This window comes from Neptunicoccus cionae (assembly GCF_014643735.1).
In the GTDB taxonomy this organism is placed as follows: Bacteria; Pseudomonadota; Alphaproteobacteria; order Rhodobacterales; family Rhodobacteraceae; genus Amylibacter; species Amylibacter cionae.
Genome location: NZ_BMKA01000001.1, coordinates 460,457 through 516,758 on the forward strand (window position 1 = coordinate 460,457; position 56,302 = coordinate 516,758).

Annotated in this window: 54 protein-coding genes (2 of these 54 cut by a window edge); 38 read left to right on the forward strand and 16 right to left on the reverse strand. The window is 57.4% G+C overall.

Features of this window, described 5'->3' with window-relative positions; genetic code table 11:
- A protein-coding gene (locus tag IEX10_RS02025; protein WP_229678397.1) for a GAF domain-containing sensor histidine kinase crosses the window boundary here: on the reverse strand, positions 1-1,100 show its 5' portion. The gene continues 91 nt to the left of window position 1, outside the view; only the first 1,100 of its 1,191 coding nucleotides appear in the window; it begins with the start codon at positions 1,098-1,100; its stop codon lies off the left edge, out of view.
- A 331-nt stretch (positions 1,101-1,431) separates the two neighbouring features.
- Here IEX10_RS02025 and rimM point away from each other — a divergent pair, with 331 nt between their 5' ends.
- From rimM to IEX10_RS02060, 7 genes are all read left to right on the forward strand, one after another.
- Positions 1,432-1,947 (forward strand): ribosome maturation factor RimM, encoded by a 516-nt coding sequence (gene rimM, locus IEX10_RS02030; protein WP_188670419.1) that lies wholly within the window; start codon positions 1,432-1,434, stop codon positions 1,945-1,947.
- On the forward strand, positions 1,937-2,896 hold the full coding sequence (locus IEX10_RS02035) for a hypothetical protein (RefSeq protein WP_188670420.1): 960 nt from the start codon (positions 1,937-1,939) through the stop codon (positions 2,894-2,896). Before rimM ends, IEX10_RS02035 begins: the two co-directional genes overlap by 11 nt.
- Positions 2,897-2,928: 32 nt before the next feature.
- Positions 2,929-3,771: a tRNA (guanosine(37)-N1)-methyltransferase TrmD gene (gene trmD / locus IEX10_RS02040; protein WP_229678398.1), complete on the forward strand. Its 843-nt coding sequence runs from the start codon at positions 2,929-2,931 to the stop codon at positions 3,769-3,771.
- 327 nt (positions 3,772-4,098) lie between these two features.
- Positions 4,099-4,482: a 50S ribosomal protein L19 gene (gene rplS / locus IEX10_RS02045; protein ID WP_101655359.1), complete on the forward strand. Its 384-nt coding sequence runs from the start codon at positions 4,099-4,101 to the stop codon at positions 4,480-4,482.
- Between the two features lie 182 nt (positions 4,483-4,664).
- Positions 4,665-5,618, forward strand: a complete 954-nt coding sequence (locus IEX10_RS02050; protein WP_188670422.1) for a hypothetical protein — start codon at positions 4,665-4,667, stop codon at positions 5,616-5,618.
- A gap of 170 nt (positions 5,619-5,788) precedes the next feature.
- Complete coding sequence (rpmE, locus tag IEX10_RS02055; protein WP_101655357.1) at positions 5,789-6,010, forward strand: 50S ribosomal protein L31; 222 nt, start codon at positions 5,789-5,791, stop codon at positions 6,008-6,010.
- A 224-nt stretch (positions 6,011-6,234) separates the two neighbouring features.
- Positions 6,235-7,044 carry a division plane positioning ATPase MipZ gene (locus tag IEX10_RS02060; RefSeq protein WP_188670424.1) on the forward strand — a complete coding sequence of 270 codons (810 nt, stop codon included), beginning with the start codon at positions 6,235-6,237 and terminating at the stop codon, positions 7,042-7,044.
- On the opposite strand, the gene IEX10_RS02065 is transcribed toward IEX10_RS02060, so the two are convergent.
- Positions 7,041-7,970, reverse strand: a complete 930-nt coding sequence (locus tag IEX10_RS02065) for a DMT family transporter (RefSeq protein ID WP_229678399.1) — start codon at positions 7,968-7,970, stop codon at positions 7,041-7,043. The genes IEX10_RS02060 and IEX10_RS02065 overlap by 4 nt on opposite strands.
- A gap of 150 nt (positions 7,971-8,120) precedes the next feature.
- Between IEX10_RS02065 and IEX10_RS02070 the strand changes: the two genes are divergently transcribed.
- Positions 8,121-10,457, forward strand: coding sequence for an AsmA family protein (locus IEX10_RS02070; RefSeq protein WP_188670426.1), 2,337 nt, complete (start codon positions 8,121-8,123; stop codon positions 10,455-10,457).
- A 167-nt stretch (positions 10,458-10,624) separates the two neighbouring features.
- On the opposite strand, the gene IEX10_RS02075 is transcribed toward IEX10_RS02070, so the two are convergent.
- Positions 10,625-11,419, reverse strand: a complete 795-nt coding sequence (locus tag IEX10_RS02075; RefSeq protein WP_188670427.1) for a crotonase/enoyl-CoA hydratase family protein — start codon at positions 11,417-11,419, stop codon at positions 10,625-10,627.
- Positions 11,420-11,603: 184 nt separating this feature from the next.
- On the opposite strand from IEX10_RS02075, the gene IEX10_RS02080 reads away from it, so the two are divergent.
- Entirely contained in the window at positions 11,604-13,613 is a 2,010-nt protein-coding gene (locus IEX10_RS02080) for a hydantoinase/oxoprolinase N-terminal domain-containing protein (RefSeq protein ID WP_188670430.1), read from the forward strand.
- On the opposite strand, the gene IEX10_RS02085 is transcribed toward IEX10_RS02080, so the two are convergent.
- On the reverse strand, positions 13,610-15,526 hold the full coding sequence (locus IEX10_RS02085) for a monovalent cation:proton antiporter-2 (CPA2) family protein (RefSeq protein WP_188670432.1): 1,917 nt from the start codon (positions 15,524-15,526) through the stop codon (positions 13,610-13,612). The genes IEX10_RS02080 and IEX10_RS02085 overlap by 4 nt on opposite strands.
- A gap of 213 nt (positions 15,527-15,739) precedes the next feature.
- Here IEX10_RS02085 and IEX10_RS02090 point away from each other — a divergent pair, with 213 nt between their 5' ends.
- On the forward strand, positions 15,740-16,930 hold the full coding sequence (locus tag IEX10_RS02090; RefSeq protein ID WP_188670435.1) for a DegT/DnrJ/EryC1/StrS family aminotransferase: 1,191 nt from the start codon (positions 15,740-15,742) through the stop codon (positions 16,928-16,930).
- Between the two features lie 82 nt (positions 16,931-17,012).
- Positions 17,013-18,191 carry an MFS transporter gene (locus tag IEX10_RS02095; protein ID WP_188670436.1) on the forward strand — a complete coding sequence of 393 codons (1,179 nt, stop codon included), beginning with the start codon at positions 17,013-17,015 and terminating at the stop codon, positions 18,189-18,191.
- Here the strand turns inward: IEX10_RS02095 and IEX10_RS02100 are convergent.
- Positions 18,184-18,663, reverse strand: a complete 480-nt coding sequence (locus tag IEX10_RS02100; protein ID WP_188670439.1) for an Lrp/AsnC family transcriptional regulator — start codon at positions 18,661-18,663, stop codon at positions 18,184-18,186. The genes IEX10_RS02095 and IEX10_RS02100 overlap by 8 nt on opposite strands.
- Before the next feature lie 154 nt (positions 18,664-18,817).
- Between IEX10_RS02100 and hppD the strand changes: the two genes are divergently transcribed.
- From hppD to IEX10_RS02115, 3 genes are all read left to right on the forward strand, one after another.
- Positions 18,818-19,918, forward strand: coding sequence for a 4-hydroxyphenylpyruvate dioxygenase (hppD, locus tag IEX10_RS02105; RefSeq protein ID WP_188670440.1), 1,101 nt, complete (start codon positions 18,818-18,820; stop codon positions 19,916-19,918).
- A 6-nt stretch (positions 19,919-19,924) separates the two neighbouring features.
- Positions 19,925-20,278, forward strand: a complete 354-nt coding sequence (locus IEX10_RS02110) for a Rieske (2Fe-2S) protein (RefSeq protein WP_188670442.1) — start codon at positions 19,925-19,927, stop codon at positions 20,276-20,278.
- Positions 20,279-20,461: 183 nt separating this feature from the next.
- A complete protein-coding gene (locus IEX10_RS02115; RefSeq protein ID WP_229678400.1) occupies positions 20,462-20,860 on the forward strand; it encodes an H-type lectin domain-containing protein in 399 nt (132 codons plus the stop codon).
- A 47-nt stretch (positions 20,861-20,907) separates the two neighbouring features.
- On the opposite strand, the gene IEX10_RS02120 is transcribed toward IEX10_RS02115, so the two are convergent.
- On the reverse strand, positions 20,908-21,213 hold the full coding sequence (locus IEX10_RS02120) for a hypothetical protein (RefSeq protein WP_188670444.1): 306 nt from the start codon (positions 21,211-21,213) through the stop codon (positions 20,908-20,910).
- Between the two features lie 211 nt (positions 21,214-21,424).
- Here IEX10_RS02120 and lepA point away from each other — a divergent pair, with 211 nt between their 5' ends.
- On the forward strand, positions 21,425-23,224 hold the full coding sequence (gene lepA, locus IEX10_RS02125; RefSeq protein WP_188670446.1) for a translation elongation factor 4: 1,800 nt from the start codon (positions 21,425-21,427) through the stop codon (positions 23,222-23,224).
- 81 nt (positions 23,225-23,305) lie between these two features.
- Here lepA and IEX10_RS02130 read toward each other — a convergent pair whose 3' ends face one another.
- Entirely contained in the window at positions 23,306-23,890 is a 585-nt protein-coding gene (locus IEX10_RS02130) for an exopolysaccharide biosynthesis protein (protein WP_188670448.1), read from the reverse strand.
- A 162-nt stretch (positions 23,891-24,052) separates the two neighbouring features.
- On the reverse strand, positions 24,053-24,991 hold the full coding sequence (locus IEX10_RS02135) for a calcium-binding protein (RefSeq protein ID WP_188670450.1): 939 nt from the start codon (positions 24,989-24,991) through the stop codon (positions 24,053-24,055).
- 201 nt (positions 24,992-25,192) lie between these two features.
- On the opposite strand from IEX10_RS02135, the gene IEX10_RS02140 reads away from it, so the two are divergent.
- Positions 25,193-25,705, forward strand: a complete 513-nt coding sequence (locus IEX10_RS02140; RefSeq protein WP_188670452.1) for an alkylphosphonate utilization protein — start codon at positions 25,193-25,195, stop codon at positions 25,703-25,705.
- A gap of 227 nt (positions 25,706-25,932) precedes the next feature.
- Positions 25,933-26,304 (forward strand): hypothetical protein, encoded by a 372-nt coding sequence (locus tag IEX10_RS02145; protein ID WP_188670453.1) that lies wholly within the window; start codon positions 25,933-25,935, stop codon positions 26,302-26,304.
- Positions 26,305-26,385: 81 nt separating this feature from the next.
- Here the strand turns inward: IEX10_RS02145 and IEX10_RS02150 are convergent, their stop codons facing one another.
- Positions 26,386-27,297 carry a pirin family protein gene (locus IEX10_RS02150; protein ID WP_188670455.1) on the reverse strand — a complete coding sequence of 304 codons (912 nt, stop codon included), beginning with the start codon at positions 27,295-27,297 and terminating at the stop codon, positions 26,386-26,388.
- Between the two features lie 230 nt (positions 27,298-27,527).
- Here IEX10_RS02150 and IEX10_RS02155 point away from each other — a divergent pair, with 230 nt between their 5' ends.
- Both IEX10_RS02155 and IEX10_RS02160 read left to right on the forward strand, forming a co-directional pair.
- A complete protein-coding gene (locus IEX10_RS02155; protein WP_188670456.1) occupies positions 27,528-28,487 on the forward strand; it encodes an NAD(P)-dependent oxidoreductase in 960 nt (319 codons plus the stop codon).
- 48 nt (positions 28,488-28,535) lie between these two features.
- A complete protein-coding gene (locus IEX10_RS02160) occupies positions 28,536-29,030 on the forward strand; it encodes a hypothetical protein (RefSeq protein ID WP_188670458.1) in 495 nt (164 codons plus the stop codon).
- 83 nt (positions 29,031-29,113) lie between these two features.
- Here IEX10_RS02160 and IEX10_RS02165 read toward each other — a convergent pair whose 3' ends face one another.
- Together IEX10_RS02165 and typA are read right to left on the reverse strand one after the other, a co-directional pair.
- The gene (locus IEX10_RS02165) at positions 29,114-30,529 is read right to left on the reverse strand and encodes a Glu/Leu/Phe/Val family dehydrogenase (RefSeq protein WP_188670460.1); all 1,416 of its coding nucleotides are present in this window, start codon (positions 30,527-30,529) and stop codon (positions 29,114-29,116) included.
- Positions 30,530-30,762: 233 nt separating this feature from the next.
- Entirely contained in the window at positions 30,763-32,586 is a 1,824-nt protein-coding gene (gene typA, locus IEX10_RS02170; RefSeq protein ID WP_188670462.1) for a translational GTPase TypA, read from the reverse strand.
- 231 nt (positions 32,587-32,817) lie between these two features.
- Between typA and kynA the strand changes: the two genes are divergently transcribed.
- The 3 genes from kynA to IEX10_RS02185 all read left to right on the forward strand — a co-directional run bounded on the left by kynA (position 32,818) and on the right by IEX10_RS02185 (position 35,396).
- Positions 32,818-33,654, forward strand: a complete 837-nt coding sequence (gene kynA / locus IEX10_RS02175; RefSeq protein ID WP_188670464.1) for a tryptophan 2,3-dioxygenase — start codon at positions 32,818-32,820, stop codon at positions 33,652-33,654.
- 149 nt (positions 33,655-33,803) lie between these two features.
- Positions 33,804-34,031: a hypothetical protein gene (locus IEX10_RS02180; protein ID WP_188670466.1), complete on the forward strand. Its 228-nt coding sequence runs from the start codon at positions 33,804-33,806 to the stop codon at positions 34,029-34,031.
- A gap of 186 nt (positions 34,032-34,217) precedes the next feature.
- On the forward strand, positions 34,218-35,396 hold the full coding sequence (locus IEX10_RS02185; RefSeq protein WP_188670468.1) for a LysR substrate-binding domain-containing protein: 1,179 nt from the start codon (positions 34,218-34,220) through the stop codon (positions 35,394-35,396).
- A gap of 9 nt (positions 35,397-35,405) precedes the next feature.
- On the opposite strand, the gene argE is transcribed toward IEX10_RS02185, so the two are convergent.
- Positions 35,406-36,569, reverse strand: a complete 1,164-nt coding sequence (gene argE, locus IEX10_RS02190; RefSeq protein ID WP_188670469.1) for an acetylornithine deacetylase — start codon at positions 36,567-36,569, stop codon at positions 35,406-35,408.
- A gap of 141 nt (positions 36,570-36,710) precedes the next feature.
- On the opposite strand from argE, the gene IEX10_RS02195 reads away from it, so the two are divergent.
- The 4 genes from IEX10_RS02195 (at position 36,711) to IEX10_RS02210 (ending at position 42,046) form a co-directional block, all read left to right on the forward strand.
- Positions 36,711-37,478, forward strand: coding sequence for an HpcH/HpaI aldolase family protein (locus IEX10_RS02195; protein ID WP_188670471.1), 768 nt, complete (start codon positions 36,711-36,713; stop codon positions 37,476-37,478).
- Positions 37,479-37,586: 108 nt separating this feature from the next.
- A complete protein-coding gene (locus IEX10_RS02200; protein ID WP_188670472.1) occupies positions 37,587-38,747 on the forward strand; it encodes a 2Fe-2S iron-sulfur cluster-binding protein in 1,161 nt (386 codons plus the stop codon).
- Positions 38,744-41,092, forward strand: coding sequence for a mechanosensitive ion channel family protein (locus tag IEX10_RS02205; RefSeq protein ID WP_188670475.1), 2,349 nt, complete (start codon positions 38,744-38,746; stop codon positions 41,090-41,092). The genes IEX10_RS02200 and IEX10_RS02205 overlap by 4 nt, the downstream gene beginning before the upstream one ends.
- 141 nt (positions 41,093-41,233) lie before the next feature.
- Positions 41,234-42,046: a glycoside hydrolase family 25 protein gene (locus IEX10_RS02210; protein ID WP_229678401.1), complete on the forward strand. Its 813-nt coding sequence runs from the start codon at positions 41,234-41,236 to the stop codon at positions 42,044-42,046.
- 16 nt (positions 42,047-42,062) lie between these two features.
- Here the strand turns inward: IEX10_RS02210 and IEX10_RS02215 are convergent, their stop codons facing one another.
- Positions 42,063-42,671 (reverse strand): glutathione S-transferase family protein, encoded by a 609-nt coding sequence (locus IEX10_RS02215; protein WP_229678402.1) that lies wholly within the window; start codon positions 42,669-42,671, stop codon positions 42,063-42,065.
- 169 nt (positions 42,672-42,840) lie between these two features.
- On the opposite strand from IEX10_RS02215, the gene IEX10_RS02220 reads away from it, so the two are divergent.
- From IEX10_RS02220 to IEX10_RS02240, 5 genes are all read left to right on the forward strand, one after another.
- Positions 42,841-44,202 (forward strand): DUF1800 domain-containing protein, encoded by a 1,362-nt coding sequence (locus tag IEX10_RS02220; RefSeq protein WP_188670477.1) that lies wholly within the window; start codon positions 42,841-42,843, stop codon positions 44,200-44,202.
- A gap of 4 nt (positions 44,203-44,206) precedes the next feature.
- Positions 44,207-45,433, forward strand: a complete 1,227-nt coding sequence (locus tag IEX10_RS02225) for a DUF1501 domain-containing protein (protein WP_188670479.1) — start codon at positions 44,207-44,209, stop codon at positions 45,431-45,433.
- A gap of 86 nt (positions 45,434-45,519) precedes the next feature.
- Positions 45,520-46,239 (forward strand): GNAT family N-acetyltransferase, encoded by a 720-nt coding sequence (locus IEX10_RS02230; RefSeq protein WP_188670481.1) that lies wholly within the window; start codon positions 45,520-45,522, stop codon positions 46,237-46,239.
- Complete coding sequence (locus IEX10_RS02235) at positions 46,239-46,817, forward strand: nitroreductase family protein (protein ID WP_188670483.1); 579 nt, start codon at positions 46,239-46,241, stop codon at positions 46,815-46,817. The genes IEX10_RS02230 and IEX10_RS02235 overlap by 1 nt, the downstream gene beginning before the upstream one ends.
- Positions 46,817-47,506: an EI24 domain-containing protein gene (locus tag IEX10_RS02240; protein WP_188671586.1), complete on the forward strand. Its 690-nt coding sequence runs from the start codon at positions 46,817-46,819 to the stop codon at positions 47,504-47,506. Before IEX10_RS02235 ends, IEX10_RS02240 begins: the two co-directional genes overlap by 1 nt.
- A 105-nt stretch (positions 47,507-47,611) precedes the next feature.
- Here IEX10_RS02240 and IEX10_RS02245 read toward each other — a convergent pair whose 3' ends face one another.
- The 3 genes from IEX10_RS02245 to IEX10_RS02255 all read right to left on the reverse strand — a co-directional run bounded on the left by IEX10_RS02245 (position 47,612) and on the right by IEX10_RS02255 (position 49,320).
- Complete coding sequence (locus tag IEX10_RS02245; protein ID WP_188670485.1) at positions 47,612-47,953, reverse strand: hypothetical protein; 342 nt, start codon at positions 47,951-47,953, stop codon at positions 47,612-47,614.
- A 70-nt stretch (positions 47,954-48,023) separates the two neighbouring features.
- Complete coding sequence (locus tag IEX10_RS02250) at positions 48,024-48,950, reverse strand: alpha/beta hydrolase (protein ID WP_188670488.1); 927 nt, start codon at positions 48,948-48,950, stop codon at positions 48,024-48,026.
- A 79-nt stretch (positions 48,951-49,029) separates the two neighbouring features.
- Positions 49,030-49,320, reverse strand: coding sequence for an SCP2 sterol-binding domain-containing protein (locus IEX10_RS02255; protein WP_188670490.1), 291 nt, complete (start codon positions 49,318-49,320; stop codon positions 49,030-49,032).
- Positions 49,321-49,394: 74 nt separating this feature from the next.
- Between IEX10_RS02255 and IEX10_RS02260 the strand changes: the two genes are divergently transcribed.
- The 7 genes from IEX10_RS02260 to IEX10_RS02290 all read left to right on the forward strand — a co-directional run.
- Positions 49,395-49,961, forward strand: coding sequence for a tetratricopeptide repeat protein (locus IEX10_RS02260; RefSeq protein WP_188670492.1), 567 nt, complete (start codon positions 49,395-49,397; stop codon positions 49,959-49,961).
- 151 nt (positions 49,962-50,112) lie between these two features.
- The gene (locus IEX10_RS02265) at positions 50,113-52,920 is read left to right on the forward strand and encodes a helicase-related protein (RefSeq protein WP_188670494.1); all 2,808 of its coding nucleotides are present in this window, start codon (positions 50,113-50,115) and stop codon (positions 52,918-52,920) included.
- Between the two features lie 10 nt (positions 52,921-52,930).
- Positions 52,931-53,317, forward strand: coding sequence for an RNA-binding S4 domain-containing protein (locus IEX10_RS02270; protein WP_188670496.1), 387 nt, complete (start codon positions 52,931-52,933; stop codon positions 53,315-53,317).
- Between the two features lie 121 nt (positions 53,318-53,438).
- The gene (gene fdxA, locus IEX10_RS02275; protein ID WP_188670497.1) at positions 53,439-53,777 is read left to right on the forward strand and encodes a ferredoxin FdxA; all 339 of its coding nucleotides are present in this window, start codon (positions 53,439-53,441) and stop codon (positions 53,775-53,777) included.
- Between the two features lie 242 nt (positions 53,778-54,019).
- A complete protein-coding gene (locus IEX10_RS02280; RefSeq protein WP_188670500.1) occupies positions 54,020-54,538 on the forward strand; it encodes a CarD family transcriptional regulator in 519 nt (172 codons plus the stop codon).
- Positions 54,539-54,770: 232 nt separating this feature from the next.
- Positions 54,771-55,943, forward strand: coding sequence for a putative lipid II flippase FtsW (gene ftsW / locus IEX10_RS02285; protein ID WP_188671588.1), 1,173 nt, complete (start codon positions 54,771-54,773; stop codon positions 55,941-55,943).
- Between the two features lie 8 nt (positions 55,944-55,951).
- Positions 55,952-56,302 carry the 5' portion of a UDP-N-acetylglucosamine--N-acetylmuramyl-(pentapeptide) pyrophosphoryl-undecaprenol N-acetylglucosamine transferase gene (locus IEX10_RS02290; protein ID WP_188670502.1) on the forward strand. 738 nt of this gene lie beyond the right edge of the window, so 351 of the gene's 1,089 nt are visible here — the first part of the coding sequence; the start codon lies at positions 55,952-55,954; the stop codon falls past the right edge of the window.

A 56,302-nucleotide genomic window follows, 5' to 3' on the forward strand; every position in this document is an offset into this window, starting at 1 on the left:
GCAATGCTCAGCCCCAGCCCGAGGCCGGTGCGTTTGCTGCTGCTTCCCCCTTGGTGGAACGGCAAGAAAAGGGTCGCGATCTGGTCTTTGGGGATGGGATCGCCTTCGTTTTTGACTGACAGAGTAAATTCATTGTTTTCAGTTTTGGCGCTGACCTGAATGATCTTGCCTTGCGAACCGTGCGTGATCGCATTCCCCAACAGATTGGACAACATTTGCGCGATACGCTCGCGATCACAGTCCACGTTCTCTGGCAGGTCAATCTCGCATTCGATTTGGTGGGCCGGAGAGACCGACTCTATTTCTGCTACGATCTGCTGGATCACCGGTTTTAGGGGGCCGTCTGCATCGCGTTCGATGATGATGCCGCCATCCTGCCGTTGCCGTGCGCGGTCCATCAGGTTCTCAATCAGATTGCCCATGCGTTTAAGCGAGGTTTTCATCAGCGCCACGACATGTTCGCTCTGTGCATCCATCTGTTTGCGCCCGAGCGTGCGGAGTCCGGCCTCTAGCGCGCCGACGGGGTTGCGCAGGTCATGGGCGAGGATCGCGATAAACTGCTGTTGAAGTTCCGAAATCTGACGCTCCTGCGCAACTTCATTTTCGCTGTCTTGGAGACGTGCCGCGGTTTCCAGACTGTCCCCGATCATCCTTGCAAACAGGCGGAACATGCCCAGCACCTGTTCGTCTTTTATCTTATGGGGGGCGGGGTCAATGGCGCAAAGGGTGCCAAAGAACGACCCGTCCTTTTTGTGGATCGGGACCGAGATGTAGCTTTGTATATTGTAAATCTCCGGTGTGTGATGATGGCAGTACAAAGCATCGTTCTGAACGTCTTCAATCACGATTTCAGCATCTGCCATGCGAACCTCATGGCAAAGCGTAGTCTCTACATCCAACTCGTCTCCGGGCGTCAGTCCAAAGGCAATCTTGTCTACCGTCTTGCATGTCACCCAGCGGGTATCTGTCACCCGTGCAACCGCCGCAAACCCCATGCCCGTTACCAGTGTAATCGTTTCCAGAAGATTCGGAACGATCGCACTCCGCCCGATTTCGTCGATGTCATCTTGGAAGTCATGATTTGAAGTCTGTATTGTCAAAACGGGTTATTCGCTCCGGTTGGTAAGTTGCGACAACGATCGCACGTTGATATTTATTTGATGTTTAATATTCAGCTTGAGCAGCCTGAAAAGAGCATCAGAACTGCATCGCTTAGTCAATATATTGCACAACTGCTGAAGGGCAATATTTGGCAATGTCTGGCAATTTTGCGCAGAGTTCTTGACCTTTGTGCTATAATTCTTGCCGTTGGTGGTTAAGGGAACACGCGGAACATCTTTTCATTGGCGCGGCGGCGGGGTACTTGGGACAGGTGCATGCGGGTTGTGTTGGCCAGCATGGTTGAACTGACGGATAAATTGGGGCCGGAACTTGGCAAAAAACGATACCATCTGCGTAGCGGCGATTATGGGGGCTTTCGGGGTTAAGGGCGAAGTGCGGATCAAGTCTTTCTGCGCCCAACCCGAGGACGTGGGCAGTTACGGCCCGCTCAGCTCTGAGGACGGTAGCCAGAACTATGAGCTTACCGTGACCCGTCCGGTCAAAGGCGGCTTTGCGGCGCGGATCAAGGGTGTGCGTTTCAAGGATGAAGCGGACGCCCTGCGTGGTGTCCGCCTGTTCGTGCCGCGCAGTGCGCTGCCCACTCTGCCCGATGACGAATATTACTATTCAGACCTGATTGGCATGGTTGTTGTGGATACTGGTGGTGAAACGCTCGGCAAGGTCCGTGCTGTGCACGACCACGGTGCAGGGGACATCCTTGAGGTGCGCCTTGCGACAGGGGGCGATGCCTTGCTGCCTTTCACCCACGAAATTGTACCAACTGTGGATATGACCTCGGGCCGGATCGTGGTTGATCCCCCCGAAGGCGCCATAGATGGCGGCTGACCCCGCTTTATCGGATGCTCTGACCCGCCGGATGCAAAAATATGCGCGGGAGTCGGCAGCTTTCGCCGAATTTGACGCAGTGGTGCAGAGTATTCCGGCCCTAAGCAGTCTGGTTTTAGACGATTGCCTGCGCCTTGCAGAGGACCGTGCGGTGTTTTCTGCGCGATTGAACGACGAACCCGTCGTCGTCAAACATTTCACCGGCTTGGATGGGATCGAACGGGCTGCGCGGGTACATGCGGAGCTAACCTCCCGTCACAAACATATGGGGCAGGGGCCGCTGCGGGTGTGCGCCCCCAAGCTGTTTATACCGGATGCCCCGCTGACCCTGCGCAGCTTTCAAGGTGGAGCGCGGCTCGATAAAGTTTTGGCACAGGCTGATCCGGCGACACGGTTGCAAAAACTGCGTCAGGCTGGTCAGTGGCTTGACCTTTACACCAGCGACAGACGCAGTGCGGCAGGTTTTGGGCCTTGGAAGTGGATCAAACGCCTGAACGCGCCGCCCGAAAGCCCCTTTGCGCCGCTGATCGGCCAGCTAAAGGCGCAGTTGCGGGCACAGGCCCCTGACCTGACGGGCAAGCCTGTGCAAATGGCGCGCACCCATGGGGATTTCGCGGCGTTGAATTTGATTTCTAAGGGCAGCGACCTGATCGGCATCGACATCGAAAACAGTCACGTGCTTGCCGTTACAAAGGATCTTGCACGGTTTCTGGCACAAGCCCAAAGCGAGCGGCAACCGGACGGCAACTGGGTGCCGGTGGCAGAACGGGACGCCTTGCTGGACGGCTTTTCTTACCTGACGCCATTTGATCGCGGTCCGGTGATGCGTTTTTTCTACGGGGTAGAACTGGGCAAGCGTCTGTTAGGCAGCGGTGCAACGGCGGCACAAACTGCCAATCTGGCCGCCGCCCTGCAGGCCTATCTATCGTACGGCGCGCAGAGCCAATAGACAAAAGCGCAAGAACGGATTAATCCGCCCCCATGTCCGATGAAAAAAAGCCCCTGTCCCACGGGATGAAAACACGCAGCCTGACCCGTTCCCACGGGCGTCTGGCGGTGCGTCCCTCTCTCAAACCGCGCGAGTTGATGTCTGACACGCCCGATATCGCAGGGGCTTGGCGGGCCAAAGTGATCACCCTGTTCCCCGATGCCTTTCCCGGGGTTCTGGGTCAGTCCTTGACCGGAAAAGCCTTGCAAGAAGGCAAATGGGCGCTTGAGCCGATTGACCTGCGACAGTTTGGTACCGGCAAGCACAAAGACGTAGATGATACCCCCGCAGGGGGCGGAGCGGGTATGGTTCTTAAGGCGGATGTGGTCGGGCAGGCCTTTGATGCAGCACGCCCCGGAACGCCGATGGATCAGAGCCGCTGGCCTGTCATCTATCTTTCGCCGCGCGGCAAACCCTTTACTCAGGCGATGGCGCAGCAGTTCTCTAAGGCCGAAGGTATGACCCTTCTGTGTGGTCGCTTTGAAGGCGTCGATGAACGGGTGCTGGAGGAATACAACGTGCAAGAGGTCTCGCTCGGGGATTTTGTACTGACCGGCGGTGAAATCGCTGCGCAGGCCCTGATAGACGCCACTGTGCGCTTGTTGCCCGAAGTGCTCGGCAATGCGGCCTCCACCGAAGAAGAAAGCCATTCCAATGGCCTGCTCGAACATCCCCAGTACACCCGTCCGGCAGAATGGAAAGGGCGCGGCATACCCGCAGTTCTGACATCGGGCCACCACGGAAATGTGGAAAAATGGCGCCGCGAACAGTCCGAACAGATCACGAAAGAGCGCCGCCCCGACATGTGGGCAGAGTATACCTCGGGAAAGGACTAGCCCGCCCGGATCACAGCCTTACCACAGTGTGGTTTCAATGTTCCAAAAATACTCAAATCCCGAACCCGCGCAGCCCCGCAAAACCCTTGCATCATTGCCCCAAGCGCCCTATACGACCCCGTGCTCTGCCCCGTTTTGAGTCGCGTTGCCCCTTGTGGTTCTTCCCACAAGCCGGACCGCCGCTTACAAAAATCGGTAAGGACCATACAAATAAGGAACGTCACTCCTATCTCTGGCGGGCACTGCGGTGGACCCGGACGAAGACCAAGAGCAATGGGACCGGCATCAAACTTCGCCAGACAATGGCGGGCATAAAGGATCATTACGATGAACATCATCGAACAGCTCGAAGCTGAACAAATTGCCGAGCTCGGCAAAGACATCCCTGACTTCAAAGCAGGTGACACCATTCGCGTAGGCTACAAAGTGACCGAGGGCACACGCTCCCGTGTACAGAACTACGAAGGTGTCTGCATCGCACGCAAAGGCGGTTCCGGTATCGCTGCTGCTTTCACAGTGCGCAAAATCTCTTTCGGTGAAGGCGTAGAACGTGTGTTCCCGCTGCACTCCACCAACATCGACAGCATCACAGTTGTCCGTCGTGGCCGTGTGCGTCGCGCGAAACTTTACTACCTGCGCGCCCGTCGCGGTAAATCCGCACGTATCGCGGAAAAAACAAACTACCGCCCGCTGGGTGGTGCAAAAGCGTAAAACCGCTTTTACCCGAGTATCAGAGCGGCCCTTGTGGCCGCTCTTTTCGTTTTCAGGCACTGAAATCCGGTTGGTGTTCGACCTGCTACAGATTTCCCCAAAGTCGCGCCGATGTGTCCAAAATCCCGCCATATTCCTGTGCCACTTAGGACAGGTAGTTTCGGTATTTTTGGATAAACGGTATGCTTTCCTTTCTTATGCGCACCTTTGCACTGTCCCTGTCGATCTTCTGGCGGGCCTTGCCCTGCTGGGCGCTGCTGGCGGCGATCCTTTATGCGGTGTTCAGCTTTTTCGCCGAAAGTCCGATTATCTTCCTGATCCTTCTGGGGTTTGGCGCAGGTACGCTGATGGTGTTTATGCTGTTCGTCAACGTGCGCTCTGGCCTGATCGTTGCGGATGAGGTCACTCCCACCGATCTGGGCAAGCTGTTCCTGCGATCGTTCAAATTCTTTAGGTTTTTCGCAATCTTTAACGCTCTGATGGGCGGTCTTTCCCTTGGGGCGTTTTATATCGCTTCGCAAATGGGGATATTCGACTTTGACATGGCGGTTGATGCCGTGACCACTGGCGATCCCGATGCTTTAGCCGAGCTTTACAGCACCCTGTCGCGCCCGTCGGTTTATGCCTATACCACTGTCACACAAATCCTGTCGCAGATTGCCTATGCCTCGCTGGCGGTGCCAATGGCGGCGAATGCGGCGGCTTGCAGTCCTAAGGCCCGCAACTACGAGATTTTCTGGGGGTTCGGGGCAGGGGCGCTGCGTATGTTCCTGCTGATGCTGGTGGCTGGTACGATCATCACCGGAATGGTGCTGGTCTACGGATTTGTCCTGCTGACCATGCCGGTGTTTGACGGGCTGTCGCTGATGCAGGTCACCACTGTGGAAGAGCTGACAGCGCCAAGCACGCTGACGTCTTATCTGATGATCGCGGTGCTGGTCCTGTTCCCGATTGCCGGTTTCGTCTGGTTCATCAGCCTGTGGTGCGCAGGCGCGACGCTGTGTTTTATCGCCCATCGGGACAAATCACAGGAGGAGAAGGATTTTGAGATTTCCCGCGTGTTAGAGCGCCCTCACTCCACCGAAGATCTGCGGGCTTTGCGCATGTCGCGGATGCGTGGAACAGCGGATGGATAAACCGTCACGGCCCGTTCCCTAAACGGGGTGAGATAACCGCTTGCCGGATTGGGTTTTCTGGTCTATACGCCGATTTCTGTAATTCACGCAGGGCGACCGTTTACCGGCGCCTCTGGCCAAGCCTGATTGGTGGCCGCAATCGGATCAGTCCTGCACTCTGGAGCTTAGATATGAAAAAAGACCTGCACCCCGAATACCACATGATCGAGGTCAAACTGACCGACGGCACAACATACAAAACCCGTTCCACCTATGGTGAAGAAGGGTCCACACTGGTTCTGGATATTGATCCGTCCGTACACCCTGCATGGACAGGCGGAAACCAGAAACTGATGGATGCTGGCGGTCGCGTATCCAAGTTCAAAAAGAAATACGAAGGTTTGGGCTTCTAATCCATTCCGGTTCTATTTTCGAAAACGCCGCTCCGCTTGGGGCGGCGTTTTTGATTCCGCTGATTGGTTGACGGCTGGTTGGAGGTGTTGCCGGCAGAGCATTTCGGCAACAGACCTGTGTTACCGTATTGGAAACAATATTGTATTCGAATAATCCATGCTCCATAGTGCGCTCCAAGCCCACACAACATTACTCTCTACAATAATCAGGGCAGGGGACACCAATGGCGTATATCATCGTCTTCGGAAACGAAAAAGGCGGCTCTGGCAAATCGACCACAGCCATGCATGTTCTAACTGCCTTGTTGCGCAGTGGCTTTAAAGTCGGGGTTGTCGATCTGGACCTACGCCAGCGCACTCTTGGACATTACGTGGAAAACCGCCGCGATTATGTGAAGAAGAACGAAATTCCGTTGCCATTGCCGCAACTGGGCGAAATGAAAACGGCTGAGGAACTGGGGTTGGAACCTGGCGATGAAGCCAACCTGGTAGCATTCCAGAAGGCGATTCTTCTGCTCGATGAAGACAACGATTTTATCGTGGTGGATTGCGCAGGCTCCCATTCCGCACTGGCGGAACTGGCCCATGCGATGGCAGATACGCTGGTCACGCCGATGAATGACAGTTTCATTGATTTTGATCTGCTGGCGCGGATTGATCCTGAAACTAACGCCGTTACCGGCCCGAGTGTTTATTCCGAAATGGTATGGGAGGCGCGCAAGGCCCGTGCAGAAACCGGCGCGAAGCCGATTGACTGGATTGTCACCCGCAACCGTGTCGGCGCACAGAATATGCACAACAAACGCAAAGTGGGCGCAGCGCTGAAGGATTTGTCGCGCCGCATCGGGTTTCGCTTGGCACCGGGCTTCTCGGACCGTGTTGTGTTCCGTGAATTGTTCCCCCACGGGCTGACGCTGCTTGATATCAAAGATGTGGGCGGCGGTTCGCTGAATATCTCAAACGTGGCCGCCCGTCAGGAAGTCCGCGATCTGGTGGCAGAGCTTAAACTTCCCGATGTCGAGGTGGATTTTTAAGGCGCTGGTCGCCTTCTGAACCGCTCGGACACTGTGAAGACCCGACCGTCAATCGCGGCCAGTCCGGCCCCGATGACCGCCATTCCTGCAATGTGATTCCACCCAAGGGATTCGTTCAGCACCAGCACACCCAGCAGAATCGCGCTTGGCGGGATCAGGAAGGTGACAAGCGCAAGGTTGGTTGCCCCCGCGGTGGAAAGGATTCGGAAGTAAAGGAAATACCCCACCGCGGTTGAGAGCACCACAAGTCCGGCCAAAGCCCATATCACGCCGCCAGAGGGCCAACCATAGGTCCAAGGTTGATCCACGACCAGCACCACAGGCAATAACACCAGGCTTGAGGCGCAAACCTGTCCCGTGGCCGTGGCCATGGGCGGCACGCCAAGCCGACCGAACCGTTTGCCAAAGATCGATGCCAACGCATAAGACACACCCGCGCCAAGCACTGCGATTTGGGGCAGGATCGCCCCCCCTTCGCCACGACTACCCCCCATCAGGATGAACACCCCTGAAAAGCCAAACAGGACACCAATGATCCGCCCGCCAGACAGGTGTTCATCATCGGTCAGAAAATGGGCTGCAATCACGGTGAATATCGGCGTCATCGCGTTCAGAATAGAGGCGACACCGCTGGCCAGCTCAGTCTGCGCCCAGAAGATCAGGCTGAAGGGGATGGCGTTGTTCATCAGCCCCATGCCAAGAAAGGCGAGCCAGACTGTCCTGCTGCGAGGCAACCTGATCCCAAGCAATCGCAGGGCCAGCAGAAGGATCACGGCACCGCCGCAGACGCGGATGAAGGCGATGGTCATGGCCGGAAGCTCGGCTATGGCGACGGCCGCGAAGAAGAAAGAGCCGCCCCAAACGAGCGAGAGTCCCGTCAGAAGGGACCATTCCAGCAGGGTCATACGATGTGCAATCTGTTTCATAGTGTTTCTATGGCGCAGTTACCCCATGGACGCGACCCGTTTCTTGTGCATCTGTCGTGCTGGATGCAAATGGTGTCAGAACGCAGTGTCTGCACCTTGCCAAGGCTGCTAAACAAGCGCCATATTGATTAAGACTTTACGGGGGTTGTGATGCGTTGGTTGTTCCGGATTGCTGTGGCGCTGGTCGCATGTGTTATCGTTGCAGTGGGGCTGTTGTTCCTGTTGCCCACAGACAGGATCGGACAGCTGGCCTCTGACCAGTTGGAACGCCAGACAGGGCGGAAGCTGACCCTGTCGGGTGATTTCAGCCCGACGCTGTTCCCGACCCTTGGCGTGAAGACAGGCGCGATCACAGTCTCAAATGCTGACTGGGCGAGCGAGCCGCTGATGATTGCAGCCAAGGGGGCCACCGTGGGGGTGAACCTGTCAGCGCTGATTGGGGGCAGTGTGGAGGTGGAAACCTTCGAGCTTCTTTCCCCTGTTGTGTATCTGGAACGGGATGAAACGGGCCGTGCTAACTGGGAACTGACAGGTGCCTTGACGGAGGAAACCGCTGGCACCCCGCAAGAGCAATCGGCCAGCGCGCAACCTTCGTTGGAGTTGGGGCGGATCGTGGACGGTGACGTTCATTTCCGCGACCACAGCACTGGGAGCAGTCATGCGCTCAGCGGGATCAACGGCACTGTGTCTTTGCCCAAAGGAACGACCACGGCGCAGATTGAACTTTCGGGTGATCTAAACGGCTTTGAGGGCGCTGTGCAGGCGGTGCTCGGGGATTGGCCTGCCTTGCTGGATAACGGTATCTCGACGGTTTCGGGTTCGCTGAAACTGGGCGGCGACACGCTCGGGTTTGATGGAAACGCGGGTCTTGGCGACGGATTTCCGACGGTGGATGCAGCGCTTTCTGCCAATGTCAGTGATCCGGCGGGCACGGCTGTCCGCTTTGGTCTGGATGCGCCGGATCAGCTGGTGGCGCTGTCCGATCTGGCGCTTGAGGGTAAGCTGTTGCTGTCGAGCGCTGGCGTGTTCACGCAAGCCAGCCTGAAGGGGGTGTACGGTAAAACTCCGATGACAGGCCGGTTGAGCGTGACGGGCGATGACAGCTGGCTTGAGACGCCGGAGTTTGAGGTGGAGAGCTTCGTGTCATTGCAAGGTATGGGCGATGTGGATTTCAAAGGACGGGCAGGGCAGGCAAGACCGAACCTGTTGTCAGGACAGATGCTGGCGCGTTTTTCGGACCTGCGCGGCACTTTGCGTCTGGCGGGGATTGAAACCGGCACGCCGAAAGGAACCTTCCAAACCGCCAAACTGGACGGAAATCTGCGGATTGCGGCCTCTGGTAAGGCGCGTTTGAAGAACGTCGAGATCACGCTGGACCAGAATGTTGTTTCCGGTGAAATCGCCTTCCGTCCCCAAGATCCCCCCTATGTGGAAGCCACGCTGAATGCGGGCAAGCTGGATCTGTCGGACTATATCGCGGACAACGCCTCTGTTGGGGCAGACGGTGCAGGCACCGATGCCAGCGCGGGCTCGGGCTGGTCGAAGGAGCCGATCCGCCTTCAAGGGTTGGATGCGATTGACGCGGATGTAGCGCTGAGTGCAACCAGCGTTGATCTCGGGGTCAGTCAGTTGGGGAAAACCCTGATAAACGCGCGGTTGCGCGATGGGCTGCTTGCGCTTGATTTGCGAGACGTGCGGATATTTCAGGGAGCTATAACGGGCAGTGTTACCCTGCGCGGCGGTTCCTCGGTTGCATTTGAAACAGATGTAATCGCGCGGGATGTGGAACTGGAACCGCTTTTGTCGCAACTGCTGGATATGGATCGGCTGCGCGGGACCGGCACGACAAAACTGTCGCTGCGCGCGCAAGGGGGCAGTGTGCATGAGATCATGACATCGCTGTCGGGCAACGGGTCCGTCAAATTTGGCAACGGTGCGATACGGGGCATCGATTTGGCGGCGATGATGCGCAACCTCAAATCGGCCTTCGGCGGGTTTGAAGGCGCGACGGAGTTCACCAGTCTGGATGGCACGTTCTCGATGGAAAAAGGCGTTTTGCAGAATGTGGATCTGTCGCTGGTCAGCCCGCTGTTTCGTGCTGCGGGGAAAGGCTCGGTCGATATTGGCGGGCAAGCGATGAATTATGTGGTGACGCCGACACGACTGTCTGAAGGCGCGGAGTTCTCGGTTCCGGTGATGATAACAGGGCCCTGGCAGAACCTGAAGTTCCGTCCCGATCTGGACAAGCTGTTGAACCTGTTGCTTGACGGCAAGCTGAAGGACAACGCCGATGTTCAGCGGGCGCAGGAAAAGCTGAAGGAAGTGAAGGAAAAGCTGAAAGATCCCGAGGCCGCGTTAAAGGCAAAGCTGCGCAAGGAGCTGGAACGGCGTAACGCTGAGGACGATGCAGCCAAATCGCTGGAAGAGCAGGCTAAGGAGAAGCTGGAAGACGAGGTTGGCAACGCGCTGCGCAAGCTGTTTGATTAATGCGGTGGGGCGGGGACTGTGCTTTTGCGTGGTGATGACCCTGCAATTTTGAAGCGTCATATATGAAGCTTCATATATGACGCGTGATATAAGACGCGTCTTGTAAGACGCTTCATATATGCAGGGTGATCAGGGGACCGTCTCGCCCCCTGATCCGCGCACGGTTGTTATTTGTAGACGGGCGCGCGCTTTTGCATCTGCGCCATCACGGTTTCCATCTGGTTCGGATAGCCGATGATTTTTGCCTGCAACGCCCCTTCCAGCGCCAGACCTTCACGTCCTGCAGACCAGACCTGATCCACCAGCGCCTTGCTGCCCTGCACCGCCTCGGGGGAGCGTGCCGCCAAATCTGCCGCCATCGCACGCGCCTGTTCTAATGGATCATCCGCCAGCCACGTCGCCAGACCCAGCGATAATGCCTCATCCGCCCCGAACACGCGCCCCGTCATAATCAGTTCTTTCGCCTGATCCGCCCGCATCAACTGAGGCAGGGACTGGGTGATGCCCATATCCGGAATAATCCCCCACTTTGCCTCCATGATCGACATTTTCGCATCCGGCGCCATAAAGCGGAAATCCGCAGCCAGTGCCAGTTGGATGCCACCGCCAAAAGCGACCCCTTCAACAGCCGCGATCACCGGCACTTTCAGTTCCTGCCACGCCACCGTCGGGCGCTGGAAACGGTTGCCGCGTCCGTGCTCCGGCGGTGTGGCCAGCATTTCGCGGATTTCGTTGATGTTCGCGGAAAACTCCATCAGCGCGCTGGTGTCGATACCGGCGCAAAAACACCCGCCCGCCCCATAAAGCACCACCGCTCGCACATCCGCGTTGCCTTGCAACTCCTCTCCCGCGGCGGCGAGTTCATCGAAAAACTGCGTATCCAACGCGTTTTTCTTCTCGGGCCGGTTCAGCATGACCTCGGCCACGTGATCCTTGATGGTAATTTCCAAACGCTCGTACATGGCGGTTCTCCTATGGAATTTTGCACAGTTTGCGACAAATTCCGCCCCCAGAGAAGCCCCGCTGCCTGTGACGTGGCGTAGGCCGCGTTACGGTGCCGCAAACCTGCAAGCCGCGTCGCTTTTTGTCCTGACGCGGCGGTAACTTCGGGCTAGAACCCTTGGCAGAATAACAAAGGCGGACAGGATGGCACTTCTTCTCGGAGTAGACACAGGCGGGACCTATACAGACGCGGTTCTGATCCGTGGTGAGGACGAGGTGATCGCCTCTGCCAAATCCCTGACCACCCGTCACGACCTGTCCGAGGGCGTGGGCAAGGCGGTGCAGGCGGTTCTGGATGCGGCCTCAGTTGCACCGGACCAGATTGCGCTGTCGTCCCTGTCCACTACGCTGGCCACAAACGCACTGGTCGAAGGACAGGGCGCACGGGTCGCGCTGGTGTTTATCGGGTTTGATGAAAAAGACATCGCCCGTCAGGGGCTGGAAGATGCGCTGCGCGGTGATCCGGTGATCCGTGTCAGCGGCGGGCACAGTCATTCAGGCAGCGAAGCCGCCGCCTTTGATGCAGACGCATTGCAACAGGCGCTGGACGGGCTGGATGGGGCGGTCACAGGCTTTGCCATTGCCAGCCAGTTTGCCACCCGCAATCCTGCCCATGAAATCGCCGCGCGGGATTTGATCCGCGCGCGCACCGGTCTGCCTGTGACCTGTTCCCATGAACTTTCGGCCAAACTGGGCGGGCCAAAGCGGGCGATGACGGCTGTGTTGAACGCCCGGCTGATCGGGATGATCGACCATCTGATCGGGGCCACGCAGGACTATCTGCACCGGATCGGAGTGACAGCACCGATGATGGTGGTGCGGGGCGACGGTGCGTTGATCTCGGCAGATATGGCGCGGGAGCGGCCGATTGAAACCATCCTGTCCGGTCCGGCGGCGAGCATCGTTGGCGCGCGCTGGTTGACCGGAGAATCCGATGCGCTGGTCAGTGACATCGGCGGCACCACCACAGATGTAGCAGTCCTGCGGGACGGGCGTCCGATGATTGATCCGCACGGGGCAAGGGTGGGCGGTTTGCGCACTATGGTCGAGGCCGTTGCCATGCGCACCACAGGACTTGGCGGGGACAGCGAGGTGCATTTGCAGCGGGACGGACTGTCGGGCGGCTTGCGGCTTGGCCCGCGCCGCGTGCTGCCGCTGTCTCTGGCGGCGTTGCAATATCCAGATGTGATACCAGCCGCGCTGGAGCGCCAATGCAGCAAGGACCGCGTTGGCGAATACGATGGTCGCTTCGTGGTTCCGGTGCGCCTGTCAGGGCAGGTGCCTGCGGGACTGGACGCGCGGGAAACCCGTCTGTTGGAACGGATCGGCTCGCAGGCGTGGGAGTTGGGCAGCCTGCTGTCAAACCGGCTTGACGGTTCGGCGCTGGACCGGCTGGTGGCGCGGGGGCTGGTGATGATTGCCGCGATTACCCCGTCCGATGCGGCCCATGTGAGCGGCATTCTGGACAGCTGGAACAAGGACGCCGCCGATTTCGGGCTGGAGCTGTTCTCGCGCCAGCGCAACGGGGCAGGGCAGCGCATTGCGCCGGATGGTTCCACGCTTGCCACACGGATTATTGACCAGTTGACCCAACAGACCTGCGACACGCTGCTAGAGACAGCCTTCGCCGAGGACGATGCGGATTTCGGTTTGCCAGAGGACCAGTTGGCCCGCCATGTGCTGACGCGGTTTGGCACGCAACAGCATCGCGGGTTGGTGGCGCTGAACGTGGGGCTGAACCTGCCGGTGATCGGGCTTGGTGCTTCGGCGCACAGTTATTATGGCGCTGTTGGAAAGCGGCTTTCGACCCCTGTGATCCTGCCCGAACACGCCGGTGTCGCCAATGCAATCGGCGCGGTGGTAGGGCAAATCTCTATGCGCAAATCCGGTCTGATCACCAGCATCGGTGAAAGCCGTTATCGTGTGCATTTCATCGAAGGACCAAAGGATTTTAACGATCTCGATCTGGCCCTCACCACGCTGGAAAACCGCCTTCGCGAAGACGTGATGTCAGCTGCGCGCGACTCCGGCGCACATGGCATTCGCCTTCAAGTGGAAACAGATCTGCGCAACGCGGTGATTGACGGACGGGACGTATTCGTTGAGGCGGAGCTGACCGCCGTAGCCTCGGGCCGTCCGCGCATCGCAACCTAGGTATCAGGGTCTTCTGCGCGGGCGATCAGGTCGGCGGATTCATTGGTGGGTGGGAACTCGATCTCCTCGTCGTTTTCCACAATCTTCGTCAGGTTTGACAAAAAGCTGGTGTAGAGGTCCGAATTTACCTCCCGCGCACGGGCAACGTATTTGTCGTTCTTTTCGTTCGGGATGTTTGGATCCCAAAGTTCCGCAAGTTCAGCCAGCGCGTGGCGGTCGGCTTCAAAGAACTGGTCGTGCGCGCGCTCGGCTTCATACTCTGGCCAGCCCATGCCCTGCAGCATCTTTTTGCCCGCGCGCATGGCGCTGTCAAAGGTCTCGCGGATGATTTCATCAGCACCGGCGCGATAAAGATGGTAAACGTGGTCGCGGTCATAGGCACGGGCGATAATGTAGAGATCGGGCCGTTCCTTGCGGGCGTGATCCACCAGTTTGACAGCCGCCGCCTTGTCATCCACTGCAACCACCAGAATTTTCGCGTTCATCAGACCGGCGGCATGCATCATGTCTGGGCGGGTCGGATCCCCGAAATACCCCTTCACCCCAAAGCGCCGCATTGCGTCGATCTGGTCGATCTTGTGGTCGATCACCACGGTCTTAATCCCTGTCGCCAGCGCCAGCCGGTTCACGATCTGACCAAAGCGCCCGATGCCCACAATAATCACCGTGCCTTCTTCGTCGATCGTGTCTTCTTCATGGTGCTGTGTGTCATCCGCCATGCGGCTGGACAGGCGGTCATAGACAATGAACAACAGGGGCGTCAGCAGCATCGACAAGGCGATGATTAGCAAAAGCTGTTGGGACAGCGCATAGGGGATCACGCTGGTCTGCACGGTGGTAGAGAGCATGACAAAGCCGAACTCCCCCGCTTGGGCAAGCGAAAGGATAAAAAGCCACTGGTCACGCCCCTTCAGTTTGAACAACAGGCTAAGCCCCGCAAGCACCAGCCCTTTGATAAGCATCATAATCAGCGTCATGCCGAGTATATAGGCAAGGTGCTCCCAGAGGACTGCGAAGTTGATGCCTGCCCCAACAGTAATAAAAAACAGCCCCAGCAGCAGGCCTTTGAAGGGCTGGATATCCGTTTCCAATTCGTGCCGGTATTCCGAGTTGGCAAGTACAACCCCCGCAAGGAAAGTCCCGAGCGCGGGGGACAGGCCTACCAGCGTCATCAGAAGAGCAATGCCCACAACCAGCAACAGTGCCACGGCGGTGAAGATCTCGGGCAGGCGGGCCTTTGCGATGAAGTGAAAGATCGGGCGGGTGCAATAAATCCCGAACAGGATCACCGCCCCGACCGCGCCGAGTGTAACCAGCGTTACTCCCCAACCCGGAAGTCCTGCGATGAGGGACATATCAGAATGTTCCTCGGCCCCTTGGCTGGCGAAATTGCTAAAGTCCCCCACTGCCAGCAGCGGGATCAGGGCCAGCATCGGGATCACGGCAATATCTTGCGTCAACAGCACAGAAAAAGCAGAGCGCCCGCCGTGGGTTTGCATCAGGCGTTTTTCGTTTAGCGTCTGCACAACGATCGCGGTGGAGGACAGGGCAAATATCAGGCCGATCGCCACCGAAATATGCCAAGGCTGTCCGAAGGAAAAGAAGGCCGCGCTAACCGCGAGGGTGGTCAGAACGACTTGTAATCCGCCCAACCCGATCAGCCGGTGACGCATATCCCACAGGGCCTTGGGCTCCAGTTCCAGTCCGACGATGAACAGCATCATCACCACACCAAATTCCGCGAAATGTTGCAGGTCTTTGGTCTCGCTCCCCACCAGTCCGAAGACCGGCCCGATCAGCACACCGGCGACCAGATAGCCAAGAATAGAGCCAAGTCCGGCCCGTTTTGCCACTGGCACCGCGATGACGGCTGCAGCCAGATAGATTGATGCCTGAAGGAGAAAACTTTCCATAAAATTCCTGTGGGTTATGGGTATTCTTCTAGGGTATGCGGTTTGCATGTTCTGACAAGTGTTAAAGCCGCTAATAGTTCATCAGTATGCCGGTTTTGTGTGTCTCTGCCTGCGAGTTCCGGCAGATGTCAGCTGGTTTTCAAACAAACGTCTTGGGTTTGTGACAAAGTTTCTTTATTTAAACCGAAAGTTACCTTCAGGAAATCGGAACCTATGACCCTTCCCAATATGCATGACGCCGAGTCCATTCCCGCCGCTGCCAAAGCCGAAATCGAACGGATTTTGCAAAGCGGCGATTTGTTCCGCTACACCGCCGCGCAAGACGCACCTGTGACGTTGCTGGAACAGGAATTCGCCGCCGAGATGGGGACGAAATACGCGCTGGCAGTGTCAAGTTGCTCTGCTGCGCTGTTCCTTAGCCTTAAGGCACTGGACCTGCCTCGGGATGCGCGGGTTCTGATACCGGGCTTTACCTTCGCGGCTGTTCCGTCTGCTGTGATCCATGCGGATTGTGTGCCGGTTCTGTGTGAAGTCGGGCAGAATTACCGCATTGATCTGACAGATTTCGAGTCGCGTCTGGACGACAATATCTCTGCCGTGATCGTCAGCCATATGCGGGGCCATACGTCTGATATGGACGGGATCATGGCGCTGTGTGATGCGCGGGATATTCCGGTGGTCGAGGATGCGGCTCATTCCCTTGGCACCACATGGAAGGGGCAGAACATCGGGACCATTGGGCGCGTGGGGTGTTTTTCCTTCCAAAGCTACAAGCTGATCAACGCTGGCGAGGGCGGCATCCTTGTCACAGATGATGCCGAACTGGTGGCTCGCGCCGTTATCATGTCTGGCGCATATGAACACAACTGGAAGAAACACGGGCATCTGACCAATCAGTTTGCCCGCTGGCAGAACAAACTGCCGCTTTATAACCTGCGGCTGTCCAATCTTTCGGCCGCGATCATCCGCCCGCAAATTGCTGAAATTCCGCGGCGTGTGGCAGACGGACGGCGCAATCACGACAGGCTGGCGGCGGCGTTGAACCAAACCCCTTGGTTGCAGGTGCCAGACGCGCTGAACGGTGAGGAACGTGCCCCCGACAGCATCCAGTTCAACCTGTGCGATGTGACGGATGCGCAGGCGCAGGCCTTTGTGGCTGAAGCGGCGCAGCTTGGCGTGACGGTGCAATTGTTTGGCATGTCCAAAGACAATGCGCGGGCCTTCTGGAACTGGGAGTTCCTGCCAGAACAGCGCGAACTGCCTGCCACCCGTGCCATGTTGATGCGGGCTTGTGATGTGCGTCTGCCTGCACGCCTGAGCGAAGCCGAAGTGGACGCGGTTGCACAGGCGTTGGTGCTGGCTGCTGAAAATACCTTGCCAGAGCGCCGCGCCTTTGGAACCTGAACGCAGCACGTCGTAAGAACAGGGCAGGCGGGGGCGCGTTTCCCGCTTGCGCTCCCCGTGTCGCGGCGTCAGAAACGGCGCCATGACTGACGCGCAAAAATCCGTTCTAACCGTTTTCCTTCTGTGGTTCGCAGGATTGGGCGCGGCCACGCAGTTTGCCAAATTCTCTTTGATTTTTACTGATCTTTCAGCCCATTACGCGGACAGCGGTGCCGGTCCTTTGCTGGGGTTTCTGGTGTCGGGCATCAGCCTTTTGGGGATCGTTTTCGGTCTGACAGCAGGCGTTTTGGTGGGTCGCTTCGGGGTGCGGCGCTTGTTGATCGCGGGGATGGTGCTTGGCGCGGTGGCGTCTTTGATTGAAGGGGCTTTGCCGCCCCTTGGGGTGATGCTTGGGGTGCGGCTGATCGAAGGTCTGTCCCATCTGGTGGTGGTTGTCGCGGCCCCGACGCTGATTTCGCAGATCTCCCAGCCCCGTTTCCAACCCCTCGCGATGAGCCTGTGGTCCACGTTTTTTGGTGTGGCCTATGCCCTGACAGCGTGGTTTGGCACACCGCTGGTGGCGGCCTTCGGCTTGTCGAGCCTGTTCTACGTGCATGCGGTGTGGATGTTTGGAATGGCAGCAGCGCTTTGGGCTGTTTTGCCCAAAGACAGCGCCGGTGCGCCGGTGAAATCCCTTGGCATTCTGCGCCAGCATATTGAAATATACACCGATCCGGCCCGCGCTGCGCCGGGGTTGGCGTGGCTGTGTTACACGCTGACCTTTGTGGCGATCCTGACAGTCATCCCGCCATTTCTGCCTGACGACAGCCGCGCGACAGTGCTCGGGATCATGCCGCTGGCAGGGATCTGTGTGTCGATGACGCTGGGCGTGCTGTTGCAACGCTGGTTCGCGCCGGTTCTGGTGGTTGTGTTCGGGTTTACCTGCGCGGGGCTTGCCACTCTCGGCTTTGCGCTTTCTGCGGGAAATCCGCTGTTTGCAGTGCTGATGTTTGCCGCGCTTGGCTTTGTTCAGGGGGCGAACTTTTCCGCAGTTCCGGCGTTGAACCCCACCGCCGAGGCCCGCGCCCACGCACAAGGGGCGGTGGCGCAGATGGGGAACCTTGGCAATGCGCTCGGTACGCCGGTGGTTCTGGTCATGATTGGGCTGTTCGGCTTTTCCGGCCTGATCGCCTTCGCCCTGATCGCCTTTGGCGCCGGTATTGCGGTGCATCTTGGGCTGGCGCGCAAACGGGCGGTACTGGCACGGCGCACTGCTATCTGACCCGCTGTGCCCCTGACGAAACAGGCAGGCCTGCGTCCTTTTTCAGCTGCTCCATCACAATCTTTGTCTGCACGCGGGCAACGGCCTCATGGGGTAGGAACACGTCATGGACCAGCGCATTTAGCGCCGCAAGCGAGGGGCAATAGACCCGCAGCATGTAATCCGCCTCTCCGGTGAGGGTCCAGAGGCTGACAACCTCCGGACGGTCCTGCGCCAGTTTCTGAAAGACCTGCGCATTGGCAGGGGTGTGGCCGGACATGGAGACCTGCACAAAGGCCTGCACCGACAGCCCCAGTGCCGCCGCATCAAGTGAAGCGTGATAACCGGTGATGTAACCTTCCGCCTCCAGCCGTTGACGCCGTCGCCCGATCTGGCTGGCGGACATGTTCAGACGTTCGGACAGCTCTTGTGCTGTGGCTGTGGCGTTGTCCTGCAACGCACGCAACAGCCTTTCGTCGGTGGAATCGAGCATCGTTCTAGCTCTTGATGAAGGTTAATTGCATTGAATCTACAATTTTCGCTATATCACGTCAATGTTTCTGCGAAACGGGGGTGATTTTGCGCACCTATTGCATCAGGCGTTTCTTAAGATGCGCACAACTTGCAACACCAACCGGAGGTTTTCCATGGGCCCGTTTCCACATGATGCACCAAAATCCACCATTTCCGAGATGAACCCGGCAGGCACAGACGGTTTTGAATTCGTCGAATTTGCCCATCGCGACCCTGACGAACTGCGTAAGCTGTTCACCAAAATGGGGTACGAACACACCGCGACCCACAAAACCAAAGCGATCGAGTTGTGGCAGCAGGGCGATATCACATATGTGCTGAACGCCGAGCCCGGTTCTTTCGGGATGCGTTTCGTAGATGATCACGGTCCCTGCGCACCGTCGATGGCATGGCGCGTTGTAGATGCGCAGCATGCCCACGATCACGCGGTGAAACTGGGTGCGGAATCCTACACTGGCGACGACAAATGTCTCGATGTGCCTGCTGTGATCGGCATCGGCGGCTCGCTTCTGTATTTCGTGGACACCTACGGCGAAGGCGAAAATGCCTATGCCGAGGAATATGATTTCCACATCACCGAAAAACCTGAAGGCGTTGGGTTCTACTATCTGGATCACCTGACCCATAACGTGATCCGCGGCAACATGGACACCTGGTATAAATTCTATCGTGACACGTTCAACTTCCGCGAAATCCGCTTCTTCGATATTGCGGGTAAAGTAACGGGCCTGACCTCCCGTGCGCTGACATCGCCTTGCGGACGTATCCGTATTCCGATCAACGAAAGTGCGGATGACAAATCCCAGATCGAAGAATACCTGCGTGAATACAAAGGCGAAGGCATCCAGCACATCGCGGTTGCGGCCAAGGATATCTACACTGCCACGGATGAAATCAACGACCGTGGACTGGAGTTCATGCCACCGCCACCACCAATGTATTACAAAATGTCCACCAAGCGCGTCGCCGGCCATGAAGAGCCGATTGAGCGGATGGAAAAGCACGGCATTCTGATTGACGGCGAAGGTGTTGTAGACGGCGGTGAGACCCGCATCCTCCTGCAAATCTTCTCCAAGACCGTGATCGGGCCGATCTTCTTTGAATTCATCCAGCGTAAGGGCGACGACGGCTTTGGCGAAGGCAACTTCAAAGCGCTGTTCGAAAGCATCGAAGCCGACCAGATCGAACGCGGCGTGATCGAAGCAGCCGAGTAAGGAGCGATGACACTGGACTGGACAGATTTCCCCGACGCGCCTGCGTCCGGCACCCCCCTTTGCGACGACACCGCGCTGGGGCTGGGGGTGACGGCGCTTACGCTGGGGGAGTTTCCGGTCCTTGTTGTCAAAGACGGTGGGGGCACGCGCGCATTTGTGAATGCGTGCCCCCATCAGTTTCTGCCGTTAGACAGCCGCGGCGATGTGCTTGGTGCGGATGGGACACGCCTGATTTGCACCAACCATGACGCGGTCTTTGATGCGCGTACAGGACAGGGCGTGGCCGGTTTTGGACTGAATTGTGCCTTGTCGCCTGTTCCGATCCGGCTCTCTGGCCAGCAGTGGGTCGTTGGCGAGTAACGTCCCGCTCTGCCAATTTTCTTTGTTCTTCTGTGAAGACGCAGTACTGTTTTCCTAATAGCCTAAAAAGATCGCCTGAGTTGGCCAGACTGTACTTTAGTATAGGTTTACACTTTTTGGTTGCAATTGATCTAAGTCACTATATGCGGAGGTGGAACAAGCACGGTGGCGTGGGCATAAAAAATGGACGGGACAGGGACACTGGCGCAAGCATTTTCTCAACAGACCACATCGCCACTTGTTGGCATGCAGATTATTACTGCCACCGGCGAGATTTTTAATCACGTCGATGGTAATGAGCCGATGTGGGCTGAAGAAGGTGATCGCGCTGTGAAAATTAAAGTGGCGTTTGCCGCTCCGTTCCAGCGTCCACCTCATGTTACAATCGGCATATCGGGGATTGATGCGTCACGGGCGCAGAACCTGCGCTTCAACATCACCGCAGAGGATGTCACCCGCGAAGGATTTGTGCTGAGCTTTGTGACATGGGACGACACAAAAATCGCCCGCGCCTCTGCCAGTTGGTCCGCGATTGGTGCGGCTGTCCCTGTCAGCGCCTTGCGGCGCGGCGTCGGGAGCTGACGGGAAGACCCGCGCGCCCTAACGCTTGTGCGATACCTAAAAGATGATCAGCCGCAGGTTTTATGGGCCAGTGCGCCAAAGGCTTTGTAGCGCAGCCAGAAGCTTTCCTTACGTTTGTCGTCAGACTGTCGGGTTTCCTGTGCCAGATCGGGATCTTTAAAGAATTTCGCGGCAAGGCGTTGGTCGGAACTGGAAAGTTTCACATTAGCGACTTGCTGGATGCAGGAACATAGGCTGGCAGAGGCTGGGCGGTCTGATGATTTACACGCCCGTTCGATCTTTTTAGAAGCATAGGCCGGCGCTGATGCTGTCAGCAGGGCAACAGTCAATGTAGCTACGATTGTCTTTTTCATTGTGTCCTCTGAATTACCTCTGTCCGGCGTCTGGATGCGCCGATTTTGCCGAGCTTTCTGCCACAAAACGGGCGAAGACGCAATCAAAACGCCAGCGCCATCGGGGCAGATCAGGCAGACGCGCGCCACAGCGCCGCAAATGTGGCGAAAACCCAGTGCCCGCGCTCAATCCCCATTGACCAAATGCCGCTTTCCATCCATATCCAGAGCCATGACAGACCTATCAAAAATCCGCAATTTTTCCATTGTAGCCCACATCGACCACGGCAAATCGACGCTGGCGGACCGGCTCATTCAATCCACCGGCACAGTGGCCGATCGGGACATGAAAGAGCAGATGCTCGACGCGATGGATATCGAACGGGAACGGGGTATCACCATCAAGGCGAACTCCGTGCGGATCGAGTATCGTGCGCTCGACGGGGAGGATTATGTCCTCAACCTGATCGACACCCCCGGCCACGTGGATTTTGCCTATGAGGTCTCCCGCTCCATGCGTGCGGTTGAAGGCTCTTTGCTGGTCGTGGACAGCACCCAAGGCGTTGAAGCCCAGACATTGGCCAACGTCTATCAGGCGATTGATGCGGACCACGATATTGTGCCTGTCCTGAATAAAATCGACCTTCCCGCGTCTGAACCTGAACGGGTTTGCGAGCAGATCGAAGATGTGATCGGCATTGATGCTTCGGATGCGATTATGGTGTCTGCTAAAACCGGTATCGGTATCCCCGATGTGCTGGAAGCCATCGTGACGCGTCTGCCCGCCCCGACCGGTAATGCGGATGCGCCGCTGAAGGCGATGCTGGTGGACAGCTGGTATGATGCCTATCTCGGCGTTGTGGTTCTGGTGCGGGTGATTGACGGCCATCTGCGCAAAGGCGATCGTATCCGCATGATGGCAACCAATGCCGTCTATCCGGTGGACCGCGTTGGCGTGTTTCGTCCGCAGATGGACAATATCGACGTACTTGGCCCTGGTGAAATGGGCTTCATGACGGCTTCCATCAAACAGGTGCGCGATACCAAGGTGGGGGATACCATCACCAGTGAAAAGAAGGGCTGCGAAACGCCGCTGCCCGGTTTCGCACCCAGCCAGCCTGTGGTGTTCTGCGGCCTGTTCCCCGTGGACAACGCCGAGTTTGAAGACCTCCGTGAGGCGATTTCCAAACTGTCCCTGAACGATGCGTCTTTCAGCACCGAAATGGAAACCTCTGCCGCGCTTGGCTTCGGATTCCGTTGCGGTTTCCTTGGCTTGCTGCACCTAGAGGTGATCCGCGACCGTCTGGAACGGGAATACGATATTGAGCTGATCACAACCGCGCCAAGCGTCATCTACCACATCCACATGCGCGATGGGAGCATGCAAGAGCTGCACAACCCCGCCGATATGCCAGATCTGACCCACGTGGACCACATCGAGGAACCCCGTATCAAGGCGACGATCCTTGTGCCGGATGAATACCTCGGCGATGTGCTGAAACTCTGTCAGGACCGGCGCGGTATCCAGCTTGACCTGACCTATGCGGGCACGCGGGCGATGGTGGTGTATGACCTGCCGTTGAACGAAGTGGTGTTCGACTTTTACGACCGTCTGAAATCCGTAACCAAAGGCTACGCCAGCTTTGATTACCAGATGGAAGGCTACCGGCAGGACAAGCTGGTCAAAATGCAAATCCTTGTCAACGAAGAGCCTGTCGACGCGCTGTCCACAATGGTGCACGCCGACCGTGCGGAGGCCCGTGGCCGCGCGATGGTTGAAAAGCTGAAGGACCTGATCCCCCAGCATATGTTCAAAATTCCGATTCAGGCCGCTATTGGCGGGCGCATTATTGCCCGCGAAACCCTATCCGCGCTGCGCAAGGACGTGACTGCGAAATGTTACGGCGGTGACGTCAGCCGGAAGCGCAAACTGCTGGACAAGCAAAAGGCCGGTAAGAAGAAGATGCGCCAGTTCGGCAAGGTAGATATCCCGCAGGAAGCCTTCATCAGTGCATTGAAGATGGACAGCTAAGGGTGTAACGCATCCGCGCTCAAGACACCTAAACGCCAGTCGCATGATCCAGTGTGGCTGGCGTTTTTCGTTGCGGGCGCTCTAAAACCCGATCTGCCAGATGGCGAGGGGAACGGCGAGCAGTGCGACGAGGGATACAATCACCAGCGCCCCGTCCCGTGTTAGCAGGCCAGCGGCGAAAAGAGCGATCACTATCGATGCGATAGAGCCCGAACCTGGAATGAATTCCAGAAACGGCATGCAGAGCGTCAGCGCCATAATCAGCAGCAATGGGAGCCAGATGTAGGGGCGGTGGAATAGGAAGGTCAGCCGCGACTTGAGGAAACGTTCCACAGAGCGCACGGGCTTGCGCAGCCATGTGATCGCCTTGCGCAGCTTTTCGGTGGATATGGTGCGGCGGGTGATAAACTGTGGCAACCAAAGAGAGTTTCGCCCTGCGAGCATCTGGATAACGATGAAGAAAATCACGGTCCCAACGAATGCCGTCATGCCCGGAATGGCACTGACCGGAGAGGAAGAGACCAGAGAGAAGATCAGCATGATAGACGCAAAAGAGCGCCGTCCCATGGCATCAATAACTTCCGAGACCGCAGTGGTGTCGCCCGTGGCCGAGTTTTCAAGTTCGTCCAAGACTTCGCTCAACGCGTGAGATTTGACCTGTGCCATTTTGACCGTGTTTTTATTGGTTACAATGTCCCCTGACGGATTAACCGGTCAGCGGGCATTTGGTTCCGTCTCTTACGCCAGCCGTTTGGAAAAGGTAAGGGGCCGCGGGTTTCCCGTGGCCCCATCGTGGTTAAGTTGTGGTGATTTTAGGTGAGGCGGGGGTCAGATGAAGTTGTCGTCGTCCATCATCTCGGCGCGGGTGACGTTTTCCACCAGTACCTTGATGTCGTCGTATCGCAACAACACGTCGTCGCCCTTTTTGATGAAGCTGATGTCATCCACCGAAGCGCCGGCCAAATCAATTTCATCCTGACCTACGTTAAAGTCTTTGATAACGTCGCGGTCATCACCGGATTTGAAGATGAAGTCATCGGCGCCCCGATTGCCCCAGAGTTTGTCGTTTCCGGCGCCACCAATGATCTTGTCCTTGCCGCCGCCCCCTTTCAGCACATCCGCCCCGCCGCCGCCTTTCAGCGTGTCGTTGCCAGAACCGCCTTGGAGGTTGTCTTTCCCATTGCCGCCCTCCAGCTTGTCCTTGCCAGCACCGCCGCGCAATTTATCGCTACCACCGCCGCCGAACAGGTCGTCCTTTCCGCCAAGGCCAAGCAGCTTGTCGTTGCCACCTGCGCCGGACAGATAATCGTCCGAAGCGGTGCCGGTAAATTCGTCCTTGCCGCCATCCCCGTCAAGCCGGATGCCGCCGCTGATTGGCCCACCGGCCAGAGCTTCGATCAGGTCGTCGCCCGGGGCGTACCCTGCAAGGGCTTCGCGCACTGTGTCGAAACCTTCGGTGATAAGAGACAGATCACCTGAGATGAAATCTTCCAGAAACCCGATTGCCGCGTCAATCTCGCTTGCGCCCAATCCGGCGGCGGACAACTGGGTGCGAATTGTAGGCAGAAGGCTGGCGTAAAAGGACCAATCAAAGGCCTCCAGCGCGGTTTCGACGGTGTCGAGCAGGTCCAGATAGGTTCCCACAGTCATTTTGCTGATGCTGGACCAGTCGAAACCTTTGGTCAAATCAGGGCTTCCGGTAATGGCAACTAGGCTGCTGATATAATCGGCCCAGCTTTCAAGATCTGTGGTGTCAGTAAGTAACATTGCAATAGTCCCTCTCTAAATACGGTGTTCAATGGGCGGTATCATTGGCGCAGCCACGTGACTTCGCAAGTGATTTTTATCAACATTTTGCAGTATCAACCTGTGGTAGGGGGTGTGTGGCCTGCTGTGGAGGCGATTGGGCTGTTGCTCGCCTTCGGGCTTTGCTATGGCGAAGCTATCCCAAGATGAAAGAACCTGCCGATGCTCTGTGCCTTATGTCAATCCGATCAAGCTGTAACGCCGTTTGATGTGCCTCGTGATGGTGTGGCCTATAGCGTCGATCTTTGCGCTGTTTGCACGGATCAACAAAGTGCTGCGCCGGATGCAAGCCACTGGCGTTGCCTGTCGTCTTCCATGTGGTCGGAAGACCCCGCGACGCAGGTTCTCGCCTACCGGATGCTTGCGCGGTTGGAGGAGGAGAGCTGGGCGCGCGACCTCATGGATATGTTATACCTAGACGAGGAAACGCTGGCTTGGGCCGAGGCAGGCATCCAGAAGGCGACTGGTCATCGTGATAGTAACGGGGTGCCGCTTGTCACGGGGGATAATGTAGTTCTGATCAAAGATCTACCGGTGAAAGGCGCTGGATTTACCGCCAAGCGAGGCACCGCGGTGCGGGGAATTTCCATCGTGCCGGACAATCCGGCTCATATCGAAGGTCGGGTGGAAGGCCAGCGGATTGTTATTCTGACCGAATTTGTTAAAAAGAAATAGCCTCCAGCGCGACGAAGGGCAGGGGCCGAGACAACTTCCCGGCCCGTTGGCTCTTACCCCAAAATGGACGGTTTTCTGGTGCGCAACATGGAACGAATAACCCTGTCGCACGTTATCCCCGTGAGAAGTTCGTAAAAGAGCGGTTTAGGTCGAACCACCGCCAGCGACTCATTGATCGGGGCCGGAACGGCTTGTAATGTGAACCTATCCTTTGGGGGGATATTTTAATGAGTGATAATGTAATTGATGCGGCGGAAGCCGAGATAGACACGCTGGTTTCCGGCACTTACCGAATTCATCGTGGATCGCTAAGGAACAAACTGCGCCGTGTCGGGCGACGCTTGCCGCGCAGTGTGGCCGAGGATGTTGCCTACCTTGATGAAGCGCGCCGCCGTACAGCTCATCCCCGTCGTCGCGGGCAGATTGATGCCAAGCGGGTTGATGCGATTGTGCACAACCAGCGTAAGGCGTTGGGACGGGTGGATGTTGCACGGGACAAGGCGCGCGAACGGATCAACTGGCTGGGCGTTCTGGTAATGAACCTGATGCTGTTTGGCGTGGTTTACTATGCGCTTCTCAAATGGCTGGGTGCTATCTGATCCATCAGTGTGGATGGCCGTTCAAAACGGATCATCCCCGCCACCTTAGGGTGACAGGGCTTTTGTATTTTCTGTGCCGCGTTAGTGGGCGGGGCGGATAAACGTGCCGTTGCGCAGTTCTTTGAAGGCCTGTTGCAGCTCTTCCTGCGTATTCATGACGACTGGACCGTGCCACGCCACTGGCTCTTCAATAGGTTTGCCTGAAATCAGCAAAAAGCGGACCCCTTCTTCGCCGGCTTGCACAGTGATGCTGTCGCCTGTGTCAAAGCGAACCAAAGTGCGGTTCCCTGACATATCGCGGATATTGACCTCTTCGCCCATCACTTCCTTTTCCAACAGAACGCCGGTCGGATCTGATGCGCCCGCAAAGGCACCCGCGCCTTCAAACACGTAAGCAAATGCGCGGCGATAGGTGTCGACGGGCAAGGTCTTCTTCACACCGGCAGGCACATAAACGTCGAGATACTGCGGATCGGCGGCGATACCGTCAACCGGTCCGGTTTGACCCCAAAAACTGCCGACGATGACTTTGACACGAGTGCCGTCATCCTCTTCAATCAGAGGAATCTCTTTGGCTTCAACGTCCTGATAGCGTGGATCGGTCATCTTAAGATCCCGCGGCAGGTTGGCCCAAAGTTGGAAGCCGTGCATTTGACCGCTAGCGTTCCCCTTGGGCATTTCCTGATGCAAAATTCCGCGCCCTGACGTCATCCATTGCACGTCACCGGCACGCAATTTGCCCTGATTGCCAAGGCTGTCTGCATGGTCGACCTCACCCGACAATACATAGGTGATCGTTTCAATTCCGCGGTGGGGGTGCCAGGGGAAACCGTTGGCATACTTCGACGGGTCCTCGTTGCGGAAATCATCGAGCAGAAGAAACGGATCAAGCTCTGTCGGGTCGGCAAACCCGAAGGCGCGGTGCAGGTGCACGCCAGCACCCTCCATTGTGGGTTGGGCCTGACTGGTGGATTTTACGGGACGGATGGACATGGTGGTGCCTCCTTTTTAATCGAGTGTTGTCTCCAATCTAGGTACCGGCGCAGTGTTCGCCAAGATGGCAGGGACGAATGCAGTGTTCGCAACCGGCGAACAGTTAGAGCCTGCGTAAGTCGGGAAATCCGGGATATGGTCTGTTTGCGCCGTGCAATGTCGGGGAAGTACATTTTTTGCGCCTGTTAAAGCGTTTGACTGAGACTTTAGGTTAGAAAAGGGCAGGGCATATGAAAATCGGATTTATCGGACTGGGCAATGTGGGTCATAAACTTGCAGGAAGTCTGCTACGCAATGGCGTTGACCTCAGTGTTCTGGACCTCAACCCCGAATTTGTGGCGGCGATGGTCGATAAGGGCGCGCGTGCTGTGTCTTCGGCTGCCGAGATGATGCAGAATTGTGACGTGGTGATCACCTGCCTGCCGTCGCCTGCGGCCTGCAATTTGGTCGTGACAGAGATGCTGCCCTATGTGACGCCGGGTAAAATCTGGTTGGAAATGTCCACCACAGATCAGGCCGAAGTCGAACGTTTGGGCGCTCTGGTGCTTGAAGCCGGAGGCGCGGCGGCGGACTGTCCGGTTTCTGGAGGCTGTCACCGCGCTGACACCGGCAATATTGCGATCTTCGCGGGCTGTGATCGTCAAACCTTTGAAACGGTACTGCCTGTGCTGACCATCATGGGGCGACGCATTTTGCACACGGGGCCGCTTGGGTCCGCATCAATGCTTAAGGTGCTGACAAACTATCTGGCCACAGTGCATCTGGTGGCCAATGCCGAAGCGCTGGTCACGGCCAAAGCGGCGGGAATGGATCTCAACACAACGTTTGAGGCGATCCGCATCAGTTCCGGTAACTCCTTCTCTCATGAAACCGAAAGTCAGGTGATCCTGAACGGTTCGCGGGATATATCCTTTACGATGGACCTTGTAAAAAAGGACATCGGCCTGTTTCAGGAAATCGCAGAGCGCAATAATGTGCCGCTGGAAATTTCGCCGTTGTTGGGTCGGATCTTTGACGACGGGATCGCCCGTTACGGGATGCGAGAGCTGTCCCCGAATATCATCAAACGTCTGGAAGAGGCCACGGGGCTTGATATTCGCGCCCCCGGCTTCCCCCCTGAAATGGCCGATGACGAACCCGAAGAGCGGGGCTATGAAGTGGTCCCGACCGGGCGTGACAGTGTGTTTTAGTCCCAACTTCGTGCTGGCCAGCGGGCAGGCTTCGGCGTAAAATGGGCTATGGAAAACGAAGACGTAATTGCAACGCTGAAACCTTCCCTCGGACGTCGATGGTTCGGGGCGCTTTCGCTTGGGGCGCTCGGTTTGGTGCTGATACTGGCGGTGTTTTACAAGCCGCCGGAAGTCTTTGCATTGCGTATCATCATGCCGCTGCTCGGGGCACTGTTTATCTGGCAGGCCCAGTGGAACCTGCGCGTTACATCCAACGCGCTTCACCTGACGCGTCAGGGGTTGTTTGACAATGAAGGCAACCAGATTTGCGCGCTTTACAACATGCGCGAAGTGGATCGCGGCGTGTTTGCGTTCAAGCCGTCCAACGGGTTTCTGGTACGTCTGGTAGAGCCTGAGCCCAAAGGCTGGGCGCCCGGCCTGTATTGGCGCTTGGGCAAGCGGCTTGGAATTGGGGGAGCGACCAATCCGGCGCAAAACAAGGCAATGGCCGAAGCGATTGAGATGTTGATAATGGAACGTGTGCTTGGGCCGGAACTGGCCTGAGATACCGTCTTATCAGACGGACAACCAAGAAAAGGGGCTGCGCAAGGTGATTGCGCAGCCCCTTTTGGTTCGTTTTCAGGCGCTTAAAGTCCTTTGGCGCGGTAGCTTCCGGCGACCTTGCCAATGGACACCAGATAGGCAGCAGTGCGCAGGTCAGAGACATCAGCACGGTCGTGCCAAACCTCACGCATGGCTTGATAGGCCACCCGCATGGTGTCTTCCAGACCGGAGCGCACCAGTTCCAACTCTCCAGCGCCATGAAGGTAACGCTGCTTGAAGGTTTCGGACAATTGGTGGCCGGTAACGGATTCCAATTCATTGATAAGCAGGCGGTGGCGGTCTTCTTCCTGACGGCGCTGCATCCGACCGAACCGGATATGGCTGAGGTTCTTGACCCATTCGAAATAGGACACCGTCACACCACCGGCGTTGGCGTACATGTCGGGAATGATCACACAGCCCTTGTCCCGCAGGATCTTGTCAGCACCCGAGGTCACAGGCCCGTTCGCTGCTTCGATGATAAGCGGGGTTTTGATCCGCTTGGCGTTGGACAGGTTAATCACGCCCTCCATTGCAGCAGGGATCAGAATATCCGCAGCCTTCTCCATAACCGGTGCATCCGGTTCGTGCCAGTCGCCGCCGGAGTACCCCTTGGTCGATCCGGTTTTCATCATGTGCTGTTTGAGGTCTTCGACGTTGATGCCGTTGTCATTGGTAATGCAGCCGTCAAATTCCAGCACGCCGGTGATCTTGGCGCCATCTTCTTCGGACAGGAACTTGGCGGCGTGATAACCCACGTTGCCCAACCCCTGAACGATGATCCGTTTCCCATCAAGAGAGCCTTCCAGTCCGGCGGCTTTGATGTCTTCAGGGTGGCGGAAGAATTCCTGCAAGGCGTATTGCACGCCGCGCCCTGTGGCCTCGGTCCGGCCCTGAATGCCGCCGCCGCTGATCGGTTTGCCGGTCACACAGGCCCGCGCATTGATGTCAGTGGTGTTCATGCGGGCGTATTGATCCGCGATCCACGCCATCTCCCGCTCTCCCGTGCCCATATCAGGGGCAGGGACGTTCTGGGACGGGTGGATCAAGTCACGCTTTGCCAGCTCATAGGCGAAGCGACGGGTGATGCGTTCCAGCTCGTCCTCGTCCCATTCTTTCGGATCGATACACAAACCACCCTTGGAGCCGCCAAACGGGGCATCCACCAGCGCGCATTTATAGGTCATCAGTGCCGCGAGGGCTTCGACCTCGTCCTGATTGACCGACATGGCAAAGCGGATGCCACCTTTGACTGGTTCCATATGTTCGGAATGAACTGAACGGTAGCCGGTAAAAGTCTGGATGTCACCGCGCAAACGCACGCCGAAACGCACGGTGTAAGTGGCGTTGCAAACCTTAATCTTCTCGACAAGTCCCGGTGGCAGATCCATCAACCGCACCGCGCGGTTAAACATGATGTTGGTGGATTCGCGGAAACTCGGCTCGGCTTTGCGTGTCATGTGCGCCTCTGTATTTAATTGCGACAGGTTCGGTGTAACCGGATTGGTGACGTTAGGTTACATGTGCCATAAGGGCAGAATGTCGAACAAAGGGCAACTGCTATGTGCTGAAATTTTAGGCATTTTTGGAATGCCTTTGTATACCGTTCTTCCTTGCCCCTTACACACTGGGCACAAACGAAAAAGAGGCGGGAAACCCCGCCTCTGAAATGATTTAACTGTATCCGGAGGGATCAGTTGTCTTTGGACTTCGCCGCGCGTTTCCGTTCGTGCGGATCCAGATGGATCTTGCGCAGGCGGATGGCATTTGGTGTCACTTCGACCAATTCGTCAGTGTCGATGTAGGCGATCGCCTGCTCCAAGGACAGGGTGACAGGCGTGGTCAGACGCACCGCTTCGTCCGTACCGGAGGCACGTACGTTGGTCAGCTGTTTCCCTTTCAAAGGGTTCACTTCCAGATCGTTCTCACGGGAGTGTTCGCCGATGATCATGCCGGTATAAACCGCTTCCTGCGCACCGATGAAGAACTTGCCGCGGTCTTCCAGTTTCCACAGTGCGAAGGACACAGAGGTACCGTTTTCCATAGAGATCAGAACACCAGCGCGACGACCCGGGATCGGGCCTTTGTGCGGTGCCCATTCGTGGAACACGCGGTTCAGAACGCCTGTGCCGCGGGTATCTGTCAGGAATTCGCCGTGATAACCGATCAGGCCACGGGATGGAACATGGGCGATAATGCGGGTCTTGCCGCCACCGGTCTGTTTCATCTCTGCCAGATCACCTTTGCGGGCGCCCGTTAGCTTTTCGATCACAGCGCCGGAGTATTCGTCGTCCACATCAATGGTGACTTCTTCGATAGGCTCGCAGCGTACGCCGTCGATTTCCTGAAACAGAACTTTCGGGCGGGAGATCGACAGTTCGAACCCTTCGCGACGCATGTTTTCGATCAGCACACCCATTTGCAGTTCGCCGCGACCGGCAACATCAAAGGCTTCACCACCCGGAGTGTCGGTCACTTTGATCGCTACGTTGACTTCTGCTTCTTTCATCAGACGGTCACGGATCACACGAGATTGCACTTTTTTACCATCGCGACCGGCCAGAGGGCTGTCATTAATGCCAAAAGTTACAGAAATCGTGGGTGGATCAATAGGTTGGGCTTCGATGGCTTCGTCCACGGACGGGTGACACAAAGTATCCGCAACAGTTGCGTTCGTCATACCTGCGATGGTTACGATGTCTCCGGCTTCGGCCATGTCGATAGGCTGTTGTGCCAGACCACGGAAGGCGAGGATCTTTGTCGCGCGGAAGTTTTCTACCAGTGTACCGTCGCGGCTCAGCGCTTTGAGGGTCTCGCCGGTTTTCAATGTGCCGCTTTCAACGCGACCTGTCAGGATGCGCCCGATGAACGGGTCGGCGCCAAGGGTCACGGCCAGCATTTTGAACGGCTCGTCTTTTTTGGCGAGCTGTTTTGGTGCAGGGACGTGTTTCACGATCAAATCGAACAGCGCCGAGAGATCCTGACGCGGTCCTTCCAGTTCCATATCAGCCCAGCCAGAGCGGCCAGACGCATACATGGACGGGAAGTCAAGCTGTTCGTCATCCGCGCCCAAGTTGGCGAAAAGGTCGAAACATTCATCCAGCGCACGATCCGGTTCCGCATCGGGCTTGTCGACTTTGTTCAGAACCACAATCGGACGCAGACCAAGGGCCAGCGCCTTGGAGGTCACGAATTTGGTTTGGGGCATCGGGCCTTCAGCCGCGTCTACCAGCAGTACAACGCCGTCTACCATAGAGAGGATGCGCTCCACCTCGCCGCCGAAATCGGCGTGACCGGGAGTGTCAACGATGTTGATCCGCGTGTCATTCCATTCCACCGAAGTGGCTTTCGCCAAAATCGTGATGCCGCGTTCGCGTTCCAGATCGTTGCTGTCCATCGCCCGTTCGGCAACAGCCTGGTTTGCGCGGAAGGCGCCGGACTGTTTGAGCAGCTCGTCGACCAGTGTGGTTTTGCCATGGTCAACGTGTGCGATGATGGCGATATTTCTGAGTTCCATAAAGAAGTGCCTGTGTCGGAAAATAAGGGGTTTGGCGCGGCCATACAGGGTTTGTGTGCAGTTGGCTAGGTTTAACTTGCGTTTTTAGCCGGCAATGGGGGGTGCTGCCTGCCAAAGCGGCAGACTCCGGCCTGTTGCGCGGCTCCGTCAGGCGGCGCATGGGGTGTCTACCTGTTGCAAAGCAGGGTCGAGCGGATACAAACGATCTTAGAAAAATTTTAAGGTGTTAACATGGCAAATGGCGTGAAAAATCCCGCAGACGAAGCGACGCTCTCTTTTAAGGATAAGATGTCTTACACGGATTATCTTGGGCTGGACGCGATCCTGACGGCGCAGCATCCGTTGTCTGATGCCCATGACGAAATGCTGTTCATCGTGCAGCACCAAGCCTCTGAAGTGTGGTTGCGGCTGGCGATATATGAACTGAACGCTGCGCGGGATTTGATCGCACAGAATGAAACACGGCCCGCATTTAAGATGCTGACACGGGTGGCGCGGATATTCGAGCAGCTCAACTCCGCATGGGACGTGCTGCGCACCATGACCCCGTCTGAATACACCCAGTTCCGCGATGCGCTTGGCCATTCATCGGGTTTCCAGTCCCATCAATACCGTCTGGTCGAATACCTTGTGGGCAACCGTAACCACACTATGCTGAAACCCCACGAACATCGCGGCGATTTGCATCAGGCGCTGGTTGAAGAGCTTGCCAAGCCGAGCCTCTATGACGTGGTCCTGCGCCATCTGGCACAACAGGGGTTTGCTGTCCCGTCAGAGGTTCTGGAGCGGGACGTTTCGGTGAAACTGCCTCATAATGACGGGGTTCAGGGGGTTTGGAAGCAGATTTATCAGGACCCGCAGGAACATTGGCTGGCTTATGAACTGGCCGAAAAGCTGGTGGATTTTGAGGACTACTTCCGTCGCTGGCGCTTTAACCATGTCACCACTGTGGAGCGGATTATCGGCAACAAGAAGGGAACCGGCGGTACGGGCGGCGTGAGCTATCTGCAAAGCATGCTGAAAGTAGAGCTGTTCCCCGAACTTTGGTCTGTCAGAACAGTCCTTTAAGGGCGAGTGCGCCAATCTTTGGAAGCAAATGCGCCACCGGTTGCCTTAGTTTTGCCCCAATCTGCCCAAATTATACCGTAGTGTTCGGATAGAGGGGGGATAGGTCCGGGATTGGGACGAGCTTTCCTGGGCAAGTTTGAGAGGCAAAAATGACAAACCGTTACATAACCTGCGCCCGCTTTGCCGGTGCGCAGTTCAAAGGCCGCGCCCGCCGGTGGGGGCAGTCCGAAGACGGTGCTGTCACCGTTGACTGGGTCGTGCTGACCGCAACGATGACCGTAATCGGCGGTGTTATCGTGTCACTGACGGTGGATGGAACCACTGATGTTGGCAACCAGATCGGGACGGTTCTGACAGAGAAAACTGTTTCGGAATAGGCCCTTCGGACGGGGCAATTCTTCTGATCAAACGAATATCTCTGGTCGAGGTCAGGTGCCTCCGGCGGGGATATTTAAAGAAAATGGAGCCACAACGACCCGTTGCCTTTTGCCGGGCGGCGGTTTTTTTGTTGTGTGCTTGACTTTACCCCGATAGGCGCTGATGTCAGTCTGGCGTTATAGGGCATGACAGGCAGGGCAATCGTGACAGAACACACTCCGGATCCACAACTGCGCGAGGCTTTTCTGGGCGGAATGTCCCATGCAGCCTGTACGGTGAATATCGTGACCACTGACGGTGTTGCGGGGCGGGGCGGCGTGACGGTTTCGGCCATGACCTCTGTTTCGGCGGATTCTCCCAAGCCGACCCTGCTGGTCTGTGTTCACCACGAGGCGAGCGCTGCGCCGTTGATCCTTGAAAATGGCAATTTCTGTGTGAACCTGCTGCGGGACGACCAGTCGTTCATCTCGGATACTTTCGCGGGACGGTTTAAAGAGGAATTTGCCGATAAGTTTGATTGTGCCGAATGGGCGCCGATGGCGACCGGTGCGCCCCGTGTGGTCGATCCGCTGGTGGCTTTTGATTGCAAACTGGTCAGCGCAGAACGGATTGGCACCCATCATGTTTTCGTGGGGGAGGTGCAGGATATTTTCACGGCCAATCGCGGCACGCCCCTGATATATGCCAACCGCGCTTACGGGCGCACGGTGCGGATTGATCCGGTCACGACCTTTGCAACATCCCAGTCGGATACGGCCCTGCGTGTCGGGTGTTTCCACACCATCGGCCCGTTTGTGGTGCCCCGTATTATCGGCGAGTTTACCAAGAATGACAGCACCGATCTGCGGCTGATGGACGGGGATCACCGCCGCCTGATCGAAGGCCTGCGGGCGGGTGATGTGGATCTGGCACTGATGTTCGATCTCGATCTGCCGGATGATATTGAAACCGTGCAGCTGGCTGATTTGTCGCCCTATATCCTGCTGGCCGAGGATCATCCACTGGCGGCAGAACCAAACCTCACTTTGGAAACGCTCACGCAGCATCCGATGGTCTTGCTGGATTCCCAACCTTCGGCGGATTACGCCCTGTCGATCTTTGCTGCAGAGCATCTTACGCCGCAGGTCAAATACCACTGCCCGTCCTACGAGATGGTACGCGCGATGGTGGGGGAGGGGCTTGGCTATTCCATACTGGCGAGCAAACCGGCCAGCAATCTAAGCTATGATGGGCATTCGCTGGTCAGGCGGCCCTTGCCAAGCGACACGCGGCAGTGTCCTACGGTTATGGCCTACCGGCAGGGCGCAAAGCTGCCCCCTGCGGCGGAACCGTTTATGGAACTCTGCAAGGACCTGTTCAAATAGGCAGCTTCCCTAAAGGGGGAGCCCTTCGACCAGCCGTTCGCTTAAAGCGGCAAGCATCCGGTCGCATTTCTCAAGTTGGTCGGCGCTGACAAATTCATCCGGTTTATGCCCCTGCGCCATGCTGCCGGGTCCACATACGACTGTCGGGATGCCGACGCGACTGGAGAACAGCCCGCCTTCGGTGCCAAAGGCAACTTTCATCGTGTCATTCGCCCCGAGCAGGGATTTCACAAAAGCCACAACCGCGCCGTCTTCGGGGGTGGCAAGGCCGGGATAGGTGTTGGCGGTCATCTCGATGTCAATCGCAGCTTCGGGGGCAATGACGCGGGCGCGTTCTGCGATCTCTTCGGCGCGATCTTTGATCTCTTGCATCAACACAGTGGGATCATTTTCCGCCAGATTGCGGATTTCAAAGGTCACTTCACAGCGATTTGGCACAATGTTCAGCGCCACGCCCGCGTTGATCAGGCCCACATGCAGCGTGGTATAGGCCACGTCGTAATCAAAATCCCGCGCCCCCGTAGCGGCGAGCCGTTCCTGAATGCGGCGGATTTCACCAATCAGATCGGTCGCCAGATAAATCGCGTTCACGGCTTGGGGGGCAAGTGCGGAGTGCCCTTCGCGCCCGATACAGGTGGCTTTGGCGGCGGTCTTGCCTTTGTGACCCACAGCAACCTGCATCGAAGTCGGCTCCCCCACAATACACATGGCAGGTTTGAACGGGGCAGCTTCCAGCATGTCGATCAGGCTGCGCACGCCGATGCAGCCGATTTCCTCGTCATAGGAAAAGGCAAGGTGCAGCGGGGTTTGCAGGTCTTTGGTGCTGGCCTTCAAAGCCGCTGCAAGCGCGCTGGCCACGAATCCTTTCATGTCACAGGTGCCACGCCCGTAATAAAGCCCGTCTTCAAAGGTCAGTTGAAACGGTGGTTTCGTCCAGTTCTGGCCCGTCACAGGAACAACGTCTGTGTGGCCGGACAACAGCACACCGGGCCGGTCCGTTGGTCCTACGGTCGCGAAAAGGTTCGCCTTTTTACCCGTTTCATCGGGCAGCAACGTGACCTCGGCACCGGCATCCCGCAACAGACCTGCGCACCATTCGATCAGGTCCAAATTGGGATTGGCCGAGGTGGTGTCAAAAGCGATCAGTTTTTCAAGAATGTCTGCGGTTTGCATGGGCGTGTCCTGCTAAAGAAGTTTTGAGATGTTCCTAACCGAAGCGCACGGAGATTGGAAATAGCCTTCCCGTCAGAGTGGTGTTTTGTCAGGGGATATGGTTTCTGGCTGTTATCGTCACATTAGCGGGAGGGAAAGATTATGGCAGCGCCGGTAAACACACTGAAGGAAAAACTTGCAGCGGGGCAGTTGCAGACAGGATGCTGGCTGACGCTCGCGCAGCCCTACGCAAGCGAGATTGCAGGGACTGCCGGATTTGACTGGGTGCTTATCGACGGGGAACATGCGCCAAACGGGATTGGCCAGATTTCCAGCCAGATCGGCGCGTTGCAAGGATCGAAGTCAGCAATCGCGGTGCGGGTGCCTGTTGGGGAGGACTGGATCATCAAACAGGTGCTTGATGCGGGGGCGCAGACTGTTATGGTTCCAATGGTTGAAACCGGCGCACAGGCGCGCGCGATGGTGCGCGCGACGCGGTACGCGCCGGATGGCGTGCGCGGTGTCGGGGCTTCGGTGGGGCGGGCGTCCCATTGGACTGGTATTGCCGATTATTCCACCACGGCAAATGCGCAGATGTGCCTGATCGTACAGGTGGAGGCCCAGCGGGGCTTGGAAAATCTTGATGACATCCTCGCTGTAGAGGGCGTGGATGCGGTGTTCATCGGACCTGCGGATCTTGCGGCGGACATGGGCTATCTCGGGGAATTGGACGCGCCTGAGGTAATGGCCGCGATGGAAGATGCTGTGCTGCGTATCCGTGCGGCGGGTAAAGCGGCGGGGATCATGTGTACCGACCCCGATTTTGCACAACAAGCGATTAGCTGGGGCGTGAATTTTGCTGCTGTCGCTGTGGATGCGATCACTTTGACCACCGGATTGCGCAGGGCTGCGTCAGCGTTCAAGGACTAAGAGAGACCTTGTTTATCGCGGCCATTTGGGGTTGGATCAAAGCAGAGTAATTTTCAACCTGCCGATGCGCCTTCGTATTAAGGCGTGGCACATAAGGGATTTCACCCGATGCCCGACGCGCCTCCGGTCCCGCTGAAACTGGCTGGTATGCGCCGTGGTCTGATGATCGGCAGCGGGCTTGTGCTGTTTGCGTTTCTGACCTGTCATCTGGCGAACCTCTCGCTGGGCCTGCATTCGGTTGCGCTTATGGATGAATGGCGCTGGGCGCTGAGCGGGCTTTGGACCGGCCCTGTGATGCGTCTTGTACTGGCCACGGCGCTGGTTTTGCATTTCGCGACAGCGCTGGTTTCGATCTACTGGCGCAATACGCTGCGCCTTCCGGTCTATGACATGGCGCAGCTTGTGGCGGGTGTGTTGATCGTGCCGCTTCTGGCGCCTCATGCCTTTGGGATCATGGCCTATGATCCGCTTGGATTGGTCCCAACCTATGATCTGGTGCTGCGGTATTTCTGGAACCTGTCGCCCTTTGACGGATTGCGGCAGGTTGTGATGCTGGTTGTGGCGTGGTTGCACGGGGCCATCGGGGTTTATACGTGGCTGCGCGCGCGCGATGGATCGGCGCGGGCCTTGCGGGTGTTTTACCCATTCGTTGTGATTGTTCCGGTGCTTGCTTTGCTTGGCTATGTCGAGGCCGGACGTCAGGTGATCCCTGTGGCGGATGGTGGCACAGGTTACGTTATGGCCAATGACCCCAATGGGGATGGCATCCAAGTAGCGCCGGAACAGGCCAGCGAGATTGTTGCCAGTGCCAAACGCAACGGGCGGGTGACGTGGCAGGTATCTTTGGTGCTGGTGGCGCTGGCATTTGCAGCACGCGCGGTGCGGATCGCAGCACAAAAGCCGGGGCAGGTTCAGGTGAACTATCTCGGGCGGCGCGACGCTGTTTTTACTGCGCAGTCCGGTTTGTCCCTACTGGAAATGGCGCGGGTGAACGATATTCCCCATGCCAATGTGTGTCGCGGGCGCGGCCGATGTGGCACATGTCGGGTGCGCGTGCTTCAAGGCGCTGAAGGATTGCCGCCCCCCGACGTGCGGGAACAAAAGGTGCTGGACCACTGGAACGCCGCCCCGAACGAACGGCTTGCTTGTCAGCTTCATCCAGACCACGGATACCTAGAGGTCGAGCGGGTGGTGCAGCCGGATTACTCCGACCTCGATTATTCCGAAATCCGCGCAAAAGATGCCCCCTTACACAGAGAAACACCATGAACAGGCTGGCGTCTGTGGTGCGCGCTCTGCTGGTATTTATGGCGCTTTCGACGGGGGTGTTGGCGGTGCCTGCGCTGGCGCAGATGCTGCCCGCGCCACAAACGACGCAAGCTCCGGCAGAGATGGCTCAGGCCTCGCCCAATGACATCAAGGAACTGATGCGGTTGCTGGCTGATCCGCAGATACAAAACTGGCTGCAAGAGTCCGCGAGCCCTGCAATTGATGCAAACACAAGCGCTGACAACCAAAGTCTGCGCCAGAAAATAGAAACACGGCTCGCCGCATTCGCAGAGCGGGTGCAGGCGTTGGGGCTGGCGTGGCAGATCCTCCCGCGCATTCCAGAGGTGCTCTCGACCCATTGGGAACGCCAGCTTTCGCCTGCCCAGAAAGTGCGCTCACTGACCTATATCCTGACCTTTCTTGTGATCGGCTTCGGGCTGGAATGGCTTTACCGGCGATATATGGATCTGGTGCTGTTGCGGATTGAACTGGCCCCGAAGGAAGCACCGTTGCAAAAGCTGGCAGGTGCGGCAACGCGGGCGGCGATCATTTCAGGCGGATTGCTGGTCTTTGCGATCGGCAGTATCGGCACGTTTGAGATGTTCATCTGGCACCCGCTGGTGCAATCCGTTGTACTGGATTTCCTGACGCTGGTGCTGGTGGTGCGGGCGGTTCTGACCCTTTCGTTGTTCCTGCAAGCCCCTTTCGCGCCAGAGCTGCGGTTGGTGCCTTATTGCACGCCGGTGGCCAGACACCTGCACCGGTTGCTTAGGGTGCTGTCCGTGATTGTCGGAATGGCGGTGGTTCTGTCCCTTCTGCTGGCGCGCATGTCTGCTTTTCAGGATATGGAGGCGGACTTGCAGGCGGTGGTTCTGGCGCAGAGTGTTGTGCTGGCAGGGCTGGTGCTGCTGGCGGCTTGGGTCTGTATCTGGTTCGGCTTCCGCCGTGTGCCGCGCCTGACCGCTGCGCCCTGCGATCCTGTTGTAACCCGTTTCTGGCGGACCTATGCGGTGGTCTGGGTCGGCGCCGTGTTTGGCTGCTGGCTGATCGGGGCCTTTGCGGTGATGTGGAGCTTGGTGATTGTCGGGATCGTGGTGCCGGGGCTGAAGCTGCTTGCGGCGTGGATCGACCATTTCTTTGATCAATCTACCGCTGCACTGCATGAGGAACACAAGGCAGAAGCGGCGGCAGAACTGGCCGCATATGAAGCAGCAGAGGTAGCACGGCAGGCCGAAGTAACAGCAGAAACGGATGAACCCGCACTGGCGGTGGAACCGCCCGCTGTACCCGAATTTCACGATCCCTACACAACCACGCGCCCCATCGTAAAACGGGCCGCCCGTTTCGTTCTGTTGATCGCGGCGGTGCTGGCGCTGGCCTCTGCTTGGGGAGTGACTATTTTCTCTCTGTCCCAAGATCGGAGCATGACAGGTCGCGCGCTTGAGGTTCTGGTGGACAGTTTTGTGGCCCTGCTGTTTGCGGATCTGGTCTGGACTTGGGCGAAGACGGTGATCGACAAACGCATCGCGGATTACGAACCGCCAGTGGACGGGCAAGCCCCCGGACCGGAAGCGCGGATGATTACGCTGTTGCCGCTGCTGCGTACTATCCTGCTGGTCACGCTGCTGACGATGGTCAGCCTAAGCGTGCTGACCGCGCTTGGCGTGAACATCGCGCCGATATTGGCGGGGGCGGGTATCCTTGGCATCGCCATCGGTTTTGGCACGCAATCGCTGGTGCGCGATATTGTGGCGGGGATTTTCTTTCTTATCGACGATGCCTTCCGTCTGGGGGAATATATAGAGGTGGGGGATCTGGTGGGAACCGTAGAGAGCATCTCAATCCGTTCCATGCGTATCCGGCACCACCGTGGCAAGGTCCATACTGTGCCTTACGGGGAGCTGAAGTCCCTGACCAACCATTCCCGCGACTGGGTAATTATGAAGCTGGAATTCCGCGTGCCCTTTGATACCGACCTGATGCTGGTGAAAAAGCTGATTAAAAAGGTGGGCGCAGAACTGAAGGCAAATGAACACTACGGGCCAAGCATCCTGTCCACGCTGAAATCCCAAGGCGTGCGTCGGATGGAAGAGTTCAACATGGTGGTGGGCGTCAAATTCATGACCAAACCGGGCGAACAATGGCTGGTGCGCCGTGATGCTTACCAGAAGGTGCGCGACATATTCGAGGCCAACGGCATTCGCATGGCGGAGCGTAACGTGAAGGTCGAAATTGCAGGGGGCGAACATCTTGATCCCGAGGCGCAAAAGGCGGTGGCAGGCGCGGCGCAGGATGCGATCGACAAACCCGCAGGTCCGCCCAAGCCCGTTCCTGACGAGCCATAATCGCGCCTGCTGTGGCCATATGGGGGATTTCTGCCGAAACCGCAATTTTCACGGATTTTTCATGTGGTCTTTGCGCAGGGTGCGCTAGTTTAAAAAAGAAAAACGAGCAGGATAATTCCAACCGGAAACGTAGGGGGCAGCGTGCGGTATTTCATCTTTTGTTTAATGGTTATTGGATTGGTCAGTTGCGGGAACAACCGACAACAACAGGTTCCAAAAACCACCAAAATTCAACCCGCACCTGAAATGGTTTCGGGCAACCCGAAATTTGCTGACAGTGATCCGGTGGAATGGACCGGTTCCAAACCCTGGCACTATCCGGTGCACGGGGTGGACGTGTCGCGCTATCAGATTGGTCTGGATTGGGACCAGTTGCGCGCCAATCACATCTCCTTTGGCTTTATAAAAGCGACGGAAGGGGGGGACCATACCGATCCCCAGTTCTACAACCACTGGCGCGAAGCCGCCCGCGTTGGCATCCCGCGCGGGGCTTATCATTTCTACTATTTCTGCCGAACACCCGAAGAACAGGCGCGTTGGTTTATTCAACACGTACCCAAAGATCCCGGTGCGCTGCCGCCGGTTCTGGACATTGAATGGAACCACCAGTCACGCACCTGCCGTCTGCGCCCCGACGGGAAAACCGTGCGCGATGACATGCGGACCTTCCTGCGGATCGTGGAAAACCACTACGGCAAGCGTCCGGTGATCTACACCACACCGGATTTCTACGAGGAAAACGAACTTGGCCGGTTGAACGGTTATCCTTACTGGCTGCGCTCTGTGGCAGATCATCCATCGAACGTCTATCCGGGGGAACGCTGGGTGTTCTGGCAGTACAGCGGCACAGGCCGTGTTCCCGGATCGCCGGGGGACATTGATCTGAACGTATTTGACGGCACGCCTGCATTGTGGCGGATCTGGCTGGCGCAGAACGGGATCGCTCTGCGCTAGATCACAGTGCTTTGCATTATTGGTAAGACAGCGCCTTTTGCACCGCAGGGCGCTGTTTCATCGCGGCGTAATGTTCAGCGATGCGGGGCAGGGTGGTGATATCAACGCCATCGCCCTTAAGCCAGCTTGCGGTTTTAAACAGGTACCCGTCAGCGAGCGTGTATTGCGCGCCCATGACCCACGGCCCTTGCAGATAGTAATCCTGAATGAGAGCAAAGCTTTCCGCCATTGTGGTCGGAACCTTTGCGGCCATATCCTCCAGACTGGATTGCGCGTTCGCCCAGCGGTGCCCGCGCCGTCCGTGGGCGTGGTTTACATGTACGGTAGATGCGAGATAGCTGTTAAACTCCTGAAACTTGGCAAAGGCGAACGGATCACTTGGCGCGAGATTTTTCTCGGGCACAAGGGACGCGATATAGGCAAGGATCGCAGGTGTTTCGCTCAGTGTCCCCTGATCACAGACCAGCGCAGGCACGCGGCCCTTGGGGTTGGTTTTCAGATAGCCGCTTGATTGCTGCTGTGTTGTCCCGAAATCCACCAGAGTTGCCTTGAACGGCAGGTCGGCTTCGTGCAGGGCAATAAGGCTGGTCAGGGCAACGGTGCCGGGGGCGTAAAACAGTTCCATCAGATATTCCTTTGGTAATTTGTCGGCACCATGCGTTGGTTTTCGCGCAAAAACCAGAGCGCCAGAGATTTTATATCAAAGGTTTGTATATCGGGATTATAAGCTTACATATCAGACAGGCACAGAACGCACAGACACGCGCCGTGCAGGGTAAGGAAACGGGTCTTAGATGGAACAGAGCTTTGCAACCAAATCGGCGTTTCGCTTTGGCTACGGGTTTTCACCGACGGAACGGGATGCCACCGACATTGACGCTCTGATGGCGCAACTGCGTGGTCCGGACCTTGGCGTGGCGCAGTTTTCCGGCCCGATGCTGGACGAAAGGCTGGCAATTCAGCGGGCATACCAACAATTGCGCAATACGATGAAAAAAGGTGACGAGTCCGTCAAGCCGGAGCTGAAGAAAGCCACTCGCCTGCGCAACCGGATGCGGGGCGACGACACCCGCCACTTGTTCCAGCGTGCGATGATGGACGGACAGGGTTTTCGCGAACGGATCGCATTCTTCTGGATGGATCATTTCACGGTAATTCCCAAAGGCCGTGCAGGTAATGCGCTGTGGGGGAACTACATCGAGGAAGGCCTGCGCCCCCATATCGCCAGCAGCTTTGGCGATCTGCTGGTGTCTGCTGTGACCCATCCTTCGATGCTGATCTACCTCGATCAGGTGAAATCCTTTGGCCCCAATTCCCCTGTCGGCAAACGCAAGAAGCAGGGGCTGAACGAAAACCTCGCCCGCGAGGTGCTGGAACTGCATACAATGGGCGTTGGCGGGGCCTATACCCAATCCGATGTGCGCCAGTTAGCCGAACTGCTTACGGGGCTCGATTTTAGCAAGGACGGCGCCAAATTCAGCAAACGCAAGGCAGAGCCGGGGGCGGAAACCGTGCTTGGCAAGACCTACGGCGGTGATCCTGCGCGGCGCAGCCATATTGAATCATTCCTGCGGGATGTGGCCCGCCACCCCGACACGGCCCGCCATATCACCCGCAAACTGGCAGTGCATTTCGTGTCCGACACGCCGGAGCAATCCCTGATCGATCATATGACGCAAGTGTTCCGCAACACGGACGGTGATTTGCCAAGTGTGTATGGCGCAATGCTCGACCATCCTTCTGCTTGGGAGGTGTTGGGCCAAAAGACCAAACAACCGTTCGATTTTATGGTGTCGAGCTACCGTGCGCTGGGCGTGACGCCGCAGGATTTTATCGAACCGCCGAATGGACAGATTAACAAACGGTTGATCCTGCCGATGCAATTTATGGGACAACCGCTGCGCAAGGCTCCTGGTCCGAACGGCTGGCCTGAAGAGGCCGAGGCGTGGATTACCCCCCAAGGGCTGGCGGGCCGATTGCAGTGGTGTCTGTCAACAACAACCCGCTGGGGGCAGGAACTGGATCCACGTGATTTTATCCAAACTGCCTTGCGCGAACTGTCCGGCGGTACCCTTAAATTCGCTGTTGCCGGTGCGGAACGGCGTGTGGAGGGGCTGACGCTGGTTCTTGCCTCGCCCGAATTCAACAGGAGATAGGCCGATGGATACTTCTAGACGCAAGTTTCTGGCGCAAACCCTCGCTCTTGGGTGTTCTGCGGCTGCCAGCCCGCTTGTCACCCCAGTTACCTTTGCCTCGATCCCTTCGGACAACCGTCTGGTGGTGATTGTTCTGCGCGGGGCGATGGACGGGCTTGATGTCTGTGCACCCCTTGGCGATCCGCTGTTTTCCCAGTACCGCCCCGGTCTGACCAAAAGGGGCTTCCGCGATCTGGACGGATATTTTGCGCTGAACGAAAACCTCGGTGATTTGATGCCGCTGTGGAAGGCAGGGGAGCTGGGCTTCGTGCAAGCCGTCTCAACCCCGTATCGCGACAAGCGCAGCCACTTTGACGGGCAGGACCTGTTGGAGGCCGGACTGGCCGAGTCAGACTCCAAGGTGCGCGATAGTGGTTGGATCAACCGGATGCTGTCGCTTATCCCCGGTGCAGAACAGGACAGCGCCTTTTCTGTTGGACGCGAAAACATGCTCATCCTTCGGGGCGATTTTCCGGTGACAAGCTGGGCGCCAGAAAGCCGTGTGGATATGTCCCCCCACGGGCAGTTGCTGCTGGATATGATCTACGAGAAAGACCCGCTGTTTGCGCAGGCAGGGCAAACCGCCATGACGTTGGCAGCGCAACTGTCGATGGCGCAGATGGAAGGCGATATTGACGATGCGGACGGCGAAATGATGGCCGAGATGCTCAAAAGCATGAAATCCTCGCAAGCGGCACAACAAGCCAGCGGTCTGGCGACCTTTGCGGCAGAGCGTCTGAAAGAAGACACCCGTTTCGCCACATTTTCGATCGGCGGTTGGGATACCCATCTGCGGCAGGACCGCGCTATCAAGAACGCCTCCAAGGAATTGCAGGCTGCATTGCTGACCCTGCATGATCAGCTTGGCCCTGTCTGGGACAAAACCTGCGTGTTGTGCCTGACGGAGTTTGGCCGCACCGTGCGGGAAAACGGCTCTGGCGGGACGGATCACGGCACGGGTGGAGCAATGATCATGGCCGGTGGCGCGATCAAAGGGCGCAAGGTTTATGGCGATTGGCCGGGGCTGGATGATGCCGCTCTGTACGAACAGCGTGACCTGATGCCCACCGCAGATTTGCGCCGCTATGCAGGATGGGCCGCCCATGACCTGTTCGGCCTATCTGTGGCCCAAATCGAAAGCACCGTCTTCCCCGGCGTGGACATGTTCCAGAACCCCGGCTTCCTGCGCTAGGCAGCAAAATCACGGCTGCTTATGGACATTTTCGCAGGCGTGTTTATGTGAATTGTCAGGATTTACTTGAAATAAGGTGACAGGGCATGAGCAAACCGGTGGGTTTTGAAGTAAAAGACTGGGTTGCACCGCCCCGTCCGCAGGACGCACCGATGGAAGGGCGCTATGCCCGTCTGGAGCGTATCAATGCCGAAGCCCACAGCGGTGATTTGTTCAAAGCCAATTCCGAAGACGCTTCGGAAGGGATCTGGGATTATCTGCCCTATGGTCCTTATCACGCGCAGGCCACCTATCACAAATGGCTGCGGGATATGGCGCAGCAGGACGATCCCTATTTCTACGACATCAAGAACAAGGAACAGGGCCGTTTCTGCGGCGTTGCGTCTTACCTGCGTGTTGACCCGAATGCCGGTTCGATAGAGGTTGGCCACATCAATTTCGCCCCCGCCTTGCAACGGACCCGTGCCGCCACCGAAGCCATGTATCTGATGATGAAATGGGCTTTTGAAGCAGGTTACCGCCGCTATGAATGGAAATGCGATGCGCTGAATGCGGGATCGCGCCGCGCGGCACAAAGGCTCGGCTTTTCCTATGAAGGCGTGTTCCGTCAGGCCACCATGTACAAGGGCCGCAACCGCGACACAGCGTGGTTTGCTGCGATTGACAAGGAATGGCCCGCCCTTGAAGCGGCCTTTCAGGCGTGGCTTGACCCATCCAACTTTACCCCAGAGGGGCGGCAGATCGACTCGCTTGGCAATCTCACTGCCTTGGTGCGCGTCGCCTCCGATCCAACACTGGAGCCATAATGCCCAAGAAGAATGCCCAAGCGTTGCAGTTTTTGCTGTCGCGCCGCTCGTCGTCCCATAAAACGCTGACCCATCCGGTGCCTGACCGCGACGGGGTGGAAACCATCCTCACCGCAGGCGCCCGCGTTCCTGACCATAAAATGCTGGAGCCTTTCCGCTTTGTGGTGTTGCAGGATGCCGCGCTGAACCGTCTCGGGACAGCAGTGCAGGGTTACGGTGAAACCACCGGCATACCCCAAGATAAAATCGACAAGGCAGTTTTTAACTTTTCCAATGCGCCTTTGGGAATTGCGGTGGTGGCCAGCCTGAAACCGAACGAGGCGATCCCTGAGGTGGAGCAAACCCTCGCCGTGGGCGCCTGTTGCCTGAGCGTGCTAAACGCCGCACTCGCTAGTGGTTGGGGCGCGAACTGGATCACCGGCTGGGCAGCGTTCGACCACCCGTTCCTGCAGGCCAATATGGGGCTAGAGGCCGGTGAATATGTCGCCGGTTTTATCTTTGTCGGCACACCGAAATCCGAGCCGACAGACCGCAAACGTCCTGACTTAACCGCTATTACAACTTGGGTGGAGACATGATTTTCGACGATTTCGCCAAAGCGCTCGGCCAGATCGGAGACCCGAGGTTCCGCAGTGTCTTGCTGCGCGGGATCGGCCTGACGGTTCTGTTGCTGGCGGGTGTGACCACAGGGGTGCAATTCCTGCTGCCAGACAGCGTCAGCCTGCCGTGGTTTGGCGAAATCGGCTGGCTGTCATCTTTGCTATCCGGTTTCGTGTTGGTGGCGATGATCGGCTTGTCCGTGATCCTTATGGTGCCGGTGGCGTCCCTGTTTACCGGTTTCTTCCTTGATCAGGTGGTAGATGCCGTGGAGGCGAAACACTTCCCCGCGTTAGAGCCGGCCAATTCGGTTTCCTTCTCGGAAACCCTGATGGATGCACTTGGCTTTTTTGGATTGCTGGTGGTAGTGAACCTGCTGGCACTGATCGTCTACCTGCTGTCCACACTGGCTGCACCGCTGGTGTTCTGGGCGGTCAACGGTGTGATGCTGGGTCGGGAGTATTTTCAGATGGTGGCGATGCGGCGGCTGGGACGGGCAGGGGCCAAACAGCTTCGTGCGCGCCATCGCGGGCAAATCTGGCTGGCAGGGGCGCTGATGGCGATTCCCTTGACGGTGCCATTTGTCAATCTGGTCATTCCGGTTCTGGGGGTCGCCACCTTCACCCATCTGTTCCACCGCGTAAATAAAACCGGCAAACCGATCCCCTAAAACGCAAAAAGCCGGACCTTAAACAGTCCGGCCTTCTTCTGGCGTCAAATATCCCCGCCGGAAGCTGTTAAATTCTCACAGCGCCCCGACTGACGGATTGAAGTCTTAGTCTTTACGGAAGTGGGACTTCTCGCGCGGTTTGCCGTGCCAGCCGGTTTTGCCCCGATCACCACCACGATCTCCACCGCGGTCGCCGCCACGATCACCGCCTCTGTCGCCACCGCGATCACCACCACGGCCGCCTTTGTCGAAAGGACGCTTGCCGCCACGGTCGTCACCCTCGCGGGTTTCCCATTTTTTCAGCAGAATGTTGTCAAAGGTATCGCGATAGATCACGCCTTCGTTGCACCAGACCAGTGAGACGGCATCCCCGTCCACAGCTTCCACCGCCATACGGGGAGAGCCGGAAATAAGTGCGGCCAAATCGCCAGGTTTCAGAGTAGGCATAACAGATCGCTCCTTGGATCAGCAAAGTTCAAGACGCCGCTGTAGTGGGAATCAGGCGTCTTGGAAAGGGTTATTCGTCCAGATGGGCATCAATTTCCAGCCAGACTTGCTTAATTATATGGGGTTCTTCCATCAGAACTTCATGTTGTGCGCCATCCAGTTCCACCAGATTGCCTTTGCTCCACTTGCCCATGATCCGCCGGATCGCGTTTTTGGATACAATGGATTCCTTGCTGCCAAGAAAGCACAGACAGTCTTGGGGGGGCGGCGTTGCTGCCTGAAGCGCGCGGGTTTCCCGCTTGGCGCGGTTTAGCCAGTGAACCGAAGGCCCGCCCAGCCCCATCTCAGGATGCTGCTTTATGTGGCTTTGCATGACGGCATAACTGTCTTGGTCGTTGGTCAGCGCGTTGCCCGCAAAGGGTTGGTCCTGCACATAATTGGTCGGCCCGCCAGTGGGGACGAACCGCTGGCCAAGCCCGATACCCGGCCCGAATGTCGATACGATCCAAGCTGGCACCCGCATATGAGAGGCCACATAGATGTCCCACATCGGCGCACTGAAAATCGCCTTTTTCACAGGCAGGCCGTCCAGCAGGGCACGCAGGCCAATAGCACCGCCCATAGAGTGTGCAATCATTGCGTAAGGATCGGGGAGTCCTGCATCGCGAACCGTGGCGAGAACCTCTGCCACGTCAAGTTGGTAGTCGCTGAATTCTTTCACCCAGCCCATCGGTGGATGCACCGGATGCCGGTCCGACAATCCCTGACCGCGCCAGTCCACCACCGCCACGCTGTAGCCGCGATCAAGCAGGCGGTCGGTCACATCGCCGTATTTTTCGATAAATTCCGTGCGGCCCGGAAACACCAGAACTGTTTTATCACCGCTGCCCTGCCAGACCGCTACGCGAATGCGGGTTCCGTCCGCGCAGGTCCGCCAGAAAGCCTTGCCGCCTTCGGGCATCCGCTCCAGATGGGTGTGCAGCTCTGCGGTTTCCATTGGTGCAATATCCTTGTGCGGCGTGTTTGTAGGCCGGTGTTCGGTATGGGGTCGCCACGGGTGCAGCGACCCGTTTGGATCAGGCCAGCAAAGTGCCCAATTTCATGGCGACGCCCATATCGCCGTCCACGGCCAGCTTGCCGGTCATGAAAGCGGAGGTCGGGTTCACATCGCCGTCCATCATACCAACGAAAGTCTCGGCGTCGGCGGTCAGGGTGCAATCTGTTTCTTCATCGCCGGCCCGTGCGCCATTCGAATCTACAACCAGCGAGCCTTCGCCGGTGATTTCCACTTTGACAGAGCCGTCAAAGCCGTCATCGCCGAGTTTCGCGTTCAGCGTTTCGACCGCCTGGTTGATTACATCGCTCATGTTTGATCCTTTCGGGTTTCAATTTTCAGGTTTTGACCTAGATTAATATGCAGAACCAAACATGGTGACTATTTATGAAAACTGCAAACCGTGCCGTGGCGTTAATCTATGCGATCCCGATTGTGTTCGGATTGCAATTTGCCGCAACTTTAACGATAGCGCAAACCGAAACTTTGGACGGTTTGTTTGAAGAGCTAAAGACCGCCGAACCGGAAGACGCGGAAGGCATCGAAAAGCAGATATTTCAGGAGTGGTCAAAATCAGGGTCCGCCGCGATGGATTTGCTGCTGGAGAGGGGGCGCGCAGAGCTGCGGGAGGGCAACTTTGATGCGGCCATCATGCACTTCTCCGCACTGATCGATCACGCGCCTGACTTTGCCGAGGGTTGGAACGCGCGGGCGACTGCATGGTTTGCCAAGGACCGTTATGGCCTGTCGATTGTGGATATCCGCCAGACATTGTTGCTGGAGCCACGCCACTTTCGCGCCCTGACCGGACTTGCCCTGATACTGGAACGATTGGAACGCCCCGAAGATGCGCTGCAGGTCTATCAGCAGGTCGAAGAAATCCACCCCCACCGCCCTGAAGTGGAATTGGCGATTGATCGTCTGAATGCCGAACTTGAAGGGGTGTCCCTTTAATCCTTGCTGCTTGGTCCTTACTGCCCGCTGTATTTGGGGTGGCGGCGGGATTTGAGTATTTGGGGAACATTGAAGCTGTCTTGCTCTGTGGTTGAGGCTGGGGCGTGTTTCGGTGTAGAGGTGCCTCTCGAGAATCTGGAAGCCGTATATTATGTCTAATTTGCCTGCGCGCGTCTGTGCGGTTCTGGGGCCCACCAACACCGGAAAAACCCATTACGCCATAGAGCGTATGCTGGCCCATCGCAGCGGTGTGATCGGTCTGCCACTGCGTCTGCTGGCGCGGGAGGTTTACGACAAGATCGTCGCGTTGCGGGGGCCGTCTGTGGTGGCGCTGGTGACAGGCGAGGAGCGGATCGTACCGCCCCGTGCGGCCTATTGGGTCTGTACGGTTGAGGCGATGCCCCAAGGGATCGGTGCGGATTTCGTCGCGATTGACGAAGTGCAGCTGTGCGCTGATCCTGAACGCGGGCATGTGTTTACAGACCGTTTGCTGCACATGAGGGGCAGCCGCGAGACGTTGTTCCTTGGGGCGGAAACCATGCGAAGCGTGATTGCGCAACTGGTGCCCAAAGCGGAATTCATGCGCCGCGAACGGTTTTCCGAGTTGAGCTACACAGGTCCGAAAAAGACAAGCCGGATGCCCGGACGGTCCGCGATCGTCGGATTTTCGGTTGAAAATGTCTATGCCATCGCCGAACTGCTGCGCCGCCAAAAGGGTGGGGCCGCTGTCGTGATGGGGGCGCTTTCGCCGCGAACGCGCAATGCGCAGGTGGAGATGTACCAAAACGGCGACGTGGAATATCTGGTGGCAACTGATGCGATCGGCATGGGGCTTAATCTGGATGTGAACCACGTTGCCTTTTCCAGCGTCACTAAATTTGACGGACGCAAGATGCGGCATTTGATGCCAAACGAGTTGAGCCAGATTGCCGGACGGGCAGGGCGCCACACCAATAACGGCACGTTTGGCGTCACGGGCGAGGCGCCGCCGCTGGACCCAGAGGTGGTCGAGGCGATTGAGAACCACCGGTTCACCCCGATTAAAAAGTTGCAATGGCGTAATAACCGGCTGGAATTTGGCACGCTTGATGCGCTGCTGAATTCCTTGTCTGCCCCGTCGGGCGAAATGCAACTGGCGCGCACGCGGGATGCGGATGACCACCGCACTTTGCAGGCTCTTAGTCAGGTGCCTGAAATCGCTGCGCGGGCGCGGACCCCTGCGGCGGTGCGGCTGTTGTGGGATGTCTGCCAGATACCCGATTTCCGGCAGGTTTCGTTTAATGAGCATAATGCCATCGTCCAGCAGATATTCGAGTTCCTGCATCAGGACGGACAGATCGCTCAAGGGTGGTTGCAGGATCGGGTTTCGCGGATTGATAAACCCGCCGGAGACATTGATGCCCTGTCCAAAAGACTGGCATATATCCGCACATGGACCTATGTAGCCCAACGAAAGGGCTGGGTTCAGGATGAAAACTATTGGCGCGGCGAAACCCGTGCAGTAGAAGATCGCCTATCAGATGCGCTGCATGGCGCGCTAACACAGAGATTTGTCGACCGGCGCACCAGCGTTTTGATGCGGCGGTTGAAGCAGAAGGAGAGCCTTGTGGCTGAAGTGAACGACAAGGGTGAAGTGACCGTTGAGGGGCAATTTGCCGGTAAATTGACAGGGTTCCGGTTCCAACTGGACCCCAAAGCAACCGGTGAAGAGGCAAAGACTTTGCGCTCGGCGGCATTGCAGGCATTGCAGCCACAATTCAAGTTGATGTCCGATCGGTTCTATAACGCGCCGGACACGGAGTTCGACTTCACCGAGCAAGGTGGCCTGATGTGGGGCGAATATGCGGTGGGCAAACTTGTGGCCGGTGCGGATGCGCTGTCTCCGATTGTTGAACCTTTTGTCGATGAAGAGGCTGGTGCGGAGGTTGCAGAAAAGTTGCGCCGCCGGTTGAGCCACTTTATCAACCGCAAGATCGAAGCGGTGTTCGAGCCTCTGATCGCGCTGAAAAATGATGAAACCGTCGCAGGGCTTGCCCGTGGTGTGGCGTTCCGTCTGGTCGAATCCCTTGGGGTTATCCCCCGTTCGGTGATCGCCGACGATGTGAAGTCGCTTGATCAGGATGCACGGGGTACGCTGCGCAAACATGGTATTCGCTTTGGCCAGTTCACCATCTTCCAGCACCTGATGCTGAAACCCGCCCCGACACGGCTGCGGTTGGTGTTGTGGTCCTTGCAGGAAGGCCTGTCCGAATTCCCTGAAGCACCGCCTCCGGGGTTGGTGACTATTCCTGCGGTGCCCGAAGCGCCCAAGGGGTATTACCCCCGTGCAGGCTATCGTCTGGCCGGAGAGCGTGCGATTCGCATCGATATGCTGGAACGTCTGGCAGATATGCTGCGCGGTGTGGACACCCGTGGCGGGTTTGAGGCGACTGCGGATATGTTGTCGATCACAGGCATGACGCTGGAACAATTCGCTGATCTGATGGGTGGTTTGGGCTACGCCGGAGAACGGGGCGAGCGGGCCAAGGTGAAGGCTGCCGAAGCTGCGCCTGCCGCGACGTCCGAAGCTGAAGCCCCTGCACAGGAAACACAGGACGCAGAAACAGCTGAAGTCGCCGAGGCAACCGCAACAGAGGTTGCACCAGACGCCGCGCCTGAAGTTGCGCCTGTGGATCAGTCCGAGAGCGGTGAAGCCGACGCGGCAGATGCTGATGCGCCCGAAATGGAAGTGTTCTACACCTTCCGTTGGGTCCCCAAGAAGCGCCCCGCCGAACAGGGCCGTCCGCGCAATGCGGGTGCCAAAGGCAAAGGGCAGGGCAAGGGCCAACCCAGAGGCAACGGCAAAAAGCCCGAGCATAAAGGCAAGCCCCGTGGTGCCAAACCGGCCCCTAACAAGAACAAGCCGATTGATCCCGACAATCCTTTTGCAGCGCTTATGGCGTTGAAAAACAAGTCCTGAGCGGATCGGCTTGAACGCGTCCCGTCCGACCATAAGGATCGACAAATGGCTGTGGTTCGCGCGGTTTTTCAAATCGCGCAGCCTTAGCGCCAAACTGGTTGCGGGCGGCCATATGCGGGTGAACTCTGAAAGAGTCTCCAAGGGCAGTTTCGGCGTTGGCGCTGGTGATGTGTTGACGTTTCCTCAAGGGGATCATGTTCGTGTGATCGAAGTGGTTGCTTTGGGGGACAGGCGCGGTCCAGCCCCCGAGGCACAGGCGCTTTATTCCGACCTGTCGCCGCCCCAGAAACAGGACAAACCCTACCACCCGCCGAATCCCGAAGCAGACCGCAGTGGGCGACCCAACCGGCAAGAGCGCGCCGCGATGGAGCGGTTTAAGGACAAGGATGCTGTCTAAGGCGGGGGAACCGGTCCAAACGACCCGCGAAACCGTGATTTGGCAGGACAAAATTCGCTCTGGTCGCGACTGTAAAACGGGCCTATAACGCGAGTAACACCTAGAGTTTGAGAGTATACTAATGACTTATGTGGTTATCGAGAACTGCATCGCCTGCAAACACACCGATTGCGTGGAAGTCTGCCCCGTGGATTGTTTCTACGAGGGTGAAAACATGCTGGTCATTCATCCCGATGAATGTATCGACTGCGGTGTCTGTGAGCCGGAATGCCCAGTAGACGCGATCCGCCCGGACACTGAGCCGGACATGGAAAAATGGGTCGAATTTAACCGTGAATACTCGGAAAAATGGCCAGTGTTGATCACCAAGATCGACGCGCTGCCCAAAGCCGAGGAACGGGACGGGGAAGAGGGCAAGATGGAGAAATACTTCTCGCCCAACCCTGGTAAGGGCGAATAATCCACCTGAATAGCTGCATTTTTACCGGCCTCTAGGAAAGGGGCCGGTTTTGTGGTATGGTGATCACCGGAAATAGGCCCGATTTACGGCGGAGGCTGCTCGCTCCCGTTACATTTGCCGCTTTGGAACCCTGATACTTTGGCGAAGTTATTCGGCCAGGGTAGCAGTTTTCTTTGTGTTAGATACCGGCTCCCGCGGATCGGGGGCTGCGTAAGGGCCGTTAGAAAAGGACCATGGACTATATGGCTAAGAAAAAGAACTTGGACTTCAATCCGGACGATTTTGTCGTCTATCCCTCCCACGGTGTGGGCAAGATTGTAAATATCGAAGAACAGGAAATCGCCGGCACCCATATGGAGCTGTTCGTGATAGCCTTTGAAAAAGACAAGATGACGCTGCGGGTGCCGACCGCCAAGGCGACTGCTGTTGGTATGCGTGGCCTGTCCAGTCCTGAAGTGGTTGCCAAGGCAATGACCACACTTAAAGGTCGTGCCCGTGTAAAACGTGCCATGTGGTCCCGCCGTGCGCAGGAATACGAGCAGAAGATCAACTCTGGTGATCTGATTTCAATCGCAGAAGTGGTGCGCGACCTGCACCGCAGCGACGACCAGCGCGAACAGTCCTATTCCGAACGTCAGCTTTACGAAGCTGCCTTGGAGCGGTTGACCCGCGAAGTGGCCGCTGTTGACGGTGACGACGAGATGAAGGCGCAGACCCGCATTGATGAGGTTCTGTCCAGCCGCGCAGCCGCCGCTGCGTAACAGTTGATCCTGTCGGATCGAAAGGCCGTTGGTGGTGACACCGGCGGCCTTTTTTGTTGAAGAGTGTGATCCTGTCATAGAAAGCCCGCCAAAGTGCTGGCAGGTTTTTGCGCCGGACCGAATCACCCCTAGCTTTTTGCGCCGATCGTGACTAGACTTGGCAGATGTCCCAGTCAGCCCGAACAAGAGGCGGCGGGATGTGGCAGAGCAAAGGCAAGGACAGGCGTTTACGATGACGGAAATGGTGTTTGGCACTGTGGCTTCAAAGCCCGGTGAACCCGTGTTGCCAAAGTGGTGGCGGACGGTGGATAAATGGGCGCTCTCGGCGATCATGATGCTGTTTCTGATCGGTATCCTGCTAGGGCTTGCGGCCTCTGTGCCATTGGCGGAACGCAACGGGCTGACGCAATTTTACTACGTCTACAAACAACTGTTTTTCGGCTCTATCGCATTGATCACAATGATCCTTGTTTCGATGTTGTCGCCCAAACATGTGCGCCGCCTTGGGGTGTTCGGCTTTATCTGTTGCCTGCTCGCGATCTGCGCATTGCCCTTTATCGGCACGGATTTCGGCAAAGGCGCGACCCGCTGGATTTCGCTTGGATTTGCTTCTGTGCAGCCGTCAGAGTTCCTTAAACCCGGGTTTGTGGTGTTCTCTGCATGGCTAATGGCGGCCAGCTTTGAGGTGGGCGGACCGCCGGGCAAACGCATGTCTTTTGCAGTGACTGTCCTGATCGCTTTCCTTCTCGCATTGCAGCCGGATTTCGGGCAGGCCTGTCTGATCCTTGCAAGCTGGACGCTGATGTATTTTGTGGCCGGTGCGCCGATGTTACTGCTGGCCGGACTGGCAGGGGGCGTCGTCGGGGCAGGGTTCATCGCCTATAATTCGTCCGAACACTTTGCACGACGGATTGATGGTTATCTCAACCCTGAAATCGACCCGCGCACCCAGATCGGCTATGCCACCAACGCCATCCAAGAGGGCGGCTTCTTCGGAGTCGGCGTGGGCGAGGGCCGTGTGAAATGGTCCCTGCCGGATGCGCACACCGATTTCATCATTGCTGTGGCAGCAGAGGAATACGGTCTGATCCTCGTTTTGGCCATCATCTTCCTGTTTATGATCGTCACCGTGCGCTCTTTCCTGCGCCTGATCCATGAACGCGATCCCTTCATCCGTTTCGCCGGAACCGGCCTTGCCGCCTTGTTCGGGATGCAAGCCCTGATCAACATGGGCGTTGCGGTTCGGCTGTTGCCCGCCAAAGGAATGACGCTGCCATTTGTGTCTTACGGCGGTTCCTCGCTGGTGGCGGCAGGAATTGGGCTCGGCTTCCTTTTGGCCTTTACACGCACCCGCCCCCAAGGGGATATCAGCGACGTTTTCGGGAATGAAAACCGTGGCGGATAAGGGGTATCATGGCAGATAAATTACTAGTCATTGCAGCAGGCGGCACAGGCGGGCACATGTTCCCCGCACAGGCCCTTGCCGAAGAAATGTTGTCTCGCGGCTGGCGTGTCCGGCTCAGCACCGATCCACGGGGCGCACGCTACACCGGCGGCTTTCCAGAAGCGGTTGAGGTTGAGGTTGTCAATTCCGGCACATTCGCGCGGGGCGGATTGTCCGCCAAGCTAGGCGTGCCGTTCCGCATTGCAGGGGGCGCATTGTCCGCTTGGCGCCGGATGCGGCAGGACCCTCCGGCGGTTGTGGCAGGCTTTGGCGGTTATCCTGCTTTGCCCGCGATGATCGCTGCGATCATGACCAAGACA

Bases quoted from the DNA above. Each gene is read 5' to 3' on its own strand.
- IEX10_RS02035 (WP_188670420.1), top strand. From the start codon at position 1,937: ATGGCGGCTGACCCCGCTTTATCGGATGCTCTGACCCGCCGGATGCAA.
- trmD (WP_229678398.1), top strand. From the start codon at position 2,929: ATGTCCGATGAAAAAAAGCCCCTGTCCCACGGGATGAAAACACGCAGC.
- rplS (WP_101655359.1), top strand. From the start codon at position 4,099: ATGAACATCATCGAACAGCTCGAAGCTGAACAAATTGCCGAGCTCGGC.
- IEX10_RS02050 (WP_188670422.1), top strand. From the start codon at position 4,665: ATGCTTTCCTTTCTTATGCGCACCTTTGCACTGTCCCTGTCGATCTTC.
- rpmE (WP_101655357.1), top strand. From the start codon at position 5,789: ATGAAAAAAGACCTGCACCCCGAATACCACATGATCGAGGTCAAACTG.
- IEX10_RS02060 (WP_188670424.1), top strand. From the start codon at position 6,235: ATGGCGTATATCATCGTCTTCGGAAACGAAAAAGGCGGCTCTGGCAAA.
- IEX10_RS02065 (WP_229678399.1), bottom strand. From the start codon at position 7,970: ATGAAACAGATTGCACATCGTATGACCCTGCTGGAATGGTCCCTTCTG.
- IEX10_RS02070 (WP_188670426.1), top strand. From the start codon at position 8,121: ATGCGTTGGTTGTTCCGGATTGCTGTGGCGCTGGTCGCATGTGTTATC.
- IEX10_RS02075 (WP_188670427.1), bottom strand. From the start codon at position 11,419: ATGTACGAGCGTTTGGAAATTACCATCAAGGATCACGTGGCCGAGGTC.
- IEX10_RS02080 (WP_188670430.1), top strand. From the start codon at position 11,604: ATGGCACTTCTTCTCGGAGTAGACACAGGCGGGACCTATACAGACGCG.
- IEX10_RS02085 (WP_188670432.1), bottom strand. From the start codon at position 15,526: ATGGAAAGTTTTCTCCTTCAGGCATCAATCTATCTGGCTGCAGCCGTC.
- IEX10_RS02090 (WP_188670435.1), top strand. From the start codon at position 15,740: ATGACCCTTCCCAATATGCATGACGCCGAGTCCATTCCCGCCGCTGCC.
- IEX10_RS02095 (WP_188670436.1), top strand. From the start codon at position 17,013: ATGACTGACGCGCAAAAATCCGTTCTAACCGTTTTCCTTCTGTGGTTC.
- IEX10_RS02100 (WP_188670439.1), bottom strand. From the start codon at position 18,663: ATGCTCGATTCCACCGACGAAAGGCTGTTGCGTGCGTTGCAGGACAAC.
- hppD (WP_188670440.1), top strand. From the start codon at position 18,818: ATGGGCCCGTTTCCACATGATGCACCAAAATCCACCATTTCCGAGATG.
- IEX10_RS02110 (WP_188670442.1), top strand. From the start codon at position 19,925: ATGACACTGGACTGGACAGATTTCCCCGACGCGCCTGCGTCCGGCACC.
- IEX10_RS02115 (WP_229678400.1), top strand. From the start codon at position 20,462: ATGGACGGGACAGGGACACTGGCGCAAGCATTTTCTCAACAGACCACA.
- IEX10_RS02120 (WP_188670444.1), bottom strand. From the start codon at position 21,213: ATGAAAAAGACAATCGTAGCTACATTGACTGTTGCCCTGCTGACAGCA.
- lepA (WP_188670446.1), top strand. From the start codon at position 21,425: ATGACAGACCTATCAAAAATCCGCAATTTTTCCATTGTAGCCCACATC.
- IEX10_RS02130 (WP_188670448.1), bottom strand. From the start codon at position 23,890: ATGGCACAGGTCAAATCTCACGCGTTGAGCGAAGTCTTGGACGAACTT.
- IEX10_RS02135 (WP_188670450.1), bottom strand. From the start codon at position 24,991: ATGTTACTTACTGACACCACAGATCTTGAAAGCTGGGCCGATTATATC.
- IEX10_RS02140 (WP_188670452.1), top strand. From the start codon at position 25,193: ATGCTCTGTGCCTTATGTCAATCCGATCAAGCTGTAACGCCGTTTGAT.
- IEX10_RS02145 (WP_188670453.1), top strand. From the start codon at position 25,933: ATGAGTGATAATGTAATTGATGCGGCGGAAGCCGAGATAGACACGCTG.
- IEX10_RS02150 (WP_188670455.1), bottom strand. From the start codon at position 27,297: ATGTCCATCCGTCCCGTAAAATCCACCAGTCAGGCCCAACCCACAATG.
- IEX10_RS02155 (WP_188670456.1), top strand. From the start codon at position 27,528: ATGAAAATCGGATTTATCGGACTGGGCAATGTGGGTCATAAACTTGCA.
- IEX10_RS02160 (WP_188670458.1), top strand. From the start codon at position 28,536: ATGGAAAACGAAGACGTAATTGCAACGCTGAAACCTTCCCTCGGACGT.
- IEX10_RS02165 (WP_188670460.1), bottom strand. From the start codon at position 30,529: ATGACACGCAAAGCCGAGCCGAGTTTCCGCGAATCCACCAACATCATG.
- typA (WP_188670462.1), bottom strand. From the start codon at position 32,586: ATGGAACTCAGAAATATCGCCATCATCGCACACGTTGACCATGGCAAA.
- kynA (WP_188670464.1), top strand. From the start codon at position 32,818: ATGGCAAATGGCGTGAAAAATCCCGCAGACGAAGCGACGCTCTCTTTT.
- IEX10_RS02180 (WP_188670466.1), top strand. From the start codon at position 33,804: ATGACAAACCGTTACATAACCTGCGCCCGCTTTGCCGGTGCGCAGTTC.
- IEX10_RS02185 (WP_188670468.1), top strand. From the start codon at position 34,218: ATGACAGGCAGGGCAATCGTGACAGAACACACTCCGGATCCACAACTG.
- argE (WP_188670469.1), bottom strand. From the start codon at position 36,569: ATGCAAACCGCAGACATTCTTGAAAAACTGATCGCTTTTGACACCACC.
- IEX10_RS02195 (WP_188670471.1), top strand. From the start codon at position 36,711: ATGGCAGCGCCGGTAAACACACTGAAGGAAAAACTTGCAGCGGGGCAG.
- IEX10_RS02200 (WP_188670472.1), top strand. From the start codon at position 37,587: ATGCCCGACGCGCCTCCGGTCCCGCTGAAACTGGCTGGTATGCGCCGT.
- IEX10_RS02205 (WP_188670475.1), top strand. From the start codon at position 38,744: ATGAACAGGCTGGCGTCTGTGGTGCGCGCTCTGCTGGTATTTATGGCG.
- IEX10_RS02215 (WP_229678402.1), bottom strand. From the start codon at position 42,671: ATGGAACTGTTTTACGCCCCCGGCACCGTTGCCCTGACCAGCCTTATT.
- IEX10_RS02220 (WP_188670477.1), top strand. From the start codon at position 42,841: ATGGAACAGAGCTTTGCAACCAAATCGGCGTTTCGCTTTGGCTACGGG.
- IEX10_RS02225 (WP_188670479.1), top strand. From the start codon at position 44,207: ATGGATACTTCTAGACGCAAGTTTCTGGCGCAAACCCTCGCTCTTGGG.
- IEX10_RS02230 (WP_188670481.1), top strand. From the start codon at position 45,520: ATGAGCAAACCGGTGGGTTTTGAAGTAAAAGACTGGGTTGCACCGCCC.
- IEX10_RS02235 (WP_188670483.1), top strand. From the start codon at position 46,239: ATGCCCAAGAAGAATGCCCAAGCGTTGCAGTTTTTGCTGTCGCGCCGC.
- IEX10_RS02245 (WP_188670485.1), bottom strand. From the start codon at position 47,953: ATGCCTACTCTGAAACCTGGCGATTTGGCCGCACTTATTTCCGGCTCT.
- IEX10_RS02250 (WP_188670488.1), bottom strand. From the start codon at position 48,950: ATGGAAACCGCAGAGCTGCACACCCATCTGGAGCGGATGCCCGAAGGC.
- IEX10_RS02255 (WP_188670490.1), bottom strand. From the start codon at position 49,320: ATGAGCGATGTAATCAACCAGGCGGTCGAAACGCTGAACGCGAAACTC.
- IEX10_RS02260 (WP_188670492.1), top strand. From the start codon at position 49,395: ATGAAAACTGCAAACCGTGCCGTGGCGTTAATCTATGCGATCCCGATT.
- IEX10_RS02265 (WP_188670494.1), top strand. From the start codon at position 50,113: ATGTCTAATTTGCCTGCGCGCGTCTGTGCGGTTCTGGGGCCCACCAAC.
- fdxA (WP_188670497.1), top strand. From the start codon at position 53,439: ATGACTTATGTGGTTATCGAGAACTGCATCGCCTGCAAACACACCGAT.
- IEX10_RS02280 (WP_188670500.1), top strand. From the start codon at position 54,020: ATGGCTAAGAAAAAGAACTTGGACTTCAATCCGGACGATTTTGTCGTC.
- ftsW (WP_188671588.1), top strand. From the start codon at position 54,771: ATGACGGAAATGGTGTTTGGCACTGTGGCTTCAAAGCCCGGTGAACCC.